This is a genomic window from Vibrio sp. 10N.286.51.B11 (genome assembly GCF_041469245.1).
GTDB lineage: Bacteria > Pseudomonadota > Gammaproteobacteria > Enterobacterales > Vibrionaceae > Vibrio > Vibrio crassostreae_C.
The window spans coordinates 57,672-115,342 of the sequence record NZ_JBFRKI010000002.1 but is presented as its reverse complement, the minus strand read 5'-3'; the positions used below and the strand labels follow the sequence as shown (position 1 = coordinate 115,342).

Sequence of the window (57,671 nt, the reverse complement as noted above, 5' to 3'; positions counted from 1 at the left end):
GACGTTCTTGCTTTCGCTTCTCTTTTATCTCTTTTCTACGACGCTTGAAAAACGCTTGTAATTGCTCACGGCACTCTTCCTCTAACAAACCATGTTCAACGTCGGCATAGTGGTATGAGGCCTGGCTTTCAAACAAATTCAACACTGTACCTGCAGCGCCTGCTTTTAAGTCTGGAGCACCAAACACAATGCGCTTTACTCGGCTGTGTAGCAAGGCACCTGCGCACATTGGGCAAGGCTCTAGCGTAACGTATAAAGTGGTATCGAGTAGCCGATAGTTTTCTAAGGCTTGACCGGCTTTACGCAAGGTTTCAATTTCTGCGTGTGCCGTAGCATCGTGGCTGCCAATCGAACGGTTCCATCCTTCAGAGATAATCTCCCCATCTTTTACTAATACTGCACCAACAGGAACCTCTCCCTCGCTCTCTGCTTGCGTAGCCACCTCGATGGCGCGTCGCATGAAGATTTCATCTTGAGGGGTGAATTGATGGTCTGACAAAGGGAACTCCAGAAACAAAGGATAAAAACGAAAATAGGTATGCGGTGAAGCATACCTAATCTTAGAGATAATGAACAATAAAGAGGTAATAGACAACAACAGACAATGAACCATTGCCGCTTGCTGGTTGGTCGAACTGTTAGCTATTAGCGTCTTCTATGTCATCGGCTATTGGCGTCGCTTTGATACTCACAATGCGATTGTTCTCAACAGAGATAATTTCAAACTGCCACTGCTGGTATTGAACAACTTCGCCTGCATCCGGTAAGCGCCCTATTAACCATGTCACAAGGCCATTCAGCGTTTGGAAGCTCTCGCTTTCGCCCTCAAAATCCGATAGCTCTAAACGGTTTTTCAGTTCACTGATAGGAATCAATCCATCCACCAACAAACCGTCTTCCACTTGCTCGGTCCAAAGATCGTTCGGATTATTCGATAGCTCGCCAGCAATCGCCTCAAGAATATCGTAATGAGTCACAAGACCTTGAACATCGCCATACTCGTCGACAATGAATGCCATCTCGGTGCCCGACTCTTTAAAGTAGCCAAGTAGACGCAGAGCTTTCATCGATTCTGGAACATAGATCGGCGAGCGAGACAGCCCCATGATCACTTGAATGCTTAGATTGCCCGCCTGATTCAGCAAGGCTTTGGCTGACACTGTACCCACCACTTTATTGAGGTGATCTTGGCACAATGGAAACACACTGTGTTTTGATGAACGCAGTTTCTTTAATATCTGCTCAACGGGTTGGTCGACATCCAGAAAGTCGATGTCTCGACGCGGAGTCATCAATGAGCTCACAAGACGATCATCAAGCTGCAAGATATTACGAATCATCTCTTGTTCGCCGCGTTCAATCACACCCGATTCTGAGCCCTCTTTCACAAGTGCATGGATATCATCTTCGGTAACGCTATCTTCTTCACCGCCTCGGCCCATCAACTTAAGAATACCTTCCGTTGAAGCCGACAACGCAAACACAAACGGCGTCGCGATTTTAGATAACCAGAAGATTGGCAGCGCGACTAACACAGCAATGTTTTCAGCTTGAGACTGAGCAAAACGCTTTGGTACCAACTCACCGACAACGATAGCGAAATAAGTAATACCTACCACCACAACCGCAGTAGACAAGATGTTCGCTTGTGTTGGGTCTAGTCCCCACAGTTCAAGTTGAACGGCTAGTGGAGCCGATAGCGTCGCCTCACCCACAATCCCGCTGAGTAGGCCGATTACCGTGATACCGATTTGGATTGTAGAGAGGAAGCGGGTTGGGTTTTCTTTGAGATCAAGAGTAACCTGAGCGGAGCGGTGTTTTTCGGCTAAGCGTTTCAGCCGACTATTTTTTGCTGCTACCAATGCAATCTCAGACATGGCAAACAGACCATTTAAAACAATTAACCCTACTAAAAGCAGAATTTTCATGTGGCTTGGATTTCCTAAATTTACCGGCCAACAATTAGCCGTAATCCGGAGTATAAGCTGAGTGCCTTTATTTTGAATATAAAAAGTTTTGGATATAGAAAGTTTTGGATATAAAAACCTTGGATATAAAAAACGGAAAAAATAGCGAAAAAAAGCCCGCACATTTCGGTGCGGGCTTAGCAATGAATAAAGCTTAGTTTTGCTTAGTTCAATCTTACATTGTGTAAGTGTAAGGTGCTTGGATACCTAGTGGGATACCAAGAGCCCAGTAAGCTAGCAAGAAGATAGACCAACCGATTAACATCGCAATCGAGAATGGCATCATTAGAGAAGCTAGAGTACCGATACCTGTCGACTTAACGTAGCGCTGACAGTAAACAACAACCAGTGGGAAGAACACCATTAGTGGAGAGATGATGTTAGACACAGAGTCACCTACACGGTAAGCCGCTTGAGATAGCTCAGGAGAGATACCCACAACCATTAGCATTGGAACTAGGATAGGACCAATCAGTGCCCACTTAGCTGAAGCAGAACCAACAAGAAGGTTAACTGCAGCCGTTAGTAGAATCATACCAACAACCGTTGCTTCACCTGGAAGGTCCATCGCTTTCAAGCCTTCAGCACCGTAAAGTGCCAGCATAGTACCGATGTTTGATTGAGCGAATGCAGATAGGAACTGAGCACAGAAGAACGACATTACAATGTATGCGCCCATCGTTGCCATCGTCTCAGACATTGCTTTGATAACATCATTACTATTCTTGAATGTACCCGCTACACGGCCGTAGACGATACCCGGAATAATAAACAGGATGAAGATCAGAGGAACGATAGACTTCATTACTGGTGCTGAGAACGCCGTTAATTCGCCTTCAGGTGAACGAAGTGCTGAGTTTTCAGGCATTAGAGCCGCGATAAGCAGACCAATACCGGCAACCATTGCCCAACCAGCGAATTTGAATGCTTTAGATTCAATGGCTGTGAACGTACCTAGATCAGGTGCTTGTTCTGCATCTTCATCTACAGGCGTATTAGCAAGACGAGGCTCGATAATTTTCTCTGTAACGTACCAACCAATTGCCACAATTAGAATTGAAGACAAACCAGTAAAGAAAATGTTCGCTAGAGGGTTGATCACATATGCAGGGTCAAGAACGTTTGCCGCTGTTTGAGTGAAACCTGCTAGTAGCGGATCAATACCTGAAGGAATGAAATTCGCTGAGAAACCACCTGATACACCAGCAAACGCTGCTGCAATACCCGCTAGAGGGTGACGACCCGCTGCGTGGAAGATGATGCCGCCAAGAGGAATGACTAGAACGTAACCTGCATCTGCTGCTGTGTGAGACACGATAGCAACCAAGATTAGCATTGGCGTTAATAGCTTAGCTGGCGTGAAATTAAGCATCTTCTTAAGGCCTGTCGTAATGAAGCCTGAAGAGTCTGCAACGCCAACACCTAGCATAGCAACAAGTACGATGCCTAGAGGCGCGAAACCTGTGAACGTGGTAACCATATTCGCGAGGAAGCTAGCAAGCGCTTCACCAGTGAGTAGGTTGTTAACTTCTAGAGCAGCACCCGTTTGAGGGTTGATTAGATCGAATGAAAGATTCGACAAAAGTGCAGATGCTACCCATACAATAACTAGAGCCCAGAAGAACAGAATTGCTGGATCTGGAATTTTGTTGCCGGCGCGTTCAATGAAGTTTAGAAAGCGGTCCATTCCACTGATCTTCTCAGTCGATGGTGCTTTTTTTACGGCTTGGTTACTCATGGTAACTCCATATGTGATGTTGTTTGTTTAGGCCTAATATAAGTTTGGACCATGGCCTATTGGTGCAGCACATATTCTATTAAAGTCGTCATTAAAAAGCACAAGATTCCATCTTATTTTCCATAAATGGAGACATATTTTGCAAAAATACCATACAACAGCAACAATATAAAAACACAAAACATACCATTCCATATACAGAGTTTTAACTGGCACGTAAACAATGTCCGAGGAGTGAAAATTATCAGTAAAAGGGGTAGCATGAGCCTTGGCATGCAGTAAACGTTTGCTTGAGGGTCAATCAAACTCACTGTATTTGGAGAGCATAGTTTCGAGGTAAATACTTTGTGCGTGGTTCATACGATCTTGCCATGCAATTGTGACAGTAATGCTTTTTAATGCGCTAGACAGAGCACCGTTTGCATTAGTCACTTCACAGGTCATGGCATAGGCAGAACCCGACAAACCGGATAAAGGATCTGAACTTGCTATGTTGAGACAATGACTCGCCTGATTTAGTTCCGAAAAAGGAATTAAACTTACCGCTCCACTCACATTAGACGCCCGAGTTCGATAATACTCCATCTGCCTTTCAGCAAAATGCAGCGCCTCTACGCTGTGGAGCGCAAAATCCGATTTTTGTTCAGCGTAGATCTGCAATTTAACCAGCCCTAGTGAGGCAACACCAATCAACAGAAAAGAGATAAGAACCTCTATCAAGCTAAAACCTGAGTTCTTAGAAATCATTCCATGATCCTCGCTTCCACTTCGCTTTTAAAGGAGTGCTATGAGGGTTGTATTCACCGGTATAATCCAAATTGATTGAACCCTGAATTGTCGATAACCCACCAACGGAATCAAAGAACATCCCTCCTTTAGGGAAAAAAGAAGCAAATCCAATATAAACCGAATTACTCTGTACTAAATCAGTAATAGGAATTGTATCTGGAACTTTAGCCCACAAACCACTCAGTAGGTCGGTATCAGTATCGGGAGAGTTAGTGTTATCGAATACGGTCATATCATTTAGATGATAAAAAGCCCCGTCAAATACGCTCGCGTTACCATTCGCAACGATGCCGTCCTGAATCACTAAAGAGCGAGGCGTAATAACCCCTGGGATAGGTTCAACTACATTAATCGCAGGTGAATAAACGACGCAATCACCTATAACCCATACCTTATTCTCCCCACTTGAAAAGGCATCATTAATGGCTTTGCTACACTTATTTCCTTCATATTCACCATCAACCAAGTCAATATGCTTAGGGGGGACTACTGTCCGATCAATAAGGTCTATAACATGATAATCAAGCTTAATTTGGTCAATGTTCTCTGACGTCTTTGGCACGCCAAAATAATTAGAGAACGTATCGATATCCGGATCGAATTTGAAATCTGATTGAAAAGAGTTTGAAGGCAGCGCCCCAACGGAGTCGATGGTTGCATCATTGCTAATATTGGTGGTTTGTTGGCAAGACTCAAACGTAGAAAAAGGAGGTGACTCTGGAGTAATGGTCTTCAAACGTCCTCCTCCCTTTTGCTTATAGATAACACTATCTAAAAATCGAACCGATACACACTCGTTAATACCATCAACAGCAGTAAGAGCAATATCAGGATTAATATCGATATTGTGATCAGAAATAAATTCTAAACTCGAATTGGTTTGCATTACTCCTAATCCCGAAGCGTCTACAAAACTAATCTCTTTGTTCAGCGATAAAGACTCAGAACTCGACACCAATATATTTGGCGTGAGTGCTTCTGATCCCAACGTAACGACTTTCGACTGCTGACAATAATCCATTAAATCATTGGGAATAGCTGTCAGATCATTTTCAGCGATGTAAGTGAAGCCACACTCCAAGCCTCCTTCCGATCGCCAGTGTTCTTGTCTGCCCTGCACTTCATTCTGTGCGACTTTAATTTGATGGAATACACTGCGATACGTGCCTAATGTCACCACTAAAGCACCAATTAAAAGCACTGACGTAATCAATAACGTCACCACACCACGCTGCTTTTTAAATATCATCATTGCCAGTTCCTCTGCTTAACGGAAACCGAAACAGATTTGGAAACACCTGCGGTTGGGATTGACGCTGTAATACTGATATCAGTGAGCGTGCTCTTGATAGAATTCTGCTCCAATACTTGGGAATTAATGCTGAACTCATCAACATCAATGAGGTTGTCATCGAACAGTGAGTAACATCCAGTAACCTCATGAAATGTAGGAATTGCCTCCGATACAGTGGTGCCCTTCTCACATATTTGCAGTTTGGTTCCATTTTTTCTGTAAACGATATTTCGATGTTCTTTACTTGCGCTTGAGCCCTCTCGGAAGTAAACAAAACCAACCGCAATAGCGCCACTCACTTGGATAGTATTACTCGCACCGGATAGCTTTATGGAATCGCCGTTTGAACCATCGTAGCCTGCTCGTTGGATATCCTCTTTCATCACCTGCATGGTGCTGGTTAGATTTTGTAGCAGTAATAGCTCGATGCCTTTATCTTTGGCGATTCTCTGCCCCGTAATAAACACACTGCCAATAATAGAAATCGCGAACACACCAATCACAGAGGCCACCATCAATTCAATCAGTGATGTTCCTCGTTGCTTGTTAGGCGCTGCCACTATCGGCTTAACACGCATAATAGCCATACTGAGCGCTCGACTCGCCGCATACCTTAATTCGTCCTGGCGGGCTAGATAGCTTGATCAAAAGTCGATCAGTGGAAGTACCATTAGGGAATAGATAAATTGTCCCCCTGGAAGGCCTTCCTCTAACACTCTCAAAGCTGATTCTTGCGCCGGTGTAGTTATGGGAAAACGATAAATCTCGAAATGGTTTACCCGACAACATCAGTAACGTTTCACCAGAAAGGTCTTCAGTAGGCTTTAACCTTACAGTCCACTCTCCGGTTGATTGCACCTCATTTTTATCCATAGAGAAATGTACCCACAGATCTTGATTCCTTTTGACCGATTCAGACTTGGCCTGAATGAGAAAACCATTCAACTCTCCGGCGAGTCGCTGCATCTTGACGGTTTCAGTAACCGAACTAAAACTCGGGGCAGCCGTCGCTATCAGTATCGACAGTACCGATACCGTTATTAACAGCTCTAACAAAGTAAACCCGCGAGTCATTTCCCAAATTCCTATGTAACTCAATGCGTAACCGCATTTAATCTTGCAGCGATGCTACCACCGGAGAAGAATGGGCTGAGCTATGAAAGGAAACTACTCGCGATGATTCGAAAAAATATATGCAACAGCAACAACTTAAGCATGAGAGGGATGACATTGATCGAGTTATTGCTCGCTGTCGCTATCGTGGGGATACTCGGTGCAATTGCTTACCCAAGTTATACAAACCATGTCATCAAAGCGCATCGAGTCACAGCAATGGCCGATATGACCAAGATGCAACTGGAGATGGAGACCTTGTACACGGGGAACTATGCATCGGCAGCAGAGAGTATAATTTCAGGAGGGACATGCTTGTTTTGTGATACCGATACTAACCGGTACACGCTAGCGATATCTGCGAGTAGCTCCACCTATTCAATTCAAGCTGAACCACTCTCACCACAAACAAACGATGATTGCTTAGATTCGACGACCGATATTTTGGAGCTACACCATTCTGGCGTTTCAGAGCCAGAAGCGTGTTGGAAGTAACAAGAGCAACCACCAAAGGGCTCTAGAATTTATCTGTGCAACCTCAATTCTTTCCTCTATGAGCTTCTTTTCTCTAACCTACAAACACAAAAAAGCCTGCTACATGAGCAGGCTTTTCTAATATTATCAACAACCTAAAGTATCAATAACCTAAGACATCAATAAATTGATTACTTAGTTAGGTCATCGAAGAAGTTTTTAACACCGCTGAAGAAACCTTCAGACTTTGGCTTGTGCTTGCTTGCCGCTTCACCACAACATGTTTCTTCGAATTCACGCAGTAGTTCTTTCTGGCGAGAGCTTAGCTTAACCGGTGTTTCAACCACTAGTTTAACGATTAGGTCACCCACACCGCCGCCACGAACGCCTTTCACGCCTTTGCCACGCATACGGAACATACGGCCCGTTTGTGTTTCTTCTGGCACTTTAAGATTTACACGACCATCTAGTGTTGGAACTTCAACTTCACCGCCTAAAGCAGCCATAGAGAAGCTTACTGGCACTTCACAGTAAAGGTTGTTGCCGTCACGCTCAAAGATATTGTGCTCTTTTACGTGTACTTGTACGTACAAGTCGCCAGCTGGAGCGCCGTGCTCCCCTGCTTCGCCTTCGCCAGATAGACGAATGCGATCACCAGTATCAACACCTGCTGGGATCTTAACGTTAAGCGTTTTCGTCTTCTGTTTGCGACCTTGACCATGACATGAGTTACATGGGTCTTTGATGATCTTGCCTTTACCGTTACAAGTAGGACAAGTCTGTTGAACCGCAAAGAAACCTTGGCGCATTTGTACCTGGCCATGGCCATGACAAGTACCACACGTTTGTGCAGAAGAACCCGCTTTCGCGCCGCTGCCGTCACACGTATCACACTCTACAAGTGTTGGTACTTCGATTTCTTTAGAAACACCACGAACCGCTTCTTCTAGAGAAAGTTCCATGTTGTAACGTAGATCTGAACCACGTTGTGCACGCTGTTGACCGCCACCACGACGACCGCCGCCGAAGATGTCGCCAAATACGTCACCGAAGATATCGCCGAAGTCACCTTGGCCACCGCCGCCAAAACCACCGCCGCCGCCCATGCCACCTTGTTCAAAGGCTGCATGACCGTATTGGTCGTAAGCTGCTTTCTTTTGAGAATCGGTTAGGATCTCGTACGCTACTTTTACTTCTTTAAACTTATCTGCTGCGGTCTCATCACCCTGGTTACGGTCCGGGTGGAATTTCATCGCTAAGCGTTTGTACGCTTTTTTAATATCGCGCTCTGATGCATCGCGGCTTACGCCTAATACTTCGTAAAAATCACGTTTTGACATGTTCTAGGTCACCAAAATAATTGCTACTACCGAATGATCACTTCAGTAGTCTGTGTATCAATCTAGATAAAAGTTCTGCCGGCTGAAATGCCGAATAAAGCTATTATCTAGATCGACAAGTCTAAATACAAATTTACGGGCGTGAGAGTTACCTCTGACGCCCGCAATAATAAGTCTTTGAGACAAATTTCTAAGCAGATAGCTTGAGTCCTAAGTGGAAGCGCGGAGCCTACGTTAGTAGGTGGACACTTCCGATAACGAAATCAGGCTACTCTGCGACGAAATTATTTTTTGTCTTCTTTAACTTCTTCAAACTCAGCGTCTACAACATCGTCGTCTTGCTTAGGTTGTTCACCAGCGTCAGCACCTGCTTGTTCAGCTTGAGCTTTCTGTTGAGCAATTTCCATTAGCTTTTGAGCAGCTTGCATAAGTTCTTGAACTTTAGCGTCGATAGCTTCTTTGTCGTTACCAGACTTAACTTCTTCTAGTGCCGTGATAGCCGCTTCGATCTTCTCTTTCTCGTCAGCAGGTAGAGCTTCACCAGCTTCTTCTACTTGCTTCTTAGTGCCGTGAATCATTTGGTCAGCTTGGTTACGTGCAGTTACTAGCTCTTCGAACTTTTTGTCCGCTTCTTTGTTAGCTTCTGCTTCTTGTACCATTGCTTCGATCTCTTCCTCAGACAGGCCGCCTGATGCTTGGATAGTGATCTTCTGCTCTTTACCTGTTGCTTTATCTTTAGCAGATACGTTCAGGATACCATCAGCATCTAGGTCGAATGTTACTTCGATTTGTGGCATGCCACGTGGTGCTGGTTGGATACCTTCTAGGTTAAACTGACCAAGAGACTTGTTGTAAGTCGCTTGCTTACGCTCACCTTGAAGAACGTGGATAGTTACTGCGTTTTGGTTGTCTTCAGCTGTAGAGAACACTTGATCCGCTTTAGTAGGGATAGTTGTGTTTTTCTCGATAAGCTTAGTCATCACGCCGCCCATCGTTTCGATACCGAAAGATAGAGGAGTAACGTCTAGTAGTAGAACGTCTTTAACGTCACCCGCTAGTACACCACCTTGAACAGCAGCACCCATTGCAACAGCTTCGTCAGGGTTCACGTCTTTACGTGGCTCTTTACCGAAGAATTCAGTTACTTTAGCTTGAACCATAGGCATACGAGTTTGACCACCAACTAGGATAACGTCAGTGATTTCGCCTACAGATAGGTCAGCATCCGCTAGAGCAACTTTTAGTGGCTCAAGAGAACGTTGAACTAGGTCTTCAACTAGAGACTCAAGCTTCGCACGAGTCACTTTGATGTTCATGTGCTTAGGACCAGTCGCATCAGCAGTAACGTAAGGTAGGTTTACGTCAGTTTGAGTAGTAGAAGAAAGCTCGATTTTCGCTTTTTCTGCTGCTTCTTTAACACGCTGCATTGCTAGTGGATCAGCTTTAAGGTCGATACCTTGCTCTTTCTTGAACTCATCTACTAGGTAGTTGATCATGCGGTTATCGAAATCTTCACCACCAAGGTGAGTGTCACCGTTAGTTGAAAGAACTTCGAAAGTCTTCTCGCCTTCTACTTCATCGATTTCGATGATAGAGATATCGAATGTACCACCACCAAGGTCGTATACAGCGATAGTGCGATCACCACCTTGCTTGTCTAGGCCGTAAGCTAGAGCAGCAGCAGTTGGTTCGTTGATGATACGTTTAACATCTAGACCAGCGATACGGCCAGCATCTTTCGTTGCTTGACGTTGAGCATCGTTGAAGTAAGCAGGAACAGTTACTACTGCGCCAGTTACTTCTTCGCCTAGGAAGTCTTCAGCTGTTTTCTTCATTTTCTTAAGAACTTCAGCAGATACTTGAGGAGCAGCCATTTTTTGGCCTTGCGCTTCAACCCATGCATCACCGTTGTCAGCCTTAACAATGTTGAAAGGCATGATTTCGATATCGCGTTGAACTTCTTCATCTTCAAAACGACGACCGATTAGACGCTTAATTGCGTATAGCGTGTTTTGAGGGTTAGTAACTGCTTGACGTTTCGCAGGTTGACCAACTAGCGTCTCGCCGTCAGTGTATGCGATTACCGATGCTGTTGTGCGTTCGCCTTCAGCATTTTCTAGTACGCGTGGTTTGTCGCCGTCTAAAACAGCAACACAAGAGTTAGTAGTACCTAAATCAATACCAATGATTCGACCCATCAGGCTATCTCCGAAATATAATCTATATTAGTTTTTTGCTATACCCACATATGTGGGGGGCGGTAATCAGGGATTCAACCCTAATACACAAAATTTAAGTGCAAATGTAATTTGCTTTCGTATGCACCATAGATAAGGGCTGCAAACTGGTTTTCAAGGGAATAAGTAAAAAAAATCTATTTTTTCCCGTATCTTTTTACATAAAGGTAAAAAGTGACCGATCCCTTGCCAATTAAGGCTCCAATGTTGAGAAACTCTCGCATTTGTCGCCACATTGAAACCTCAACCCTATTCCAGATGCCATAAAAAAAGACCTTCATGTGGAAGGTCTTTTTCAAATAGATATTAATCAGTTAAATATTGTTCAAATGGTGACTGATTCAGCCATATTATTGGTTGAGCACTAACTGGTAGAAGCTCGCTTGAGTGTAATCACCCGCTTCCATACCACGCCATTCACAGGCTGAGCTCGACTTCTTAGTGTTGCATTGATTGTATGCGCCCGCCTTGAAGTACATCCAGTCCTGTCCATAACCAAGGTCGATATCATGCCCCTGATACTTACCCTTAGCCAAATCAACATCATACGTCTTCACAATAGGATCGGCTGAGTTTGGATTCTTAGTAAAGGTTAAGTGCATGATGTTATCTTTGATATTCACATCGTATGAGAACACTTCACCTAGCTTGATGCCATCAGCAGGGTCCGAGCTGCCTTTTTTCAGATTGTATTGACCAAATACATCATGGCGAATGTCTTTACGAAGTTTCTTTCCGTTTTCATCCTTCGCGTTTTTCATCTCTGTCGGCGGGTTTAACTCATAGTTCCACGTTAACGAACCATGCTCATGTTCTGGCAACTTGCGGTAAACAATTTTCAGTGGCTCATTGTCTGAACCATGAATTTGGCCGATCACTACCGAGAATGCGCCTGTTTTTTTGTAGCTACCGCTGGTACTCACCTGATCAACAGAAAGTGTTGCCGTCATTTGACCACCGATAGAACCAAACTCTTCTGCATTCTCATGGCTTGAAATCGCGAAATTGTTGCTCGGCGCCGAGTAGCTGTCTGCCAGCATCGCTCTTAGCTCACTGCGCGTATTCTTACTGTTTGGTGTCGTTGGTGCTGTATTCGGAGCCACAAACACCATCGCGCCAGATTCGGCATCAGTGTAGAACCATTTTGGATGAACGTAAGGTGTGTCTACATTCGACAACTCTTGCTTACCGATCTCCAATGTTTTGCCTTTTCTAGAGCCTTCTGTCGTTAGCTCCGGTAGGTTAATTTTCCATTTAGATAAATCGAAGTTTTGTGCAGGCGCTTTTGCTGGATCAAGATTGAACTGTTGACCAATATCGTGATTAGAAGCAAGAGCGGGAGCCGCTAAGAGGCTAGCAGTCAGTAAGCTTAGGTAAGACAACTTCATTATTTGGTTTCCTTTATGTCGTCATAATGTAGGTTGCCAGAACAATAAAATAATATTGTATTATTATATGTGATCTATATTAAATATTGAAAACTGATGACCCATTCAGCGCGAGTAAAAAGAAAAAATGAGACTTCGCACCAACATAGCCCCCTCTTTTAACTCAGCAGCAGACAGCCCAAAGTACCCAACAGCAGAAATAAAAAAGCCCCGCTCTGGTTGAGCGGGGCTTCGCAGTTATTGAGTCTTAATTAAGAATTAAGCTTCTGCTTTTTGCAGCTCAGCTTCTTCGTTAGCTTCAACGCCAATTTCGTTTTCAGACTTAGCAACGATAGTGTTAACCGCTGTATCACCGACTACGTTTGAAGAAGTACAGAACATGTCACAGATACGGTCAACAGCAGCAACAATCGCTAGACCTTCTGGTGGTAAACCTAGTTGGTGCAATAGAACACCGACCATCACAACACCGCCACCAGGAACACCACCAGCACCGATAGACAGTAGCAGGATAGTTAGACCAAGAGTGAAGATATCAGCAGTGTTGATTGGCTGACCAAATGCGTTTGCTACGAACATAGTTGCTAGTGCGATGTAGATAGATACACCAGACATGTTCATGGTTGCACCTAGTGGTACACCGAAACCTGCTACTGACTTAGATACGTTTAGTTTGTCAGTAAGAGTACGCATTGTTACTGGGATTGTTGCATTCGAACTTGCTGTAGATAGTGAGAATAGAACTTGCTCACGAGTTGCACGTAGGAACTGCTTTGGAGAAATACCAGTGAATGAACCAACCATCATTGGATAGAAGAAGAAAATCCAGAACACAAGCATTGCAACCACAAGCGCCACATAGCCAGCAACTGACATTAGCGTGTCTGCATCCAGTGTTGCGCCCAGTTGAATCATCAGAGCAAATACACCGTAAGGCGCCAAGCTCATTACTAGGCCGATAAGCTTCATCATGATTTCGTTAGCCATCTTGAATGTCTTGATAGCTGGGCCACCACGAGAATCAAGCGCTTGAATAGCAAGACCTGTCAAAATTGCCATGAAGATGATTTGTAGCATGTCGCCGCTTGCGAACGCTTCTACAGGGTTGCTAGGAACGATGTTAACAACAAGAGAGAAGATGTCTGGTGTTTCAGTTGTTGTAAGCGCAATTGTCTCAGAAACCGTACCCGCAAGGTTCGCACCTGCACCTGGTTGGAAAATAAGACCAATCGTTAGCGCTGCTGAAATCGCGATGATGGTGTTAATAATGTAAAGACCAAAGGTTTTACCACCAAGACGACCAAATGAACGAATATCTTTTAGCTCAACAATACCGCAAACAATAGATACGTAAACAAGAGGAACTACAAGCAATTTGATAAGTGATACGAACATACCACCAGCACCTTCGGCAGCGCCAAGTAGATACGTATCAAAAATAGCAATACCGCTGAATAGGTACTGAATAGCAGTACCAATAAGTAGACCGGCGAACAAGCCTACAAAAATTTTACTTGAGAGCGATTTATCCATCGTTCTTCTCCAGTTTGTTGTGTTTGAAATTTGTACTTTTATAGTTATATATGCGACCAAAATCGCTATATGGCAGTGGATTTTACATACAAAGATAACAATTAAAAGTATTTATTTACAAAAACATCACAAATGTGACATCAAAACATTTACTCAATCACAACAAGTTTCATAACACAAAACTCTAAATCGCTGATCTGAATGAAATAAAAAGAACGACATTCTTAATGCGGTTTTGATGCTTATTTACGTGGACTCTCAAGTTATAGGCACAAAAAAAGAGAGGCCTATACCTCTCTTTTTATTTTACGCAAACCAGTGATTTATTTTGTCGCTGCGACTAACTCAGTCAATGCACCAGTCAATCACTTGGCAACGTAATTCGTCATTACTTAGCAACCATAACCATCGCTGGGCGAACCACACGACCGTTTAGTTCGTAGCCTTTTTGCATCACAAACATAACCGTGTTCGATTCGTGATCTGGGCTTTCTTGAATAGACATCGCTTGGTGGAATTCAGGGTTGAACGCTTCACCTTCAGGGTTGATCTCTTTAAGACCAAACTTAGCAACTGTGTCTACGAACGTTTTGTGCGTTAGCTCAACACCTTCATACAGTGGCTTAACCACTTCGTTTTCAGCGTCTGCTGCTTGCATTGCACGCTCTAGGTTGTCGATTACAGGAAGCAGACCTTCAGCAAACTTGTTCAAAGCGAATTTACGCGCTTTATCAATTTCTTGTTCGCTACGGCGACGCATGTTTTCAACTTCAGCTTTCGCGCGAAGAACAGAATCTTGCTGCTCTTTCACTTTAGATTCACTAGAAAGCAGTGCAGCTTCCAGTTGAGCGATTTTTGCTTCCTGCTCATCAGCAGCGTCTTCATTCAGTTCAGCTTCTTCAACTTTCTCAGCTTCAGCGATGATCTGATCTAGCTCTGCTTCGGTTACTTTGTTTTCTTCGTTGCTCATGATATCTCCAGAATTCGTTTTCAATGCAAGTGACAGGCGTGTTTGCGCCCCAAATTGATATAAAACACTCGCATAGACGTTCAACTTGCCTTTATTATGGGGATGAAGAATTTTGATTCAAGCCTAATTCGTTTGGAAACGTTATGAAAAAGCCATTTGAAGTCATCGCCATTATCGGTAAACCTCGAGATCAGCAAGCAATTCAGACTCATAGAGAGCTCTATCAGTGGTTAAGTGCTGAGGGTTATCAAGTGTTTGTTGATGACAGACTCGCAACTATTTTAGACGACATCCCAAAAGAACATTTTTCTAGCCTGATTGAGTTAGGTAAACGCGCCGATCTCGCCATTGTGGTCGGTGGTGACGGAAATATGCTCGGTGCCGCTAGAATCTTGTCACGTTTCGACATTTCAGTGATTGGTGTTAACCGAGGCAATCTTGGTTTCCTAACCGATCTCAACCCTGAAAACTTCCAGAGCGCGTTGACTGATGTTCTCAAAGGCGAGTTCATGGAAGAAGAGCGCTTCTTACTTGAAACGGAAATTCATCGTCACGGCCAGATAAAAAGCCACAATGCGGCACTTAATGAGGCAGTACTGCACCCCGGCCAAGTTGCTCACATGATCGAGTTCGAAGTGTATATCGATGACAGCTTCGCCTTCTCACAGCGCTCTGATGGCTTAATCGTCTCAACACCGACAGGTTCTACCGCCTACTCGCTTTCCGGCGGCGGCCCTATCCTGTCATCAAGCCTAAATGCTATCTCACTCGTGCCAATGTTCCCGCATACCCTTTCAAGCCGCCCATTAGTGGTGGATGGCAAGCGTCGTATTAAGCTTATCGTATCGCCTGATAACCGTGGAACTCAGGAGGTGAGCTGCGATGGTCAAATCTCACTGCCTGTTTCTCCTGGTGATGAGATCCACATTTACCAAAGCCCAAATGTGCTCAAACTGATCCACCCTAAAGACTACAACTACTACCACGTTCTACGTAACAAGCTAGGCTGGTCGAGTAAGCTGTTCTAATTGAAAAGCGAACGATTTTAAAAGGCTGACGACATTCGTCAGCCTTTTTTATTGCCGATTAAAAGCCCACTGCCTCTATCTTTACGACAATCCACCACATCGTCATTCCCAAGAGGGCGGAACGACTGAATTGGGAATCTATAGCGGTTTCAGTGATCTACAGACAAGCTCAATTCTGAGAGCTGTCGCAAAAAATTTTCACCTGTCGACTTTACTGTATAAAGAAACAGTATATACTGGGCTTATATACAGTATTGTTCAGTTATACAGGTAAATAAAAATGCTGGCTCATTTAAGTGTTAATAATTTCGCTATTGTTAAGTCTTTACAGCTAGAACTCTCTAAAGGCATGACAACAATCACCGGGGAAACTGGTGCGGGTAAATCTATCGCTATCGATGCTTTAGGCCTGTGCCTTGGAGGAAGATCCGATGCAGGAATGGTTCGACAAGGTGAAGAAAAAACCGAAGTCAGTGCCGCTTTTTTACTTGAGAACAATCTGCATGCTACCCGCTGGTTAGAAGACAACGAATTGCTTGATGGCAGTGAGTGCATCCTGCGCAGAACCATCTCAAAAGAAGGTCGTTCTCGTGCATTCATCAACGGTAGCCCTGTCCCTCTTTCGCAATTGAAATCACTTGGACAACTGCTGATCAACATCCATGGTCAACACGCGCATCACCAGTTAATGAAAAGCGATTACCAAATGGCCATGCTTGATCAATACGCAGGTCACTTGAACCTATTGAAATCGACACGTAATGCTTATCAAGCGTGGCGACAAGCAGATAACCACTTAAAAGAGTTACGTGAAAATAGCCAGCAAAACCAAGCTCAAAAACAACTTCTTGAATACCAAATCAAAGAGTTAAATGAGCTGTCTATTGGGGAGGAAGAATATGAAGACCTCGAACAAGAGCATAAGCGCCTCTCCAATAGCGGAGAACTGGCCACAACCTGTCAGCAAGCTATCGAGCTTATTTATGAAGGCGAAGAAGTTAATGCGCTTGGTATTCTGCAATCGGCCAATAACTCCTTAATTCAGCTAGCTGAGCTAGATGAAAGATTAGCCGAGTTACCAAACTTGCTTTCCGAAGCCATTATTCAGATTGAAGAAACCAACAACGAGTTAAGAACATACCTAGACAGCATTGATGTTGATCCCGATCGTATGGCTTACGTTGAGGAGCGTTTCTCTAAAGTGATGTCGATGTCTCGTAAACACCACGTGTTACCTGAAGAGCTGTATAAGCACCATCAAGACTTACTACAACAAGTTGAAGCGCTTGATTGCTCTGATGAAAAATTAGAAGAACTGGCAAACGAGGTGGAAAACCAATACCAATCGTTCGTTGCTAAATCAGAGAAGCTTCATAAATCTCGAACTCGTTACGCAAAAGAGCTCAACAAGCTGATCACGCAAAGCATGCACGAACTGAGCATGGAAAAAGCGCAGTTTGCCATTGAAGTGAACAACACCAACACACACCCTTCTCCATTGGGTATGGATAACGTGACCTTCATTGTTTCGACCAACCCAGGCCAACCGATGCAGCCGATTGCGAAAGTGGCCTCTGGTGGTGAGTTATCACGAATCTCATTAGCGATTCAGGTGATCACAGCGCAAAAAGTGGATACACCAAGCCTGATTTTCGATGAAGTCGATGTGGGTATCAGTGGACCAACCGCTGCGGTTGTCGGAAAAATGCTACGTAAGCTGGGCGAATCGACACAAGTTATGTGCGTGACTCACTTACCTCAAGTTGCCGGTTGCGGTCACCAACAACTTTTTGTAGCGAAGAACACGAAATCAGGTAAAACCGAGACTCAAATGCACACGCTTGATGAGCAACAACGCGTTTCAGAGCTTGCTCGACTGCTTGGTGGCAGCCAGATTACCGAATCGACGCTTGCCAATGCAAAAGAGTTATTAATCGCAGCATAGGTTACATATTCAGCAACTTTCTGATAATTTACCGAAAATTCTTGGCAATTTTGCAACTTAATTCAAAATTGCCAGTCATAACAAGCTCAAAGCGCAAGGAGCTTTTTACTTCTTGCTGGAGCTTGTTTATTATCAGGCAGTATTTTAGCGAAGAAAGATCTCAAACTATGCGAATTAAAAAGTGGTTAGTTGCAGTTCCACTTGCACTAACAATGTTGACCGGTTGCTCTCTATTAGAGAAGTTGGTTTATCGAATTGACATCAATCAGGGTAACTATGTTGAACAGGAAGCTGTCGATCAGCTCAAGTTTGGCATGACAAAAACACAAGTTCGTTACGTTATGGGCTCACCTATGCTTATCGAAAATGGCTACCCAGATACGTGGTACTACATTTACCACCACACAAAAGGCCATGAAGACTCGATTCAAAAAAATCTTGTTGTTAACTTTGATGCAACGGGCACCTTAGTGACGATCAATGGTGATTTTGAAGCCAGTGATGAATTCTTCGAAAGCCTTCGCTAGCTTTCAACTAACAAAGCTTTCCAGTCAAAAGCAAGAATCGCAAAAGCCTGCTCATATGAGCAGGCTTTTTAATATCTGCTAACAAATGAGACTGTAGACTGTATTGTCTAACAAACAGATGAAAAAAAGCTCGCTAATGCGAGCTTCTTTATCATTCAAATTTGTTTGGTATTACGATTTAGCCGCCGCTTTCGCTTGTTCAGCACGCTTACGGCGAATTTCTTTTGGATCGGCTAAGAGTGCTCGATAAATTTCGATACGATCTTTATCTCGAACGGTTGCATCTAACTTAACGTTGCGGCTGTATACGCCAACTTTATTTTTCGCCAAGTCGATTTCTGGATACAACTCTAAAACACCAGACTGCGCAATAATCTCTTCAACGGTCGCGTTCTTATTTACCACTAAGGTAAATACACGCTGCTCATGTGGAAGCGCAAACACAACTTCTACGTGGATCATATCTGATTCAATAGTCATGGCTTAGTAAACCTGTTTCGCTCGTTGAGTAAAAGCACTGACCATATTGCTCGTCAGCTCATTGAAAACCTTACCAAATGCCATTTCAATCATTCGGCTAGAGAATTCAAACTCCAACTTAAGCTCAACCTTACACGCTTGATCGTCGAGCGGAGTGAAATACCAACCACCCTGCAGTTTCTTAAATGGGCCATCCACCAGCTCCATCAAGATCTCAGCGCCATCCGCTAAGCGGTTAGACGTAGTAAATGTTTTGCTGATACCGGCTTTAGATACATCAACCGAAGCCACCATCGCGGAATCTGAAGATTCGATCACACGAGAACCAGAACATCCTGGCAAAAACTCAGGATAACGAGCAACATCATTGACCAAGCTGAACATCTGGTCGGCACTAAAAGACACTAATGCTGAACGAGTAACCTTTGGCATATAGACTCCTGTTAAAGACAGCGTTACATTAACACAAACTGCAATTTTAATTGTATTGGGCCAGAGCGCAAATAAAAAGGATTCCCCATCTAGGGCGCAATCCGTATAATGAGGCCATTATGGCAAAGAATAAATCAAAATCAAAAGCCGGTAGTAATACCATTGCGCTTAATAAGAAAGCTCGCCACGAATATTTCATCGACGATGAGATAGAAGCGGGGCTTGAGCTACAAGGCTGGGAAGTAAAATCCCTACGTGAAGGCAAAACCAATATCGCAGAAAGCTACGTTTACATCCGAGATGGCGAAGCATTCATCAGTGGTATGACGATCACTCCGCTGACTCAGGCGAGTACTCATATCGTGGCGAACCCAACACGTATCCGTAAACTCCTGATGTCGAGAAAAGAACTCGACAACCTTATCGGTCGTATTAACCGTGAAGGCATGACACTTGTCGCAACCGCACTTTACTGGTCTCGCTCTTGGGCGAAGATTAAAGTTGGCGTAGCGAAAGGTAAAAAGCTGCACGATAAACGTACTGATATGAAAGAAAAAGATTGGGCGAGAGATAAAGCACGAATTATGAAGAGTAATTTGCGTTAATTTTAAGCACTTAAACGCACAGTGCTAGACAGGGTAAGCTTTTCTGGTACTATGCAAATAACACTTGGGGCTGATTTAGGATTCGACAGGAATTTTGAAGTCTGAGGTGCATGCCGTGGGGCGGTTGGCCACGTTAAAAGCCGCAAAAAAATAGTCGCAAACGACGAAAACTACGCACTAGCAGCTTAATAACCTGCTCAGAGCTCTCTTACCCTAGCTTCCGCTCGTAAGACGGGGACCAATAAGAGATCAAACCCAAACTAGCTAGCGTGGCTTCTCCCACCTGAGAGGAAAAGCGCGAATTATAATTCAGGTTAGCCTTTAACTAGCGTGTCGGTTCGCAGGTTGCTGGTGAAATTAAAGATCGACTAAGCATGTAGTACCAATGATGAATGATTTTTGGACGCGGGTTCAACTCCCGCCAGCTCCACCAAACGTTTGGAACGGGACATCTCAGGATGTCCCGTTTTTATTTTTAAAGCTATATATATCAACGCATTAGACGTATCGTAGCATTTCATTACATATCTACACCTCTCATACCTTTAGTATTCCAGTTAGTATTCCAAGTAAGAACTCGTATTTTTGGAATACTAAACAGCGAATCTGAGGGGATAACATGGCTCGTAAGACTACTCGTTTAACAGATAAAGAACTTAAAGCAGCAAAGCCAAAAGACAAAGACTATGTGCTGTCTGATGGTGAAGGCTTGCAATTCCGAGTCAGAAAAAATGGGACGACTCAATGGAATCTCAATTACTACCACCCCATCACCAAGAAACGCATTAACCTTGGTTTAGGCACATACCCTAACCTTACCCTAGCCAACGCCCGAAAATTGGCTCTACAAGCTAAAGAGCAACTTGCACTAGGCAAAGACCCTAAAGAATCACGCGAGCAATCAAATAAAGAACAAGCAGCCATCATCGAGCACACACTTTTCAACGTAGCTTCTGAATGGTTTGAAGTGAAGCGTAACGATGTTACTGAAAACTACGCTAAAGATATTTGGCGATCTCTAGAACTTTATGTGTTTCCTGCCCTTTCCAATACTCCAATATCTAAAATCACCGCACCAATGGTTATTGAGCTCCTTCGACCCGTAGAAGCTAAAGGTAGCCTAGAAACGGTTAAACGAGTGACTCAACGTCTAAATGAAGTTATGGATCACTCGGTAAACTGCGGACTAGCACCAGCTAATCCACTCTCGGGTATTAGAGCCGCTTTTAAGAAGCCAAAAAAAGAAAACATGAAAGCTTTAGCACCTGCCGAGCTACCTGAACTTATGGCTGCGATTGCTAACGCCAGCATTAAGCGCACTACGCGATCACTTATCGAATGGCAATTACATACCATGACCCGCCCCAATGAAGCCGCTGGCGCAAAGTGGAACGAAATTGACCTTGAAAACAACCAGTGGTTGATTCCTGCTGAACGAATGAAAAAACGAAAAGAACACTCTATTCCACTGACCCCTCAAACGATCGCTATCTTGGAATCAATGAAGCCAATAAGCGGACACCGTGAATTTGTATTTCCTGCTGATCGTGATCCTAAACAGCCAACTAACAGCCAAACAGCAAATGCAGCCTTAAAACGTATGGGGTTTGCTGGGCGCTTAGTAAGTCACGGTCTTCGCTCAATCGCTAGTACCACTCTCAATGAACAAGGTTTTGACTCTGACTTAATTGAAGCCGCACTAGCTCATGTAGATAAAAATGAAGTAAGACGAGCATACAACCGTACAGACTACCTAGAACGCAGACGTCCGATGATGAAGTGGTGGAGTGAGCATATCGAACAAGCCTCACAAGGTTCGCTTTCTGTGACAGGTTACAAATCCCTGAGGGTTGTTGGTGATGAGTAAACAAACATATATAGATATTAATCCTAGCAAAGTAACTGCATCGGAAGTTCACGCTCAAAAAGATGGTGTTGCTAAAGAAACAAGCATAGAGATAACACAATTCGTAGAGGACGAAATTTTTCTTGAATATGAAGATGAACTGTTCGAATTTTTAAAAAGCCCTCCAAGCTATCTAGCCCCCGAACATCGATTCTACATTCAAATACTGAATAACTTGGTAAAAAGAGCTCCAGATAAAAAAGCTAGATTTGGTCGCCCAGAAAAACTACTTTCTGATTCTACTTTCGTTTGGGCTATTTGCGTTTTGTTAGGTAGCAAAAAAAAAGCACAACAGGCTCTAGGCATTGATACTAAAGCAGTTCGCGTGCATATAAAAAAGCTTGATGAGTTAGGAATCAGTCCTTTTCCTGATAGGGAGTTTTGCCATAATGATGCTATTGGTAAAGCATCAGTAACGATTGAGTTTCATGCAATTCGAGTAGCAAAGGCTTATGAGGAGGGTTTGCAAGCCTCGACAATAATTGATGGAAGTAGCACGCTAACAGAAATTAGAAACGACTACATGAATACAAAAAACCAAGAATACTTGGCAAAATACCAGACACTATACAAAGACCTTATTCGTAAACAATAGAATCAGCTATTCACGATATGGGGGGAATTAATCTCCCTCCTTTTTTTCCGTCTTACCTCAATTCAAAGATCTTATTAATCTCCTATTAGAAGTTACAACACATTAGGAGAACACATGAATACCCAAGTCCCAATTTCAATTATTCGCTTACCTGAAGTCATTCGCTTAACAGGTTTATCACGGCCAACTATTTACCGCCGTATAGCCGAAGGAAAGTTCCCGAATCGCGTTTTGTTGGGGGAACGTGCCGTTGGATTCAAGCTACATGAAGTCATTGAATGGATTGAAAGCCTTGAAATCAAAAAAAATGAGGGGGCTTAATATGACACCAGAACAGCAAGAATCTCAGCACCAATACATTGCTTCAAAACAACGAAATCACAAGCATATACGAGCCATAGAGCATCTTACAGATCTAGGTATCTGCATCCATAAATCGACATACAGCAATGAATGGAAACTACTCCACTTATTAGCTCAATCTTATGGATCGTATGTTTATTTATGTAAACACCGATTATCTAAAAAACTAGGTGTTACGTGTGAATTCCTCACTCGCAAAGCTAAAGCAATTTTGAAGGACTATGCCAAAGGGTATCCAGTGATAATTCCGCCAGAGATCAATGTCGCGTCAAAGCGAATGATGGGGAAAAGTAATAGCTTTGTGGTGGCTAAAAAAGGTGCAAAGAAGGCTCGAACACCAAAAGTAACCAGCGTCAAAGGTAAGTATAAATAAGCCATATATTGCCCCGCTTAGATGCGGGGTTTTAACCTCTGGTATTTGTATCTAATGCTAACAATTCAAGATCTATGCTTCACGCTACAAGTATCAGAAAGCTCTATTAAGAGAATGGTTAAAGATAAAGATCTTCCGCCACCAACCAAAGGACGAAGAAACAAAAACATCTGGCTAGCTTCCAAGCTCAAGCAACATTCTCCTATTCTGAATGAGCTATTCGCTCATTTACCAAACAAGGGAGAGCATCAACGCAAGTATCAGAAGAGTAAACCTCACCAAACCACACAGCCTACATTCAGAAGTCCATTATCTGGTAAGCACTTACCCATCCTCACAAGCGCCACTGATGGAAGCCCTAGAGCCAGCTTCAGCGCTGAACTGAAACGCTTGAGTCTAACCTTTGAGCCATTTTTTAATAGCTTTGAGTTACCCGTAGGCGTAATGCTCACAATAGGTGCAAAAGTCGTTAAACAGCATCAAATAAAAACAATGAGCGATATCATTAAGCCGATTAATCAGCAGCTCAAGATACTAAAAATAGAGCCTTGCATATGGCGAGGCTGCGAAGAAACAACTCAAAATGGTAAGCACTACCACATAACAATCATGTTTGATTCCTTTCCTATGGCGAGTAAAACAGATGTCGCAAGAAAAAGAAAAATTAGAGCGATACTCAAGAAACTTCCTTTCAAGGCATGGTTTGGTGACAATGATAAAGATCGCTTTGAGCGTATTAGGTTAATAAAAAGTTGGAACGACTACGAACGATTTTTTGAGCACACTAGCTATCAAGCCAAGGTTGCCACCAAACCAAGACGAGATAAACAAAGCTTATTATCAAAGCGTAAAATCGCCTTTAGTGGAACTAGGCTAAAACGGGCTTTAGTAGAGAAGAAATGATACCTATAGAGCTTGTTTTATAAGCGATGGTCAATTTGAGCTGGTTGGCTATATAGTTAATGAAAATAAATCGTTGTTTCAATTCACGCATCTAAGTTAGTAGTTCCATATACAGCAAGGGATAGAGCACACTCAGCTTACTTAAAAATACATTCATTAAAATGACGTTTCTATATCCCTCTTTTTAGGCTTAACTTCATGTTCACTGTAATGGATTGTAAAAACACAGCTTAACTAGAGCCAGAACGTCATTACTTATATAATTGTATACATATTGCTAACATATCCCTCCTCATTTTTTCCTGAACGTTTGTTGCGTTACAAAGCACGCTACCCAGATAATTAGCTCGCTTTGATTTATAAACAAGTAACACATGACAAAAGGTAAGAGCTAACCCTTGCGACTGTATGAGTATCTCCCAAGATCACACTCCTTTCACTGCTACTTGTTGCAAGTCAATAATTAACTGTAGTATCGCAATTAAGATAATTCTGCTCCCATCGAATAATGAGCATAACTACAATTATTAATAGGCTAGAGTATGGAAAAGAAAACCCAAGGTGCATGGCTAGTTCACCATGCAGAGAAACTAAAAACAGTAACCAATGCTGATAATGAGTATGAACAAATTAATTTTGCAGGTAAGTGTGGCATTCTCCTTTCTAGCCTATCTTCGGATTCTCAAGAGCAGCTCGATGAAACCAGAGTAAATGCACTTTCCCGAGCTGCGAATATAAACGTCAGAACTGAGCTACCAGCTTTTTTAGATGAACTAGAACGACAGAGAATCATATCTAAAGGCACTGGAGCAATTGAGGTTTTAGGGATGGGGGCAAGTAGTGTGCTAGAGCATACTTCTAGGATATTTGACGAATCTGAACCTACTAAGAAAGAAGTAGCATCTCTTGAGTTATCGGAAGATTGTTCTCAACAGCCTATGGATGAGAAAACAGAAAAGCAAAAAATTGGAGATAATTTCAGTCTATCCAAGTCAGATATTAACCAATTATTTCACAATGCTGAATGTATTGGTTTTATCGATAGTGAAGAAGCATATGGCAATAACAAACTACTATTTAATGGCAATTTATTTCGTGGAAGCGATACAAAAAAAGCATATTCGATTATCACGGCAATGAGTTCTCAAGATTCGATTAAGCTAAAGGAAGTAAACGACATGCTTACCAAGGATGGCTGTGTCAGTGCTTCTATTATTCGAAAAGTATTAGGTGATGAATTGTTCTCCAAAGCACAATCTATTGCTTTATTCGATGTTAATGCTATTGGGAATGAACGAGGACAACATGAATTTGTCACAAAGCCATCTGCATTTAACAAATATTCTAACTCTACTGTCGAAGATGCATTTGACCTAGCGAAAGTATTTGTAACGTCTCTAACCTACGGTATGACAGCAAGTAGCTCAGGCCGAGGTCGAATACAAATGATAACTGCACTTATGCATAAGTTGATACGCGGTGAATGGATTGGACCAGCTACAGCTATTGGCCAAGATTATCAAATACTAGAACTTAAAGGCGTTGTAAAAGTTAAAAAGGTTAGCGGGAGTATGTGTAAAATGAAGCTTCTAAAGAAAGAAGTTGGCCAACTAGCCTTACAAGTTATAAATGATGGTGATGCTAGCCAGAACTCTCTTGAGTCACTGCCTGCTGTATCTGTAACCACATACGCAGCACCAGAGCAAACTAGACAACTAAGTCGGAAAAACCAAACTGCCCCAATGAAAAGAAACGTAGGTGAGATATTGAACCAACTTCGAACTGGAGGAATCTAATGTCAAAGGTTGAACTTAAAAAAGGGGAGTTGGCAGAAGAAAAGTTGCGACTTTACTTTCTTAGCCTTGGGTATTTTGTCGTTAGATCAATCAATGCTGATTACAAAGGCTTTGATGTGACTGACGTTGATCTATTTTTATATTCAAGACCATCTCCTATCTCAAGAGAGCGAACCAACGTTGATGTAAAGATGAAACAGCGCCCACAAGCACTAGAAAGAGTTTTTTGGACAAAAGGACTAAAAGAAGTACTCGGCCTTGAAAAATGCGTTGTTGCAACTACAGATAAAAGAAGTCATATAGGTGAGTTCGGTGCAAAAAATGATGTGCTTGTTCTCGATGGTAATTTTATGAATAAACTTGACTCAACAGCTCGTTATTCTATTGATAGATATAACGAAGAAGAGTTTCTGAGTCTTTTAGATAACCACTGTATAGGGGAGCTAGGGGGGAGCTGGAAAAAGGACTATGAAAATGCCAAGTCTAACCTTCTAAGCAAACTAAATTTTGATGGCGTCAATGATCTACTAGATAAGTCGAAGAAAATTCTACTTGAGATATCTTCAGGCCATACAAGCGATGTTTCTTACCGAGCGCTGTATGTATACATATCACTTTTTATAATCACTCTAGATTACTCAATCAAAGATTTTAGCTACAAAGACCAAAAAGACCGAGTTAAGCTAATTTCTGATGGAATTCGATTTGGTGAAGTTGGTAAAAAGAAATCTGAAGAAATAGTGGCTATGTCTTCAGCTCTTATGAAGTCTTTTATGAATAAAGATAGTTATGATCTTAGTGCAATTGAAAATGAAGTTATTTCTCAATTCATGAACATTCCATCTAATGATATTGCTGAGTACCTAGGCAGCACTAAATCAATGCTAAGGCTTCTGCCAATAGCAATAGAGTTCGAAAAACATGCCTTTAATAGACAGTTCGATAAACCCACAGCTCTTCCAACTGAGTTGCAATCCATAATTGGGTTGTTATGCGATTTCTACTCTTTAGATAGAAAAAAGATTTTGATCTAATATTGTTTCTTTAAGGGCAATCAATATATTTAGTATTCCAAGTAGTATCCCAAGAAAAGAAGGCTAAGTAAGTATGCTAAATAAATCAACGTCATATTGAGGCAATTCAACTTACGCCAGCCCACCAAACGTTTGGAAAGGGCCAACTCGAAAGAGTTGGCCCTTTTTGTTTTGCTGGAATTTAGGTTTCACTTAACAAAACAAAAATAAAATATGAAACAGTTAAAGGCAGATATCCCACTAATAAAATGCCACCACAGGGTTGGTGCGTGAGGGTAAAACCTTCTCCCAAATCTTCAATATCAGTTCACTTGTTATCTGATGCAGCCCCATCGTCTTCCGCTATCAATGAGGATGAATTCGTAGCTTGATCAGCAGTCTATGTAAGCATCGAAACTGCTGAAACGGATTCACCACCTACTTATAAAGCAACATTAAATAGGTGACGAATAAAAGATTTACTGTATTGAGGTTAAAAATAATATCGAAGATTAACGGCAGCAGTATCAGTTTGATAACTGTCTATGTCATAGCGAACCCATTCAGCCCCTATGGAGATACCGTGCCAGGGCATTGTCATAAGACCAGCGCCATAGTACCCATCAATGCCATTGTCACTATCACTCATGGGCATTGTCTCTAAGGTATCCGTATTGGTCGAATGTGAATTATACTCACCGTACCAAAAGAATGCCCCGCCTTTCACGTACACAGAGAAATAGTCTGCTATCGGGTAAGATAACGCGAAGCCAACAGTGCCCCCCTGAGCGCTCCTCAACTGCAACTTAGACATAGACTCCGCAAATTCATCTACTTCTAGATCAGGCACAGAATCAGTAGCCGTAAACTCTCGACTGCCTAAATCAACATACGCTGCTTCAAGAGCAATGTAAGAGTTAAACCTATATCCTCCACCCAAAGCAAAATAGAAATCATCTTGGTCTTGAGAGGTAAGCATTGCGGTTGATGAAACTTCACTTATTTTGGACTGCAATTCACCATCACTCGTATTGCCATAGCCCAAACCAAAACTTCCATTAAGGTAGAACCCGTTTGCTTGAGCACTGAATGACAGACTCATAGCAGTCAACACTATTGCTCCCCCCGCTATAGCGGTACGAAGATTACGTAGCAATAACAACAAGGCTAAAACCATCAGCGCAAATACCGACATATTTCCGCCCGACGATGAATTGGTACTCGTCATAGATTGATACCCTCTTACACCAACACCGCCGGGATCTTTAAGAACACCGTTCTCGATACCATCGCTGTCATTAGCGCCCCCCTCTTTCATCGTTAACTGAATACACCAATCACCAATACTCATGCCTCGAGTGTATTCTCCACTACTTGGCGGTGGACAGTATCCCTCTTCACCGGGTGCTGAACTGATATAGTCTGTGTCATTCTCAACAAAATCAGCCCAACCTGTTGTAGTACTGTATTTACGATATACCGCCTCTACGGGAACAGGCTCACGCTGAGGTATTACAACGTTGACCACCTGACCAAGCGTCAACTCGTTCACGTTGAAGTCAAACATCCCACCGACGTTATTGACCTCTTCATCTGGAAGTATCGACAAGCCTTGCAAATGGTCGCTATCGACTAATGCTCCCGAGTGCTCATTACTAATTGAACTATCACCAAGCGACAGATGTACACCAGGGTCTGATTCAATGATGAACTTGTTCATATCCATAGCTTTGTGAGGTAAAATATGGGGTACAAAAACAACATCTAGGTAATCTGGAATACCGTTGTTGTTTTCATCGCTCATCCCCTCATCAATGTCATAGATGCCGTCTCCATCAGTATCAACACCCTCAATAAATGTACGCCCTTGAGCCACTACGTTAAAGCTGTATGAACGCTTGATCTGAAATGCCTTATTAGATCGATTAACCAGCATGACAGAGACAGTATTTACTCCCAACTTCAAGTCAGAAGCCTGTAAGGTTAGCAAGTCGATAAATTCTTCTTGATTGGACTCATACTGCCACGCAATAGAGAACTCCTCCGCATTTAGCAGTTGACCATTCACTGAATCATAAAGCTCAAAACTAACATCACCGCCATTGGCGACCAACGTTGATTTGACTGTGTCATCTTGGGTGATACGCAAACGGAACTTAGGCAACGTGATTTCACTGACCACCAGCGTTTCATGTGTTGCTTTTAGTGACGTATGCGCCACATTCAACAACTCAACATAAAGGGACTCTGAAACCGCATTACTATCGGTTAAGAAGATAGTGTAATCAACAACCTCCTCAACCATGTCGTGGTGGTCTGTCTTGCCTTTATAATCATCAGCTTCTTCAAAGACAATCGTATGAGAATCCAAACCATGCTCCGCATCACCACTAATACCTAAATCCACGAACAGCGGGTATTCCGGTGCGAGTCCACTTAGTACAACTTTAAAGTGACCTTTACTGCCATCGCGTACACTGACATCTTTACTCAAAGAAATCATGGGATGGATGTCTACTTGCTGCTCTTGAATCTGAACGTTACCCGCATAGTCAACTGCTTTCCATTGAATCAGATGCCTACCCGATCTTAAGTAAGTGTTTCCACTATTGTATTCTTCAAGGAAGACCTCACAACAGTCACCACTGCCATAGTCTGATGCGGTCGGCCAATCCCCACCAGTGAGGCGTTCAGCATCCACTTTAGTGAAGAGCGACGTTGCATAGATGTTTAGGTTTGATGGTAGTTCAATGACTGGATTAACATCATCATCATGTGGGTTATTACCTTTTGCAAATTCATCTCGATTTGAGCGGCCATCGTTATCGGCATCACCTTCACCATCTTCACCGTTTAACGGATCAAACCCTTTCTCTCGTTCCCAGTTATCCGGCATACCATCGCCATCATCATCAGAGTCGTGAACATCAGGCATTTGGTCTAAATCAGTATCCAATAACACCGCCAAATCAAACGTTGTGTCTACGGACAAAGGTTCATCATCGCTTGCTCGAAGGGTAATAGTGTATTCGCCGATATGCTCCGTAGTAGGATTCATTGTAAGGGTCGTTCCAGAAAGCGTTAACCAACTAGGTGCACCCACTAACGAATAGCTCAAACTATCATTATCGATATCAGAGAAGATATCCGACAACAATTCTTGAGTCGTTTGACTACCTGTTGGGGCCTCAGCATCGGAATAACCTTGGTCAACGATTGGAGCATCATTGACTGGAGTGATAACAATTTCATAGTCCGTGTACTCTTGAGTTTGCAAACCGTAGCCGTCACTCACATAAAAATGGAACGTATCCTCTGTGGTTTCACTTCCGTCATGCACATAGCGTATGTCCGACTCTGTTTCTATATCAGCCTGTGTGAAGGTATCATTCACCGCGAGTTCAGTGTTTGACTTGAACAGAGCACCATACTCAGGTAGGCGAGTAATGACATAGACCAGATCATCATAATTCTGCTCAACATCCATAAAATGCACATCGTCATGAACAAAAGTAATACCTCCCCCTTCATTCACCTCCAATGTCGTCCAGTGGTGCTTCATTGGCATTGTATTGGTTCCGGTGACCTCAATAGTGAAATCACTCGTAGCACTTTCTAGTGCAATATCCCTCGCGGTAACGGTTATAGTGTAAGTACCAATATCATACCATGTTGGTGCAGTCACAAATCGTTTCTGCTCAGTGCTAAAGCTGATAAATAAAGGGAGGGGATCGCCATTTGAAAGAGTGGCTGAATAAGTAATGGTATCACTCTGACCTTGAGTAATATCCTCATCAACGAAACTCGCGTCAGCCAACGTATAGTTCAGATCGTCTCCAACATCGGTAATATCAAAAACTTGATTAACCAACACTTGATTAGCGACTGGTGCATCGTTTGAATTCAGTATTTCAATATTAAAAGTATTGCTAGACTGTCGACCGCCATCATCAGTAGCTGAAATCGCAGCCGAGTACACACCAGGAGTTATGGCAGTACCCGTAATCAATCCACTATCACTATCAAAACTCAAACCCGCAGGTAATCCCAAAACACTTCCAACAATAACCATTCCTCCTTCCGGATCACTGTAGGCCAGAGCAGTATCTATCGCTTCAATTTCGATATCTTCTGTTCTGCTGTGGGCACTAAATTCATTATTGAAAACTGGGGAGAGGTTAGGGTTTACGTTAATAATGAAGTTAGCGTTAGCGACGCCACCATTTCCATCTCTGGCGGTAACTGTCACACCATAGTTTGATAAAGCAGTAGTTAATGTGGTCTTACCGCTAATCGTTGCCGTGCCTGCATTATGGTCATAGCTTATCGATAAACCGGCTAATAGACTCTGAATATCGAGTGTCAGCACATCATTGTCAAGATCAGTAAAATAATTTATTGGCAAGTGATAGACAATATCACTACCACGTACATTCCCAACTGGGCTTAACACGCCATTCGCGACAGGAGGGTGGTTTACACTCCCCGAAATCGTTACCGATGTGGTGTAATTATTGGCATTCCCATTAGTATCCTCTATCTTAGTAGTCATTATCCGTGTTGAATTATCGGCATCAGCTCCCCCCTTATCCGAAGTAAACACCACACTTCTTAATGTTGCCTCCATCGCCGCTAACGTTGCATTAGCGCCAAAAGAAATAGCAAGGTTCGAATCACTGGCCACTAGCGCCCCAATCGTCACACTTTCAAACAATACACTCGAGCCATCAATGAGAATTTCATTGGACCCAGTTCCTACCGAACGAAGAGTAATTTGATTAGAGTGATTAGTCACCGATGGCGTACTAACTGATAATGTATAGCCATCAAAACTAGAATCATCAGACACTATCACTGCGTCCGAACCCACATCAATCATTACCTCATCACCATTGAGTGACGTAGCACCATCACCCGGAAAGTACGTTATGCTCGGAGCATCTGGATTTGGGATGATGAAATTAATTGTTAAGTAATTGCGAATTTTCTCACTCTCTTTCACAGAGAGATTGATAGGATAAACCCCAGGTTCTAACCCATCCGGATCAAACGTAAATTGATTCTCTTCGTTATCCGTTAGTGCAGGTTCATTGCTAGCGTTAAACACATTACCAATATTCTCAGTAGTGATACCCGCCCCATCAACAGTAAACGTAAAGGGAGTGTTGTCTTCTAGAGTAATAGTCTTTGTTTCGGAAGGGATGTTGTCAGAGAGATAAAACTCCTCTGTAGTACTCTTATCCTGCAGATAGAAAATTAAGTCGACATGCGTTTTAGATTTAATGGCATTGTCAGCATCAAAATCCTCCACGACAAAACCACCTGAATACAACCCTTCACTAAGAGAGCCAGATCCTGTCCATGTAATAAGCCCCGTCGCAGTATCAATGGATATTCCAACAGGGTTAACACCCTCTCCACCCAACTCATCCAAATTGGCCATACGATACGACACACGGTCACCATCAGGGTCCAACACATTGAGCTGATACGTCCAATCAACGAGACTGGTGACACCATCAGCCTGCAACTTAGGCACTTCTAAAATAATCGGCAACTGTATCGTGGGAGCCTGGTTTCCATTCCTTGGATCTATAATGGTCTGTATTTTCCAATAATCATCGCTATTATTTTGCAAATTTGAAATACGACAACAACTCTTATAGTACACATTGTATTGCTCGCCTAAATCGATGTTGCTCGCTGTAAACTTAGAGGTCTGCAGCGTATATTGGTTCGCAGTATCTGAGTCAGTAGAAAAGTTTTGCCTCACCTCCGAACCATCAACAGGCACTAGAACCATACCGTTATCCGCATTCAATCCACTAGACCCACTTGAGACACTAATTGTGTTAGCACGATTTAATGCCCACGCGGTTGTGATGGTTAACGTAACATCGTTGTCTACCCCTCCCCCATCTAAGTCTGCCAACTGCCACTTAATACTCCCTCCCCGAAAGTGAGAAGCCGACGCAGTTGTAGACGCAAGCAACGCTGATATCAATATCAAATTTTTAAACATACTTTTCCTTCTACTATTTCCGTTCCGCTTCATTAAAGAGAAAGTTATTGTTTCCCCCAAAAAAATAGCGAAGGACAATCAATAGCTTCTACATATATTTCACTAGCTATCAATCATAATAGTATACATGTTGCATATATCAATCAGACTGAATCAAGAACCTACGAGCTGAACAGCTACGTTCGCACCTCTCGTAGCCTAGTTACAAAACAGTCAATCGTAGTTCTCTGATCTTTTGGATTCATCGAGACAAATAACTCCATACAGTCCGTCAACGTCTAAATAATACCTCGCTAGCTATGGGGCATGTGTATCATCACATTATGGGGGCGAGTCTTTTAAGGCGTGGTTTTAAGGTCTCATTCATACCTGCACATAAAAAGTAAACTCAACAAAAAGCCACACATCCCATTAATGAAATGTGTGGCTGTTTAGATCTGTTCTGCTACGAACTTAGATAAGTTTAGGGGTTACTCCATATCACCTAACAAGTAATCTTCATCGCTGCTCACTACTGCTCCGTGCTTCAAGAAGTTCTTACCTAGGATCATGCTGTATTCGAAGCGAGAACGGTCTTGAAGGTTTACCCTCACCTCTTTCTCTAGGTCTCCGAGCTTAACCTTCATTTCTACCACAGGGCGAATGTTCACCTTCTCGCCTTTCTTGGCTTTAATGCGCATTACATCAATCACTGGCTTGGTGAAATCTTGCTTATCGCCTTGGTTGTTTTGATAGGTAAAGCTCACCATGTCTTGGCCATCTTTCTTAAATCGTTTGATGTTGACTGCGTTCATTGAGCTTACATCCGCACCAGTGTCGAGCTTGGCCGGGAACTTCATGCCGTTCACTTCTACTACTTCAATATGCCCAACTTTAAACAGTGGTTCGGCTTTCAGAAGGTAATCAGAACGCGTATTAACGTAAACGCCCTCTTTTGCCATCTTCTTGCCTAAAATAAAGTACGCTTCTTTCTCATTTGTATTGAGCACGTCGATGGCGAACTCTTGCGTACGCACTTTTCCAGACACCGCAAACTCACCACTTACAACAGGGCGAGTATCATCCCCGACTTTAAGCTTCTTAATAATTGGCTTGGTCACCTTCTGCTTCTCACCATTTACATCCGTAAGATAAAATTCAACGGAAGCATCTTTGCCTTTACCTGTCATTTCAAAACTGTCGACCTTCAACAAAGGCGTATTGACAGTGAAAGAAGCCACAGCCTTAAGCGGGAAATCATCTAAGGTGATGTCCTCTTCCGGAGAGATAATCATAGGCTCACCAGACTCAGCCACATCACTAAAGTTCTCTGAACCTTCGGATAAAATATTCTCAGCACTGGTATCAATCATGAAGAGTTCGCTGGCTGTGTTGGTTCCAAATCTCAACTGCGATTCACTACTCGAGCGCTCACGTAGGTACACCAGAACGTCTTTAGTTGTGTTTTCATCGAGTTGAACAGGTACATAGACTAAAGGTCTCTTCTTACCGCTCACGCTTAACATACGAACCAACGGCAACGTCATCTCTTTTTGCTTACCGTCGTTGTCGAACATATCAAACGTCACTTCTTTGTTCTTTTTGTCTATGTCGATGTCTTTTGCATGCAAAATGCTGTAGAGGTTCTTTAAAGAGAAGGTCGCATTCATCGCCATTCCCGAGATAGATACCACCTCTTTACGGCCCACCACCGTTGCGTTCTCTTGCTCTTGTAAGTAGTCATAGCCCGCAAACACCAGTGCGTTATCTGCAAGGAAGGTTTTGCCGATCAATACTGGTGCAGAGAAGTGGCTTCTGTCAGTCAGGTTAACGTCTGTTTTTAGCTCTTGGTCTGCAATGGTAAGCGACATTTTTACGGTAGGGCGAAGCAAAGGCGTGCTGCTGGTGCGGCTGCGTATCATGCTGACACGCTCTAAAGGCGCTTCGATTAATACCATGTCTCCCGTCCGCGGGTTTTGAACCTTAAAAGACACCACAGCCTCATATTTCGCAAAGGTACTGCCATCCCAATCATCGTAATCAACATCGGAATTGTTCAACAGGTCTTCGGTTAACGCCACCATCAACTCTTGGTCTTTGAGATTTTGGTAATCGGGATTAGAGCTCTTCACATGAATGTCTTCAGCATGCATAGAAGTGGTTTCCGCACCAGTATCAATTTTACCAATGAAAGGAACGTCTTTTAGCCCTTGAACGCTAGATAGGTACACGTTCTCAGTGCGACCTAATACCGACTTACCATCGAGTTCGTAAGTGGGATTTTGAGTGGTAGGTGAAGTGTCAGTAGCCAAAGTGTATTGTGAAAAAAGTAGAGTGCTTAAAAGAGTTAGAGCCAAAGGTATCTTTTTCATTAGTTGGTCCGTTGTGATCAGTTCACTAATAATACTGGCGTTTGCGCGAAGAGTTCCCCCACCAGCAATGGTTCTCACATAACGTTAACGCTATGAGTTTTTAAATGACAAACCGATGACTTTGCGCTGCATTCGCTTATCGATTATTGACTAATGGATACCCAATAACCTTTTCAATGCTCGGTGTTCTATTGAAGAAATGAATACAAAAAAGGCCAACGACGAGCGCTGACCTTAGCTATTCAAAACACACCTGAAGCGAGTTTAACTTGCTAAAACACAAACGGTTCTAGATAAACATAGCACTTAAAAGTCCCGACTGTTTTCTTTGCACAGATAGCTCGAGCTTTTTCTGCGTCCTCACCTTTATTTTTGAGATAGCACTGTCGATAAGATTTGACGTAGCGCTCAAATAACACCTCGGCTTCAGGTTGTGGTTTAGAGAGCAGTTGGTTAACGAACTTTCTTGATCCAACCTCAAAATGCTGAGTATCGATTGGGCTATTCCAATCCCCTCCCCAGATCATAAATCCGTGATGGGCAAACAGCTCCACCACATCTTCAGCCATGCCGCGGCGTTCAATTTCATCACGAGCACGAAAACGAGTACGGTTCACATAACGAGTCGCAGATTGTGAAGGCTTTACCGTGATTCTTCCGTTGCTATCAAACTCTAAGAAAGGGTTTTGAACTGGGTTGATGTCGATTGCCACACCATAGGCATGTTTCGACCAACCTCCTCCGCCTGTAATAGGACGAGCGTTAAAGGCGCTGCTGTTGTTCGCATCCATTGAGGCGCTATCATCACCTCTGAATTCACGCATTAGGCGAGCGGAATGAAGAGGAAAATTGCGCTGTTTGAGCTCTGAAAAGATTTGTTCAACAGCAGGCGCAATAACATCAAGCACGATCATATTGCCCTGTTGCGTTTCCCCTTTGAAACTAATGAAATCGAAATCCACTTTGGATAGTCGCTCACAACCAACGGGCGCACCACTACTCAAGACATTGTTCTTTTTCATCATGTCGCATTGCCATTGAGATATAGGAGCGACTTGGGCATAACTCACTGCACTGAGCACAGTGGCCAGACAGCCGACAATAAAACGTTTCATATCAAAAACTCAAAATAGTAAGAGTGAAAAGTAGCAGAAGTTGGAAAATAGCATATTAAGCCAAGTTGAGCGCACGCTTTGTTAGCGTGTTTTGTTCCAGTAAACAATCTCTCTAACTCGTCCGTTCTGATCCTTGTCAGCTTCTCCACCAACATCAGAAAGTTCAGGTAAGGTCGATAATTGCGGAGCGTAATAGGCAACTAACATAAGTACGAACGCATCGTAAATATCGTCTATCGCGGCGTCTTTACGTTTGGTATTTGAAATGGCCAACGACAAGCGGTCACACCATTGAGGGGATAGCTGCTGAATAATAGAAAGCCGTTCCTCTTTGCCTTCTTGCGTTCGTTTTGAAAACGTCAGCGGTTCGTCTTTCAATGCTGCAAACACCACTTCAGGATGTGATTCCCTGATAGAAAGATTGGGATGAGTTTCAATGAGCTCATCAAGCTCGCGAATCTTGGGCACAATTCCCCAAGTCTGTTTAGAAAACTTCTTATCAAGCTGCTCCACATTGGCACTGCACGCCGCAATGTAATCGGTTTGGTAAACCGCCTCACGACACGGAACCGGAAACACCGAAGAACCACGTTTGCTGGTTAGAAAACGCCTTGCTGCTTTGTCACACAAGCGATCTGGAGTTTGTGCATCACTAAAACCAATAGGCATATCGATAAGCGCCGTTGAACCGATAAGATCACTCGCTAGCTCATCGAGGGTGTTTACCACTTTAAACGCAGGTATCTCATTGTCAGAGACAATCCAAGCGATCCAACCCGACTTGCAGCCATCAATTCCGATGTATTTCATTATGTTCTCGATGATTAGTTTGTTGAGGGTTATTTGGGATAACTAGCCCACTTAATGATCAGTGCCACTCACTAATCAGCAGTCTGCTTTTTACACCACGTACCTGCAAGCCCATTGCATCGAACACCTCTTCAAAGTCTCGACACTGCGCAGGGATGTTAGGTAACGAAAGCGCGGCTTCTGAAAAGAATTGTTGTTCAAAATGAGCCGAATCGTTCCAAGCGAGTTGCCACCACTCTAGAATCCTCGACTTAGACGAGCGCAGCTTTTCAGCCGTAGGAACTTTATCACTTTTACTTAAGTTCTCTTTGCTTGTAGTAGGAAAGAGGTTCCACTTATCGTTGTTTGGCCAGTAAGCGAAAGGCAAACAGTGATCAACGTGATACTCATTTTTTAATGATTTTCCACTCCACACGCTGACAATGTCGGCACGATCAGTTCTAAGTTGCTCGATACGTTTGCGCACATCGCGAGTATCGTGGTTTTGATCGATCCATACCAAGCAGTCATGATACGTCTGCAATGAGATACTTCGTTGTCGGTTCAACTCGAAACGCTGCATCTCCATGACCCATTGATTCACCACCAGCGGTTCAATCCACGAGTGGTAGATTCTAAAGCACTCCCACAGGCTTTCATCGAGAGTAAAATAACCAAAACTTTCTAAGAACTCACTATCAATGACCAGTGATTCTCGGCTCTTCCGTCGTTTGTGAGGTGGGTATATATCGAATAGTCGGTTGTCTTTCGAGCCTTGATAAATGAAAGTCACAGGTCCTGATTTAATGGTACTGATCGTTTGTGAAAATAGCTTTTGTAGAGCCTTGGCTTCATCGCCGAGAAACATAGCGCCTATCGCTAGATCATCAGCACTTAAGTGTTTGAGTTTATTCCAACCATCCTCTTTTACAAACCCAAGTCCCTTCGTTGTGTTGCTATTTTGCTGAATCCCAGCGCCTTCTATGTCGATATCAATCAGTCGCTTAAACTGCCTAACCCAATACAGAGCAACCAAGCCCACTGGTAGAGAAATTTTCCCATCAGTTCGATCAATCACAGCGCCTGAATGCGCATCAGCAATTCTCAGTAGAGTTCTCAACAAAGCCAACTTGTATGTGGCCGACTTGTTGTCATTCACAATAATGTGGCGCACCTTGTTCAAGTCACCGGAGCCATCGTCTGGTAGTGTCATCACCACGGTTTGCCACCACACCTCACTGCGGTTCAATGTATCTTGGCTATCATCAACATGACGAACCAACAAGGCGCTGTTTTTTGATAAACGCTCGAGCTCTTCAACCGAGACTTCATAGCCTTGTCGACTGTCTTGAAACTCCCCATGACGCAGAGTGATCACCAACTTGCCATTTGGAGCTAGCAAGTTAGACAACTTTCTAAATGCGCGCTCTCGATGAGACGGAGCGAGATGCATCCAAACCGCACTGACCAATATCAAGTCAAAACGCATTCCGAGGTTTTCAGTGCGGCTAAGCGAGGGAAGTGAATCATCAATCCAGGTAACACTTGGGCCTGTATATTTCGAGCCTTGTTCGCGTAATGAAGCACTTGGTTCTATCGCAATAACATCAGATCCGGCCTTGTGCATCCATAGCGCATCACGACCGCATCCAGCACCGACATCGAGTACTTTATCGCCCACTAAAGGCCAATAAGCTTGCCAGCTTTTATGCACCGTCTCGAAGGTCACTGAGTTGTACTGCTGGCAAAGTGTGTGAGCATTTTTATCGTAAAAAGGAATCGATGAGGACATATGCGCTATTGGAGTAAGGAGTCTATCTCAATAGTAATGGGGAGCTTAGGCGATTGCTAGCAGCTCATGTAAGTTCAGCCACACCAATCAGCATTTATCGTTAGTGACTGTTTTATATCAATATCCACCTAATGAGTTCATCAGGCGAGTCACACCTCGAATTGATCTCGTCAGAAAAACAAAAACAAACAAGGTGCAAGCTGACGTGCGAACAGAGATAATTGTTTGAAGATGATTAACTCGCCTCAAGCACCTAGCCGATAAAGACTAATGAACACATACTCACACATAGACACCCCGTTCAACCTGCGCCACACCTGTTGGTTTTGTGGTGAACCTTCCAGTAACCTTGTTGAATTCCCTAAGACAGCGCAGGCTGTTGCCAAGATAGGCCATTCACCGATAGCACTGCCGGCTTGTAATGAGTGTGCGAGAATTAACTATTCAAAGAATCTAACCTCAATTTGGTCAGTGCGCGATCAGATAAAACACACTCTGATAGACAAGTACGCTAAGCACCTTGGCATCGGTGAGAACTGGACGGAGCAAGAGCTTATTGATTCTGATTTCTCGGGTTCGACGCTCGGTGGGTTTGGGCGCAGCGCTTGGAAGATGTATCAAATCGCCAAACAACGCGTCGATTATAAAGGCTGGCCTTTGTCGGTTGATGACATCCCACTTGAGGTATACGACGAAACCAGTGGCTTTGAGTTTGACGGTACTCGTTATGCCTCAATCAATTCATGTATCGACTATTTCACCAAGGCAGCAGGCGTAGACAAAGAGCTGTTGTCGCAGCTTGTCGACATCGTTTCATCAGAAAGGTTTAGCTACGCACTGCGAATCACCAAGCTGAACAAGAATGTCTCTAATACCAAGCGCTCGGAGATCGTCGAAGAGGTGCTGCAACAGGAGTCTGAACAAGAAGAGATACAGCTTGAGCAAGCTAATTCAATGTTTAACCCAAACGTCGAAGAGGTGAATATTTCAGGCTCAATAGCGCCTGTGTTTGCTATTCAGTGGGCCCTGGCTAACAAGGTTAAAGATTTAGCCCACCTTTGTGCTCTCGAAGATGAGTATTTTGACTATTTCGAGCACCTCGGCGGCCCTGCAGCTTTCATGTCTTATAACGGCCTACAACTCTACTTAGAATCGCGTCAAGATCCGGAATGGGTAGAAAAATCGGATCCAAATAAACAGTATTGGTGATCATGAGCCATTACTGGTGAACACGTGTAAGCTCGATAACTGTGTCAAACATCCATTGTTAGTCCTTGTTTTATATAAAGATCTAAAAATAGCCCCCTATCACAGTTAATTGTTGCAATTCGGTTAAATAGAGTGAAGACTTCAAGCATCTAAAACTATTTAATCACTGCCATCTTGCGGTGAGTAAGGAGTGAATTGTGCTTGCTGTTCTTCGTATTATTTTGGCTACGGTGTTTATTATTTTCACCACTCTATGTGCTTTTGTTTACTGCTTGTTTAGCCCCAAGAACCCCAAGCATGTGTACGTTTTCTGTCGTTGGTTCAACCAACTCCAAAAGATCATCGGTGTAAAACTGGTGCAGCGCGGCCTAGACAATGCCCCAACACCAGAAAACAGCGTCTACATCTCTAACCACCAAAGCATATTGGACTTTGTGACCGATCCAGGAATGCTAAGACCACGCACCGTTTCATTGGGCAAGCGCGATTTGTTGTATGTGCCTTTCTTTGGTCTGCTGTATTGGATCACCGGTAACATCATGATTAACCGCGAAGATAAATCCAAAGCACGCGATACGATCAAGCAAGTGGCAGAAGCCATTCATCAGCGAGATCTGTCTGTTTGGGTTTACCCTGAAGGAACGCGCAGTAAAGGGCGTGGACTACTGCCATTCAAAACGGGCGCTTTCCGAATGGCGATTGAAGCTGGCGTGCCTATCACCCCGATGTGTACCAGCACCACACACAATAAGATTGACCTCAACCGAGTTAATAATGGCGTTGTGATCACCGAGATGCTTGAACCTATCGATGTGACTGGCTACAAGATCAGCGACGCTAGAGAACTGGCTAATCGCTGTCACGCACTCATGACAGAGAAAATAGCAGAGCTTGATGCCGAAGTGGCTCGTTTAGAGGCACAGCAAAAACCAGAGTTGGATTCAGACCGTTCTTCTACGAACTAACTCGCAACGAAACCACTGAGTCATCGCTCAGTTACTTAAAAAGACACTCAACGATCGCAACTCTCATTGTTCTTGTTTTACTTGCTGGCGCTTATCCGCAAAATAAAAACAGGCGTTAACGGCTTTATAGAGCAATGGGAGCAAACGATGGAAGTGATTCACCATGGTGGCAAACATACTGTCACAGGATCTTGTCACGAGCTAAGAGATTCAGGCCAAGCGGTGCTCATCGATTGTGGCCTTTTTCAAGGTTTAGATCTTCAAGGTAAAAAGCTTCAAGGTGCGGACACCCGCCCTCTTGATATTGAATTTGAAACGTCCCACCTCAATGCTTTGCTGCTGACCCATACTCACATTGATCATATTGGCCGATTACCTTGGTTACTCGCCAGTGGGTTTAACCAACCGATTTATTGCACGCAAGCCACCGCTGAACTCGCCCCTTTAATGATTGAGGATGGCTTAAAGCTGCAAGGGCTCAGTCATAAACAATCCAAACTCATCCTTAAAAAGATTCATTCGTTAATTGCTCCCAAGCCTTACGGGGAATGGTTTCCAATCACGTCTAAACAGCAAAACAACGGAAAGGATCATGATAGGCCAAATACTCTGTATGCTCGCTTTCAACCTGCGGGGCACATCTTAGGTTCTGCCTATATCGAGATTAAGTTACCAAGCCAAGAGGTCGTAGTCTTCTCTGGCGACTTAGGCCCAACTAACACACCACTGCTGCCCGATCCTCTGCCACCACAACAAGCCGATTACCTATTTATCGAATCAACTTACGGCACCAGTAAACATGACGATATTGCAACGAGATCGGAGCGCTTGAAGGCGATCATTGATCGTTCGCTGCTTGATGGTGGCGTTATTTTAATTCCGGCTTTTAGCATCGGCAGAACACAAGAACTGCTGTTTGATATCGAAAATCTGATCTTTGAGCATCAACTCAGCAGCGATATTCCTATTATTCTCGACTCACCTATGGCTCAGAAAGTGACGCGTTCATACCGACGCTTTAAAGAGCTCTGGGGACAAGAAGCAAAGCACCGCCTTGAACTGAAACGTCACCCACTCGCTTTTGAACAATGCATTACTGTTGATGGGCATAGAATGCACAAGAAAATCGTCAATCGCCTTAAGTCGACAGGTGAACCCGCAATTGTGGTCGCAGCTTCTGGAATGTGTCAGGGCGGCAGGATAATGAACTACTTATCCGCCTTACTTCCCGATAAACGAACCGATGTGATTTTAGCAGGCTATCAAGCTCACGGAACGCTCGGGCGAGAGCTACAACAAGGAGAAAAACAGGTTTCCATCGATAACCAACACGTTGAGGTGAAGGCTCAGATCCATAGTATGTCTGGCTACTCTGCTCATGCTGATAAAGATGATCTCAATCGATTTATAGAAGAAATAACCGTGCCACCCAAAGAGGTACATTTGATTCACGGCGAGCCAAATACTCAGTCTGAGTTCGCTAAAGAATTACAGGCGCGAGGGTTCGTAGTTGTTTGAAACAGGCATCAAATTAACAACTTTTACTAGGTAGATATTAAGGCCTCAATTATCAAACCTTCAAAAGCCATAGTCTCATAGACCTGCTAGCTCACCTGATGCAGGTGATATATTCCAACCTACTTATCCCACCATCCATATGTCAGCCGTTTATGCTAATCGGCTTTAACCGCTGTTTTGCGCAATTTCGTTTCTTATGCGCACCTCAAGATCCCCTTTCTGTATTAATCACTATTTATTCACTTTGCAAAACACCAGAAAAACACAACCAGTTGCATAGGTAATTAAATAGAACGATTATCGAATTAGCACTAAGCATTAACAAACACCCTCTATAACTTGCTTTATGTCACAGTAATCCTAATACACAGTTAAATAATTTAACACTTGGGTTACAAGTGAAGTATTGTGTTGTTCGAAAAACAATCATAAGCAAAACTAACAGGGAAAATACTCATGCAGTCATTCGTTGATTTTTTGAATGGAATAATCTGGAGCCCAGTACTTATCTACCTATGTTTAGGTGCAGGTTTGTTCTACTCCATCATGACTCGATTTGTTCAAATCCGTCACTTCTTTGAAATGTGGCGCTTGCTACTATCGGGTAAAAGCTCATCAAAAGGCATCTCGTCTTTCCAAGCTCTAGCCGTTTCGCTATCTGGCCGTGTCGGTACAGGTAACATTGCTGGTGTTGCTGCCGCTATCGGTTTCGGTGGCCCAGGTGCCGTATTCTGGATGTGGGTTGTAGCCTTCTTTGGCGCCGCGACTGCTTATGCAGAATCTACGCTAGCGCAAATCTACAAAGAAGAAGACGAAGGCCAGTTCCGTGGTGGTCCGGCTTACTACATTGAAAAAGCAATGGGTCAGAAGTGGTACGCATGGATCTTCGCTATCGCGACTATTTTTGCATGTGGTATTTTGCTTCCAGGTGTTCAGTCAAACAGTATTGGTAATGCTGTAGAAGCTGCATTTGGCTCAGGTGACATGATTGAAACAGCTGTCGGTACATTCAGTTTCGCTAAAATTTTCACCGGTACTGTTGTTGCTATCATCCTTGCTTTCATCATCTTTGGTGGTGTTAAACGTATTGCGAACTTCACACAAATCGTTGTTCCTTTCATGGCATTGGCTTACATCATCATCGCGTTCGTTATCATCCTGCTAAACATCAGCCAAGTGCCAACTGTTTTCGCAATGATTGTTGGTGATGCATTCACACCTATGGCAGGCTTCGGTGCTGCAATTGGTTGGGGTGTTAAGCGTGGTGTTTACTCAAACGAAGCGGGTCAAGGTACTGGTCCTCACGCGGCAGCGGCGGCAAGTGTTGATCACCCAGCTCAGCAAGGTTTAGTACAAGCGTTCTCTATCTACATCGATACTCTTCTAGTATGTTCTGCTACAGCGTTCATGATCATCATCACTGGTGCTTACAACGTTCACGGCGGCGCTGAGGGTGTGTTCCTTGTTCAGAACCTAGCAGCAAACATTGGTGCGAATGGTCCTGTATTTACACAGCTTGCTATTGAAAGTGCCCTACCAGGCATTGGTAAGCCATTCATCGCATTTGCTCTGTTCTTCTTCGCATTTACAACGATTCTTGCTTACTACTACATCGCAGAAACGAATATTGCTTACCTACGTCGTACCATCAAGATCCCTGGCATGATGTTCGTACTTAAGCTTGTTCTTATCACTGCAGTTTTCTATGGCACAGTTAAAACAGCGAACCTTGCATGGGCAATGGGTGATGTTGGTGTTGGCTTGATGGCATGGTTAAACATCGTTGGTATTCTGATCATCTTCTTCATGTCTAAGCCTGCGCTTAAAGCTCTAGCTGACTACGAAGAACAGCAGAAACAAGGTGTGACTGAGTACACGTTCAACCCTGTAAAACTAGGCATTAAAGGTGCAACTTACTGGGAAGAGAAGTACAAGCGTAAAACAGGCAAGTCTCCTGAAGCAGAAGCTGCAGACACTAAACCTGTAGAACAACCTTCATCGTAAGATTGCCTTAGTAAATAGATCGCTTTAAAAAATAGCGCTATTAATAACGCATAAAAAAGGGGTTAGCCATTTCGGCTAACCCCTTTTGTTTTATTCATAACCAATAAATGGCTTATAACAAACTAACTGTTCCCGAGTTAGAGTATTAAGCAGCGATTTCTTGTGTTGCCATTTGAGGCGCTTTTTTCTCACCGATAGGCAGTACTGTACGGCCGTATTCGTTGTTGATTACTTGTGCCATTGCAAAGTAAATAGCTGAAGCGCCACAGAAGATACCTTCAAAACCAGCGATAGTGCCGATTAGTTCGCTGCCAGTGAAATCACGAGCTGCAAGTAGGAAGAACAAGATAGTTAGTGAACCGAATACTACTTGCTTCGCCACTGGGTAGCATAGAGAACCGATGAACATGAAGCCTGTGAAGATGCCCCATAGTAGTAGGTACCAACCCATGAATGCTGCAGGGCTTGCAGGTAGACCCATGTAAGGCATCACGATTAAACCAACCAAAGACAACCAGAATAGGCCGTAAGAAGTAAACGCAGTTGTACCGAACGTGTCACCACGTTTGAAACACATCGTGCCCACGATAACTTGGCTCAAACCACCGTAAAAAATACCCATAGCAAGAATCATTGAATCGATTGGAAAGAAACCTGCGTTGTGGATATTAAGAAGAATAGTGGTCATACCGAAACCCATTAAGCCTAGTGGCGCTGGGTTAGCTAGTTTGGTCGACATTGCGAATTTACCTTATTAAAGTGGTTGATTAAAAAAAAGCGATAAAAATTATCAGAAAATTTTAATCTATAAACCGTACAACTAGGTAATCCAGTTATCGAAAACTAAGATTGTGTAAATGATCTTATGGAAAATTAGTTTCATAACAACGCTAATTAATTCATAGAACCTATAAATGAACAAATTCCCTGTCGCGCTATGAAAAAGATGCGAGTAACGAGATGCGAGATACGAAAAGAGTCTTTAGATTCGAGTAAGCGGGACAAGAGGAGCAGGTCTCGATTGAAGCGTCATTCCAGAATCGAGGGACGAGATATCTGGAATCTCCTCTTCGATATAAGCACGTTTGGCGCACTAAAGAGATTCCCTATCACGTTCGTTCCTCACTGTAGGGAATGACGGAAGTTTGCTTAGATGCGAGTAAGTGAAATGAAGAACAAGAGAGCGAGCTTTTCGTTACTCGTTTACTCGCATCCCGTATCTACTCACTCACCCGTTATCTTAAATTATGCTTGTTGAGCTTTAGACTCAGACACTTGAGATTGAACGTCTGAAGAAGCGTTTTTACTCGCATCGCGCTTGGCTAACAACGTCACGACAATCAACTGAGCAACAAGAGCGCCTAACACAACCAATGCACTTCCCGTAAAGCCTGCCACTACAAAACTAACCAAAGCGATAGAGCCGTTCATCAACGCATAAGGTAGCTGCGTCTTAAAGTGTTCAAACTGATCACACCCTGCCCCAGTTGAAGAAAGAATCGTGGTTTCAGAGATCGGTGAGCAGTGATCACCAAACAAGCCACCAGACAACACAGCACCAATTGCGACGAGTAGTGGAGCATCTATCGCAATCGCAGTTGGAATAACCAATGGCATCATTATCGCGAAGGTTCCCCACGATGAGCCCGTTGCGAATGAGATAATAGCCGACAGTAAAAAGGCTACAGCAGGAACTAACCAGTAAGGGAAACCGCTCTGCGCTTGCTCAGCAATATAAGCCGCTGCACCCAACTCTTTACCAACGGTACTTAATGCCCAAGCCAGTACCAAGATGATCGCGACTGGCATCATGTTTCCCATACCTTTTAAGTACACAGAAACACCATCTGAAAGCTTTCTTACACCGTAGTAAGCCATTAGCGAGATTAAGGTAATCGCCGCAAAGAAGTAAGCCGATGATAAAGCAGCTCTGAACGATGAACCTGCGACCTTTTGGAATGGGAAACCTTGTGGTACCAGCATGGCACACAACACCACCAGCATCACTAACAATGGTGCCCAGACAAAAGATGCCTTTGCATTTTTATGCGAGAACGGATTTAGTGATTCGTTATTCACGCCAGAGTTAATTCCCGCCTGGCAATCACGCTCGGCTTTTGCCATTGGCCCAAAGTCTAAACCTTTAACGGACACAAGCGGAACGATGAAAATCGCAAGAAATGCGTAGAACTGAAAAGGAATCGCACCGATGAAGGCATCCCAATCGGACATGTTGACATTCAACGCCGTGAACTCTTTCTGAATAAGGCTCATGATGTAAACACCCCATCCTATGAAAGGGATAAGAATAGCAACGGGCGACGAGGTTGAATCAATGATGAATGCTAGCTTCTGTCTAGAAAGTTTCAGTTTATCGAAAAGGGGACGAAAAACAGGGCCAACAATTAAAGGGGTGCCTAAGTCTGAGAAAAATATAACGATTCCACCCAACCATGCTGACAATTGAGCTTGGCATTTATTGCTTACCCACTGAGTCACTCGCTTTGCAAACGCGACGCCACCACCGGACTTTTCCATCAATGCGACAAAGCCACCGATGAATACCAACAGCATGATCACACCAGCGTTATAGCTGTCGGTAAGTTGAGGGACTAGGTAACCTTTCACCATGGTACCAAACGTATCAAGCGGGTTAAGTTCGCTAAACATGCCAGTCAGCATTGCAACACCACTCAGCACACCAGCAAAAAGGCCTATCACCACATTCCTTGTCGCCAATGACAACACCAAAGTAATCACAATGGGGATGAGTGACGTGATATCTGTCTGTTCCATAGGTACACCTTAACCCTAAAATAAGAGAATAAATATAAATTAAATTTGAATATAAATTCACAAGCATCATTTGTACAGAACTTTATCCTCTAACTGGATAATTAGTCTTTAAATGCGCTTCAACATAGCCAAATAGACCAATCACCCTGCTTAAATAGCCAAGTTCGAAACGGAAAAAAGCCGAAAGTAGAAACTTTCGGCTTTTGATTATTTATATCGCTATGGTCGTACTACTGAGCTCGTAACTTAGGCCACCTCTTCAGTATTCAGACTATCAATTACAGCTGATTTCATCCCAGAACCAATTCGATTGAACTGGGCTTTCCCATACGCCCGGGCCGTTTTTAGCCACGAAGCATTTACCGTTATGTGTCACCTTGTCGCCATTACTCACTTGGCTGACACCCGCTTGCCACGCAGTAAATACCGATGGGTCAACAACGACAGGTGACTCGGTAACTGGCGGTTCAACTGGTGTTGGGTCTACCGGAGCAGGATCAACAGGCGATGGATCTGTCACTACCGGTGGTGTTGGCTCGCCCGCTACTAGTTTCCAAGGGCCACCATTGGCAGGGTCATCCCCTTGTGTCCACCATTTCGCTTCATAGGTTGCGCCGTTATGCGTCACTTGGTCACCCGCGTTGTAAACCTTGGTTGCACTCCAACCATTACCACCCGGATCAGTACCAGGATCTACCGGATCCAGCTTATCGACAACTTTCACTTCAGGCCAACTCGCATGAGAACCATAGAAGTTGGTCACACACTTCTCGTAATCACCAGCCACCAGTGCGGAATAAGCCGTTTGGAAACCAACAAGCTCACACTCAAACGAGTAACCTTCTGGGCGGTCTGCGTAGTATTTCCAGTTACCATCCCAGTTGGTGTACAACACATCCGTTGCTCCGTTGAGGTTTAAGCTTCCGTAAGGCGTTTGCTGCCAACAAGTATTGGCTTCATCCGCTTCTACCGGAATTTCATAGTGCGCTGCTAACCCTTCCCAATAACGAATACGGTTAACGGGTTGGCCTTTGTCTTTGTTCTGCTCGCCACATTCAATACCACCATTGATCACGTTGATTGTGGTACCAAAGCCATAACCAATACCCGCATCCAATTCGCGTTGAGATGGCGTCCAAGTGCGGTCGATGACATGCAGCATAGCTGGTTTAGGTGCTTGAGGGGTAAGGAAAAACCAAATAGCAGAAGCTAAGTTCAACCAAGAATCCGCCACTAAGCCCGGATTGTTGAGAAGCACCGTCGCGTCACCATCAAACATCACTTCAGAGAACGCGCCATAATTAAAATGGTAAGAAAGCTGTTTAGCACCACGTCCGAAGTAGCCCTGTCCCGCAGCACATGGCCAACGGGCATTCTGCCAATCGTTCTGACCACAACCTGTGGTGTAACCTTCTTGGCCTTCAGACCAACCCATTTCGCGAACATGCACCAGCGCTTGCTGCCACTCTTCTAGAGCTAATGGATTATCAGAGGTGTTGTCTATCGCGATATGCCCACCCGTCTCTTGTGAAAAGTGAGCAAAGGCCGTGATGATGGATTTTTTACAGATAGCATCAGAATCACGGCCATCGGTGTACTCTCCACAGAACGCTGGGAATTTACCGATCGCACGTAAGAAGCGAGTGTAGGTGTATTCTGGCGCTGCCATCTGAGTGAGGAAGTCCCATTCAGATTGAGGGAACACGCGCTCTACACGCTTTATGTTTTCAGGATTCGAGGGGGAACCGGGTTCAATCGCTTCAACGATTGTATTCGGGCGAGTTTGAAGGGCCTGTGACCAGATCGCATACATAGGATCGGATGTTTTCGCTTGTTCAGCAGCTTGTAGAGCCGACTTTTCAACAAGGTAACCATTCGGGTTTTGCGGATCAGGTTGAATGTTCAAAGACGCATGACTTTGCGCTGCTAATGTGCAGCCCAGTACTGTCGCCAAATATTTGATTTTTAACATGATGGATTCTCTTATCTGTCCTTAATAAGTCCATCAAAGAGTATGCTTCACATATGGAATGGCCTAGCTGTAGCTGTGTGAATTTATAAAAAGTGCGAGTGATCTTTTTGATACATGGCTCAGCACAACAAAGCGTCTCATGGTTTCTTGAGCTGATATCTAGTTTCCAACTCATTTGGTTTCTAGTTATTGTTCATTTGATTTCGAGGTATTGCTCATAAGCCTTTAATGTAATGAATCAATATAATCAATCGAAAAGAAAAAAGCCCCGAACTGAGTTCGAGGCTTAAGATCTTAATCAAAGCTGGTTAAATCTCTAAGAGATTATTCCCACTCGATAGTTGCTGGTGGCTTACCAGAAATATCGTAAACAACACGTGAAATGCCGTTAACTTCGTTGATAATACGGTTAGAAACCTTACCTAGGAAGTCGTATGGTAGGTGTGCCCAGTGAGCAGTCATGAAGTCGATAGTTTCTACGGCACGTAGAGATACAACCCAATCGTACTTACGGCCATCGCCCATTACGCCAACTGAACGTACTGGTAGGAATACCGTGAATGCTTGAGATACTTTGTGGTAAAGGTCAGCAGCGTGAAGCTCTTCAATGAAAATAGCATCTGCGCGACGCAGTAGATCACAGTACTCTTTCTTGATTTCGCCAAGAACACGAACACCTAGACCAGGACCCGGGAATGGGTGGCGGTAAAGCATGTTGTATGGAAGACCAAGCTCAAGGCCGATCTTACGTACTTCATCTTTAAACAGCTCACGTAGAGGTTCAACAAGACCCATTTCCATATCATCAGGAAGGCCACCAACGTTGTGGTGAGATTTGATTACGTGTGCTTTACCTGTCTTAGATGCTGCAGACTCGATTACGTCTGGGTAGATAGTACCCTGAGCAAGCCATTTAGCATTAGATAGTTTCTTAGACTCTTCATCGAAGATATCTACGAATACGTGACCGATGATTTTACGCTTAGCTTCTGGTTCAGCTTCGCCTTCCAGAGCTTTAAGGAAACGATCTTCTGCATCGACTTTGATGATGTTTAGGCCGAACTGGTCACCAAACATGTCCATAACCTGCTCGCCTTCGTTTAGACGAAGAAGGCCGTTATCAACAAATACACATGTTAGTTTGTCGCCGATAGCGCGGTGAGCAAGCATCGCAACTACAGATGAATCAACACCACCAGAAAGACCAAGGATAACTTCGTCGTCACCTACTTGTTCTTTAATACGTGCAACTGCATCTTCAATGATTGAAGCTGAAGTCCACAGACCTTCACAACCACATACGTTAAGAACGAAGTTCTCAAGCATTTTCAGGCCGTTTTTAGTGTGTGTTACTTCTGGGTGGAATTGAACACCGAAGTACTTCTTCTCTTCGTTTGCCATTGCAGCGTATGGGCAAGTGTCTGTTTCAGCGATCTTTGTGAAATCAGCTGGAATCTCAACTACTTTGTCGCCGTGGCTCATCCAAACATCTTGAGTAGACTCAAGGTCAGCGAAAAGTGCAGATTCGCCCGTTACTTGTACCGCTGCGTAGCCGAACTCGCGCTCAGTAGACGTTGCTACTTTACCGCCAAGTTGCTCAGCCATAGTTTGCATGCCGTAGCAGATACCGAAGACAGGAACACCTGAATCAAATACGTACTGAGGTGCACGTGGAGAATTCTCTTCCGTTACACTTTCAGGGCCACCAGATAGGATGATGCCGTCTGGATTGAATTCACGAATATCCGCTTCTTCTACGTCCCAGCTCCAAAGTTCACAGTAAACACCGATCTCACGAATACGACGAGCTACTAGCTGTGTGTATTGAGAACCGAAGTCCAGAATTAGAATACGTTGGTCATGAATATTTTTAGTCATTGTAAGCAGTCTTATTGGCTATGTGATAAAACGGAGGCGAGTTTACTCACCTCTGATTAACTCTTCAAGAAATAAAGCAAACGTTTTCGTTAGATATCTTTAACCACGTGTTTTGAGAAAATCGGACTTTTAACAAAACAGGCGGTAGATATAATACCAATCACAGTAAGTAAGTGTTCAGGAATAGCGTAGGAAAAAAGCCTGAGAACGAGGCAGGATTTTCTGATAAGTAGTTATTCTACAATCAAAAATTCTAACGAAGTTATCGAGGTTTTTAACAAGCTAGGATGACCAGTTATTTACTACGATTGGTATATTAATGTGCCGACTAAATCAGCACATTATTCAAACGTTCGGACGTATTATTAACCTAAACGGTAGTTAGGTGCTTCTTTCGTGATTTGAACATCGTGTACGTGAGATTCTTTCATGCCCGCACCAGAGATACGAACAAACTCAGCTTTAGTACGCATGTCTTCAACAGTTGCAGAACCCGTTAGGCCCATGCTTGAGCGTAAGCCGCCCATCTGTTGGTGAACGATCTCTTTTAGACGACCTTTGTATGCGATACGACCTTCAATACCTTCTGGAACAAGCTTGTCTGCAGCATTGTCAGATTGGAAGTAACGGTCAGAAGAACCTTGAGACATAGCGCCAAGAGAACCCATACCACGGTAAGACTTGTAAGAACGACCGTTGTAAAGGATAACTTCACCCGGTGCTTCTTCAGTACCCGCGAACATTGAACCAACCATCACACAAGATGCGCCAGCAACGATAGCTTTACAGATATCGCCAGAGAAGCGAATGCCGCCATCTGCGATTACTGGAATACCGTATTCGTTTGCTACTTCAGCTGCATCTGCGATTGCTGTTACTTGAGGAACACCAACACCAGTAACGATGCGAGTCGTACAGATTGAACCCGGGCCGATACCTACTTTAACCGCACTAACACCCGCTTCGATAAGAGCACGAGCGCCAGCGCCAGTTGCTACGTTACCACCGATGATTTGTAGATCAGGGTATGCAGCACGTGTGTCGCGGATACGGTTAAGTACGCCTTCAGAGTGACCGTGTGAAGAGTCGATAAGTAGAACGTCTACACCAGCTTCAACTAGAGCAGCTACGCGCTCTTCGTTACCAGCACCAGCACCAACAGCTGCACCTACACGTAGGCTGCCGCGCTCATCTTTACAAGCGTTTGGTTTACGTTCTGCTTTGTGGAAATCTTTTGCAGTGATCATTCCAGTTAGTTGGAAGTCATCATTTACAACAAGAACTTTTTCAACACGCGCTTCGTGCATTTTCTCTTGAACTTCTTCACGAGTTGCACCTTCTTTAACAGAAGCAAGGCGAGCTTTAGGCGTCATTACTACGTCAACTTTCTTAGAAAGGTCAGTCACAAAGCGAACGTCACGGCCAGTAATAATACCAACAAGTTCGTTTGTTTCAGTAACAACAGGGAAACCGGCGAAGCCGTGTTTTTGAGTAAGGGCTACAACATCAGCGATTGTCGCGTCAGGGCTTACAGTTACTGGGTGAGAAACCACACCAGCTTCGTAAATTTTAACCTGGCGAACCATTTCAGCTTGCTGCTCGATTGACATATTCTTATGAATAAAGCCAATACCACCTTCTTGCGCAAGGGCAATTGCTAGGCGTGCTTCCGTAACAGTATCCATCGATGCAGAGATCATTGGGATGTTTAAAGAAATGTTTTTCGTTAACTGAGTGCGAAGATCAGCTGTGTTCGGAAGAACGGTTGAGTGTGCTGGGACGAGTAAAACGTCATCAAAAGTTAAAGCTTCTTTTGCGATTCGTAGCATTTGCAATATCTCACAACAAAGGTGTTAAAAGGAGTAAACCCAACTTTATCGTTTCGCATAATAAAGTGATTTGGATTTGATATTGCAGACGGATTATACGCACGGCGAAATCGCTTGGCTACACATTTTTGTATTTTTAATTTGCATTTACCCCCTTGCTATGTATTATATTGCCGCTATCTTCCATACTCACGCCCTGTGAGATTCCAAGAAAGACCTTCCTTCAAGGAAAGATAGTGCTTCTATGACTAATCCAAACATCTTTACTGTTTCTCGCCTCAACTCAGAGGTTCGTCTCCTATTAGAAAACGAAATGGGAATAGTCTGGCTCGTTGGTGAAATCTCAAACTTCTCTGCACCTGTCTCTGGTCACTGGTACCTCACGCTAAAAGACTCTCGCGCTCAAGTTAAATGCGCCATGTTTCGTGGCAATAACCGCCGTGTCACCTTTAAGCCTCAGAACGGCAATCAAGTTTTAGTCAAAGCTCGCCTATCTCTTTACGAGCCACGCGGTGACTACCAACTGATCATCGAAAGCATGCAGCCAGAGGGTGACGGTAAACTTCAGCAAGAATTTGAAAAGCTGAAGATGAACCTTGCCGCAGAAGGACTGTTTGCTCAATCAAGTAAGCAAGCTCTTCCTGAACACCCAAAACGTGTTGGCGTTATCACATCTAAAACCGGTGCAGCGCTGTTTGATATTCTTGATGTACTAAAAAGGCGCGATCCTTCGCTACCGGTTGTGGTTTACCCGACCATGGTTCAAGGCGAAGAGGCGGCGATTCAGATTGCCCAAGCGATTGGACGCGCTAACGAACGCAATGAATGTGATGTGTTAATCGTCGGCCGTGGTGGCGGCTCACTGGAAGACCTATGGTGCTTCAATAACGAGATCGTAGCTCGCACAATCGCAGCAAGCCAAATCCCGATTATCAGCGCCGTTGGCCACGAAGTGGATGTCACTATCGCTGATTTCGTTGCCGATATGCGTGCCCCAACGCCATCAGCTGCCGCAGAATTGGTTAGCCGTGATAACAGTCATAAAGAACAAGCTTTCGCGTCTAAACGTGCTCGCTTAGTCAGTGCGATTCGTCATGTGTTAATCAAACAGGCGCAATCAACTCAAACGTTGAAATACCGCTTAGAGAAGCAACACCCTAGCTACCAACTTCAAAAGCAGAGTCAGCAGCTTGATGACCTAGATATGCGTTTGCGTCGTGGTATGACTCAATACCTAAAACAGCATGCACAGCGTGTTGAACGTAAACAGCACCAGCTTCAATTGAACTCGCCAGTGAAACGCCTTGGCGAACAGAAACTGCATCTGCAACGTTCAGAGCAAAAGCTATTGGATGCAATGGACAAGACATTACTAACCACTCGCCACCAGCTCGCTATGGCTGCAGAGAAGTTAGAGACCGTTAGTCCACTGGCAACCCTAAAGCGTGGCTACAGCATTACTCATTCAGAATCGAGCAAGACGGTATCATCGATTAACGATGTCGAAGTCGGTGAAGTGATCACCACTCAAGTTGAAGACGGTGTGATTGAGTCGCAAGTGACCACAAGAGTGACTAAGAGCGAGCTTTAAGTTCGACCTAACGTTTCAAACCAGAAAGCCCTATCGATAATCGACAGGGCTTTTTAGTATCTAACGCTTTCAAAAAACTAACCTATTCCAACCCTACTCAGTAGTAGAAGGCTCCTTCATGGTTAGCATCCCTTCAGTCACAATAAAGTTGATGATGAAGTCTAGCCCTTGGCTCTCTTTGAGGTTGGTGAACACGTATGGCTTGGTTGGACGCATGCGTTGTGTGTCTTGCTCCATCACCTCAAGTGACGCACCCACATATGGTGCTAAATCGATCTTATTGATAACCAGCAGATCAGAACGCGTAATACCCGGTCCGCCTTTACGTGGGATCTTCTCCCCTTCCGCTACATCAATCACGTAGATGGTAAGATCGGCTAATTCAGGGCTGAACGTCGCACTCAAGTTATCACCGCCACTTTCGACGAATACCACATCGAGGTTCTTATGCAGCTTGGCAAGCTCTTCTACCGCAGCTAAGTTCATCGACGCATCTTCACGGATCGCCGTGTGCGGACAGCCACCCGTTTCAACACCAATAATACGATCTGGTTCTAGAGCCTCTGCTCGCGTAAGTATCTTGGCATCTTCTTGAGTGTAGATGTCGTTGGTTACCACTGCGATATTGAGCTTGTCGCGAATCGCTTTACAAAGCACTTCTAATAGCGCTGTTTTACCAGATCCAACCGGACCACCAATACCAATTCGAAGGGGTTGCTTATAACTTTCCATTATCTACTTCCTTATATTCTTTTCTTGCTAACTCGTTCGCGCTGACCGCTACGAACGAAATAGTCGTGTATATTGTGTTTCGTGCAGTGAACTCGCTAATGCCATCGAAGGCGAAAAGCTACCTATCATCCAATCCTCTATCGTGCGTGCTTTCTCAATCACCTCGGGAAAGGTGTTAGTGATATTAATCAATGCCAATTGCCCATCGGTTTGGCCTAAAGGCACCAGCTTTACGCCTGCAGTAACGATATTTTCAAGCCAACTCCATAAGTAACCCTGCTTGAGACTTTCTAAATCAATACCCCAATGCTGGGCCGCCATACACATGCCCAACAATTGGTTTGGATGACTATCAACAGAATCCACCAGCGAAATATCGATATCCAAGCGCTTCAACAAGGTGTTCAATGCATGCCCACGCTGCTTTTCTTCCGCTCGCAATTCACTGGTTTCACGGCTTGAGTATAAGTAGTTACACCAATGCTCAATCTCATCGATTTCACCCTTTTCTAGCGCGTGATAAAGACGCTCTAAGATAGGTAATTCCAAAGTTGCGACACTGGAACTGACGATGGTATTAAGCCACTGTTCCATGCTGTTGCGATCGGTCACCCACCCCGCTTCAACCGCTAACTCTAAGCCTTGCGAATAAGTGAACCCACCAATCGGCAACGATGGACTGATCAATTGAAACAGACGATAGACGGCTACATTTTCTGTTGTGGTCATAATCGTGCCCTCAGTCTTCCAGAATCAAATAAGTTCGAGAGCCTACGCGCCTAACAGCAATAGTGCGCTTGCTGAAGCCACGCCGACTGACAACCATTTAGAGTAAACCGCGCGACCAACAAAAGTACCGATAACCATCAGAGCCAAAGCACTGATACTCATGCCTGTTGCGAACTGAGTCAGGTTGCTCGCGGCTTCAACGCCGTGTGCGTAACCATGGAAAAACAACATAGCAATCGAAGCAACTAATACGCTGTTTACACGCTTGGTTGATGGTGAGAATACATGCCATAAACATAAGCTGACGACAAACAGAGAAGCGATAATGGCAGGCTCAACAATCACAGAGAAACCTAGGGCTTGGCCTGCGATAAGCCCTACCACTAAAGACACCAATCCACCGCCAATCAGAGCTGCTTTTGTCTTGGTGGAAAATGACAATGCGCCAATTAATAAACCGAAAGCGATCAGCATGATCAGATGATCCATGCCAGTCACAGGGTGAGTTAAGCCAGACATAAACGAGTGAGACTCATGAACCGAATGCGCCCCATGTCCTGGGTGAGCGAAAGCCATCGTTGATGTTGTTAGAGAAGCTATTGTGAAAGTGCATAAGCCTACAGCTGTTTTAAAGTTCATCGCGAGTTCCTTGCTTTATACCAATCGTAGTAAATAATTGCTCACCCTAGCTTGCTAAAATGCTCGATAACTGCGTTATAATTTTTGATTGTAGAATAACTACTTATCGAAAAATTATGCCTTGTTCTCAAGCCTTTTTTCTGCGCTATTGTTGATCACTTACTTACTGTGATTGGTATTATTGTTATTAATATCGTTGTTATATAAATCGTTTAGTGAGTCATCAATGACTCGATTAATGATGGTGATGATGTCCACCAGAGCGACCGCCATAAGCACCGCCTTCTGGTTCAAACGGTTGTTTCTCAGTGGTCACTTTCGCGCCTAAGCCTTCAACCATTTCATCTAAAACATGGTCGTGTTGATAACGAACCCAACCCGCTTCCACTTGCAGCGGAACATGACGGTTACCAAGGTGATACGCCACTCGCGTTAGCAAGTGTGGGTCTTCACAATAAACAGTCGAAACAGTTTCCGGTGCCGCTTTCACTTCTACGACTAAACCACATTCACTTGAGAGTTGTTCGCCGCCACGCAAGATATGACCTCGTGGTAGAAACAGCCCTGCATTGCGCCCGTCATCTAGCATCACCTTAAGGCGGCTTTTGATGCGACTATCGATCGGCAGGCTCAAATAGCCGTCCGGTGCATTTTGTATTTGAGTATTCAGTTGAGTCAGTTCAATCATGCTATTACCTCAATCTCCTTGTGAGATTTATAACGTTCAAAATAGGGTCACTAAAATAAGATTCTTTAGTCAAAGGCTTAGAATAGAAAGTACCGCTGTGCCATTGGCAGCTCTTCAGCAGGCTCACACGTTAGTAATTCACCATCGGCGCGTACTTGGTACGTCTGAGAATCCACTTCAATCTTCGGCATCCAATCATTGAGCTTCATGTCGGCTTTGCTGATATTTCGGCAGTTGTTCACA

At 43.8% G+C, this 57,671-nt stretch carries 45 protein-coding genes, 1 other RNA gene and 1 pseudogene (2 of these 47 cut by a window edge); 18 read left to right on the top strand and 29 right to left on the bottom strand.

The window, feature by feature from the left end; genetic code table 11:
• The 7 genes and pseudogenes from tadA to AB4154_RS00765 form a co-directional block, all read right to left on the bottom strand.
• Nucleotides 1–552: pseudogene (gene tadA, locus AB4154_RS00795) on the bottom strand (tRNA adenosine(34) deaminase TadA); it reaches 53 nt to the left of the window's first position.
• A gap of 86 nt (nucleotides 553–638) precedes the next feature.
• On the bottom strand, nucleotides 639–1,928 hold the full coding sequence (locus AB4154_RS00790) for a hemolysin family protein (protein WP_372121979.1): 1,290 nt from the start codon (nucleotides 1,926–1,928) through the stop codon (nucleotides 639–641).
• Between the two features lie 214 nt (nucleotides 1,929–2,142).
• Nucleotides 2,143–3,705 carry an AbgT family transporter gene (locus AB4154_RS00785; protein ID WP_017059875.1) on the bottom strand — a complete coding sequence of 521 codons (1,563 nt, stop codon included), beginning with the start codon at nucleotides 3,703–3,705 and terminating at the stop codon, nucleotides 2,143–2,145.
• A 297-nt stretch (nucleotides 3,706–4,002) separates the two neighbouring features.
• A complete protein-coding gene (locus tag AB4154_RS00780) occupies nucleotides 4,003–4,452 on the bottom strand; it encodes a prepilin-type N-terminal cleavage/methylation domain-containing protein (RefSeq protein WP_372121977.1) in 450 nt (149 codons plus the stop codon).
• Nucleotides 4,442–5,746, bottom strand: a complete 1,305-nt coding sequence (locus AB4154_RS00775; protein WP_017062784.1) for a hypothetical protein — start codon at nucleotides 5,744–5,746, stop codon at nucleotides 4,442–4,444. Before AB4154_RS00775 ends, AB4154_RS00780 begins: the two co-directional genes overlap by 11 nt.
• A complete protein-coding gene (locus AB4154_RS00770; protein ID WP_029235082.1) occupies nucleotides 5,743–6,375 on the bottom strand; it encodes a PilW family protein in 633 nt (210 codons plus the stop codon). The genes AB4154_RS00775 and AB4154_RS00770 overlap by 4 nt, the downstream gene beginning before the upstream one ends.
• The gene (locus AB4154_RS00765; protein ID WP_017067642.1) at nucleotides 6,356–6,862 is read right to left on the bottom strand and encodes a GspH/FimT family pseudopilin; all 507 of its coding nucleotides are present in this window, start codon (nucleotides 6,860–6,862) and stop codon (nucleotides 6,356–6,358) included. The genes AB4154_RS00770 and AB4154_RS00765 overlap by 20 nt, the downstream gene beginning before the upstream one ends.
• A gap of 102 nt (nucleotides 6,863–6,964) precedes the next feature.
• Between AB4154_RS00765 and AB4154_RS00760 the strand changes: the two genes are divergently transcribed.
• Nucleotides 6,965–7,396: a type IV pilin protein gene (locus AB4154_RS00760; protein WP_371714507.1), complete on the top strand. Its 432-nt coding sequence runs from the start codon at nucleotides 6,965–6,967 to the stop codon at nucleotides 7,394–7,396.
• 170 nt (nucleotides 7,397–7,566) lie between these two features.
• Here the strand turns inward: AB4154_RS00760 and dnaJ are convergent, their stop codons facing one another.
• From dnaJ to grpE, 5 genes are all read right to left on the bottom strand, one after another.
• Nucleotides 7,567–8,715 (bottom strand): molecular chaperone DnaJ, encoded by a 1,149-nt coding sequence (dnaJ, locus tag AB4154_RS00755; RefSeq protein ID WP_136975828.1) that lies wholly within the window; start codon nucleotides 8,713–8,715, stop codon nucleotides 7,567–7,569.
• A 284-nt stretch (nucleotides 8,716–8,999) separates the two neighbouring features.
• Nucleotides 9,000–10,913: a molecular chaperone DnaK gene (gene dnaK, locus AB4154_RS00750; protein WP_372121974.1), complete on the bottom strand. Its 1,914-nt coding sequence runs from the start codon at nucleotides 10,911–10,913 to the stop codon at nucleotides 9,000–9,002.
• Between the two features lie 389 nt (nucleotides 10,914–11,302).
• On the bottom strand, nucleotides 11,303–12,340 hold the full coding sequence (locus AB4154_RS00745; protein ID WP_048608052.1) for a polysaccharide lyase family 7 protein: 1,038 nt from the start codon (nucleotides 12,338–12,340) through the stop codon (nucleotides 11,303–11,305).
• A gap of 258 nt (nucleotides 12,341–12,598) precedes the next feature.
• Complete coding sequence (locus AB4154_RS00740) at nucleotides 12,599–13,873, bottom strand: dicarboxylate/amino acid:cation symporter (protein ID WP_019823920.1); 1,275 nt, start codon at nucleotides 13,871–13,873, stop codon at nucleotides 12,599–12,601.
• Nucleotides 13,874–14,261: 388 nt separating this feature from the next.
• Nucleotides 14,262–14,843 (bottom strand): nucleotide exchange factor GrpE, encoded by a 582-nt coding sequence (gene grpE, locus AB4154_RS00735; RefSeq protein WP_017069543.1) that lies wholly within the window; start codon nucleotides 14,841–14,843, stop codon nucleotides 14,262–14,264.
• A 143-nt stretch (nucleotides 14,844–14,986) separates the two neighbouring features.
• On the opposite strand from grpE, the gene nadK reads away from it, so the two are divergent.
• From nadK to bamE, 3 genes are all read left to right on the top strand, one after another.
• On the top strand, nucleotides 14,987–15,871 hold the full coding sequence (gene nadK / locus AB4154_RS00730; RefSeq protein WP_017066747.1) for an NAD(+) kinase: 885 nt from the start codon (nucleotides 14,987–14,989) through the stop codon (nucleotides 15,869–15,871).
• 280 nt (nucleotides 15,872–16,151) lie between these two features.
• The gene (gene recN, locus AB4154_RS00725; protein ID WP_372121972.1) at nucleotides 16,152–17,816 is read left to right on the top strand and encodes a DNA repair protein RecN; all 1,665 of its coding nucleotides are present in this window, start codon (nucleotides 16,152–16,154) and stop codon (nucleotides 17,814–17,816) included.
• 167 nt (nucleotides 17,817–17,983) lie between these two features.
• Nucleotides 17,984–18,343: an outer membrane protein assembly factor BamE gene (bamE, locus tag AB4154_RS00720; RefSeq protein WP_010438918.1), complete on the top strand. Its 360-nt coding sequence runs from the start codon at nucleotides 17,984–17,986 to the stop codon at nucleotides 18,341–18,343.
• Between the two features lie 171 nt (nucleotides 18,344–18,514).
• Here the strand turns inward: bamE and AB4154_RS00715 are convergent, their stop codons facing one another.
• Complete coding sequence (locus tag AB4154_RS00715; RefSeq protein WP_016796754.1) at nucleotides 18,515–18,823, bottom strand: RnfH family protein; 309 nt, start codon at nucleotides 18,821–18,823, stop codon at nucleotides 18,515–18,517.
• Between the two features lie 3 nt (nucleotides 18,824–18,826).
• A complete protein-coding gene (locus tag AB4154_RS00710) occupies nucleotides 18,827–19,255 on the bottom strand; it encodes an SRPBCC family protein (RefSeq protein ID WP_372121971.1) in 429 nt (142 codons plus the stop codon).
• A 119-nt stretch (nucleotides 19,256–19,374) separates the two neighbouring features.
• Between AB4154_RS00710 and smpB the strand changes: the two genes are divergently transcribed.
• The 9 genes from smpB to AB4154_RS00665 all read left to right on the top strand — a co-directional run bounded on the left by smpB (nucleotide 19,375) and on the right by AB4154_RS00665 (nucleotide 26,830).
• Nucleotides 19,375–19,860, top strand: coding sequence for an SsrA-binding protein SmpB (gene smpB, locus AB4154_RS00705; protein WP_004735156.1), 486 nt, complete (start codon nucleotides 19,375–19,377; stop codon nucleotides 19,858–19,860).
• 66 nt (nucleotides 19,861–19,926) lie between these two features.
• Nucleotides 19,927–20,293: a transfer-messenger RNA gene (gene ssrA / locus AB4154_RS00700) on the top strand.
• A 186-nt stretch (nucleotides 20,294–20,479) separates the two neighbouring features.
• Nucleotides 20,480–21,727 carry an integrase domain-containing protein gene (locus AB4154_RS00695; protein ID WP_372121969.1) on the top strand — a complete coding sequence of 416 codons (1,248 nt, stop codon included), beginning with the start codon at nucleotides 20,480–20,482 and terminating at the stop codon, nucleotides 21,725–21,727.
• Entirely contained in the window at nucleotides 21,720–22,361 is a 642-nt protein-coding gene (locus AB4154_RS00690) for a hypothetical protein (protein WP_372121967.1), read from the top strand. The genes AB4154_RS00695 and AB4154_RS00690 overlap by 8 nt, the downstream gene beginning before the upstream one ends.
• Before the next feature lie 114 nt (nucleotides 22,362–22,475).
• On the top strand, nucleotides 22,476–22,682 hold the full coding sequence (locus tag AB4154_RS00685) for a helix-turn-helix transcriptional regulator (protein WP_372121965.1): 207 nt from the start codon (nucleotides 22,476–22,478) through the stop codon (nucleotides 22,680–22,682).
• A gap of 1 nt (nucleotide 22,683) precedes the next feature.
• Nucleotides 22,684–23,097 carry a hypothetical protein gene (locus tag AB4154_RS00680; protein WP_372121963.1) on the top strand — a complete coding sequence of 138 codons (414 nt, stop codon included), beginning with the start codon at nucleotides 22,684–22,686 and terminating at the stop codon, nucleotides 23,095–23,097.
• A 54-nt stretch (nucleotides 23,098–23,151) separates the two neighbouring features.
• On the top strand, nucleotides 23,152–24,000 hold the full coding sequence (locus tag AB4154_RS00675) for a hypothetical protein (protein ID WP_372121961.1): 849 nt from the start codon (nucleotides 23,152–23,154) through the stop codon (nucleotides 23,998–24,000).
• Nucleotides 24,001–24,542: 542 nt separating this feature from the next.
• Nucleotides 24,543–25,796: a hypothetical protein gene (locus AB4154_RS00670; protein WP_372121959.1), complete on the top strand. Its 1,254-nt coding sequence runs from the start codon at nucleotides 24,543–24,545 to the stop codon at nucleotides 25,794–25,796.
• The gene (locus AB4154_RS00665; RefSeq protein WP_372121957.1) at nucleotides 25,796–26,830 is read left to right on the top strand and encodes a hypothetical protein; all 1,035 of its coding nucleotides are present in this window, start codon (nucleotides 25,796–25,798) and stop codon (nucleotides 26,828–26,830) included. The genes AB4154_RS00670 and AB4154_RS00665 overlap by 1 nt, the downstream gene beginning before the upstream one ends.
• Before the next feature lie 472 nt (nucleotides 26,831–27,302).
• On the opposite strand, the gene AB4154_RS00660 is transcribed toward AB4154_RS00665, so the two are convergent.
• The 5 genes from AB4154_RS00660 to AB4154_RS00640 form a co-directional block, all read right to left on the bottom strand.
• A complete protein-coding gene (locus AB4154_RS00660) occupies nucleotides 27,303–32,831 on the bottom strand; it encodes a putative Ig domain-containing protein (RefSeq protein ID WP_372121955.1) in 5,529 nt (1,842 codons plus the stop codon).
• A gap of 470 nt (nucleotides 32,832–33,301) precedes the next feature.
• Nucleotides 33,302–35,182 carry an ATP-dependent zinc protease gene (locus AB4154_RS00655; protein WP_372121954.1) on the bottom strand — a complete coding sequence of 627 codons (1,881 nt, stop codon included), beginning with the start codon at nucleotides 35,180–35,182 and terminating at the stop codon, nucleotides 33,302–33,304.
• A 272-nt stretch (nucleotides 35,183–35,454) separates the two neighbouring features.
• Nucleotides 35,455–36,297 carry a M15 family metallopeptidase gene (locus AB4154_RS00650; RefSeq protein ID WP_372121952.1) on the bottom strand — a complete coding sequence of 281 codons (843 nt, stop codon included), beginning with the start codon at nucleotides 36,295–36,297 and terminating at the stop codon, nucleotides 35,455–35,457.
• 81 nt (nucleotides 36,298–36,378) lie between these two features.
• Entirely contained in the window at nucleotides 36,379–37,107 is a 729-nt protein-coding gene (locus AB4154_RS00645; protein ID WP_017062812.1) for a DUF429 domain-containing protein, read from the bottom strand.
• Between the two features lie 58 nt (nucleotides 37,108–37,165).
• A complete protein-coding gene (locus tag AB4154_RS00640; RefSeq protein ID WP_372121950.1) occupies nucleotides 37,166–38,878 on the bottom strand; it encodes a class I SAM-dependent methyltransferase in 1,713 nt (570 codons plus the stop codon).
• Between the two features lie 270 nt (nucleotides 38,879–39,148).
• Between AB4154_RS00640 and AB4154_RS00635 the strand changes: the two genes are divergently transcribed.
• The 4 genes from AB4154_RS00635 to AB4154_RS00620 all read left to right on the top strand — a co-directional run bounded on the left by AB4154_RS00635 (nucleotide 39,149) and on the right by AB4154_RS00620 (nucleotide 44,574).
• Complete coding sequence (locus AB4154_RS00635) at nucleotides 39,149–40,087, top strand: hypothetical protein (protein WP_372121948.1); 939 nt, start codon at nucleotides 39,149–39,151, stop codon at nucleotides 40,085–40,087.
• Between the two features lie 197 nt (nucleotides 40,088–40,284).
• The gene (locus AB4154_RS00630) at nucleotides 40,285–41,052 is read left to right on the top strand and encodes a 1-acylglycerol-3-phosphate O-acyltransferase (protein ID WP_372121946.1); all 768 of its coding nucleotides are present in this window, start codon (nucleotides 40,285–40,287) and stop codon (nucleotides 41,050–41,052) included.
• 147 nt (nucleotides 41,053–41,199) lie between these two features.
• The gene (locus AB4154_RS00625) at nucleotides 41,200–42,570 is read left to right on the top strand and encodes an MBL fold metallo-hydrolase (protein WP_372121945.1); all 1,371 of its coding nucleotides are present in this window, start codon (nucleotides 41,200–41,202) and stop codon (nucleotides 42,568–42,570) included.
• A 456-nt stretch (nucleotides 42,571–43,026) separates the two neighbouring features.
• Nucleotides 43,027–44,574: a sodium:alanine symporter family protein gene (locus AB4154_RS00620; protein WP_172380621.1), complete on the top strand. Its 1,548-nt coding sequence runs from the start codon at nucleotides 43,027–43,029 to the stop codon at nucleotides 44,572–44,574.
• A 145-nt stretch (nucleotides 44,575–44,719) separates the two neighbouring features.
• Here AB4154_RS00620 and AB4154_RS00615 read toward each other — a convergent pair whose 3' ends face one another.
• The 5 genes from AB4154_RS00615 to guaB all read right to left on the bottom strand — a co-directional run bounded on the left by AB4154_RS00615 (nucleotide 44,720) and on the right by guaB (nucleotide 53,049).
• Nucleotides 44,720–45,313 (bottom strand): acetate uptake transporter, encoded by a 594-nt coding sequence (locus tag AB4154_RS00615; protein WP_010440610.1) that lies wholly within the window; start codon nucleotides 45,311–45,313, stop codon nucleotides 44,720–44,722.
• A 506-nt stretch (nucleotides 45,314–45,819) separates the two neighbouring features.
• The gene (locus tag AB4154_RS00610) at nucleotides 45,820–47,370 is read right to left on the bottom strand and encodes a Na+/H+ antiporter NhaC family protein (protein WP_372121943.1); all 1,551 of its coding nucleotides are present in this window, start codon (nucleotides 47,368–47,370) and stop codon (nucleotides 45,820–45,822) included.
• A 274-nt stretch (nucleotides 47,371–47,644) separates the two neighbouring features.
• Entirely contained in the window at nucleotides 47,645–49,342 is a 1,698-nt protein-coding gene (locus tag AB4154_RS00605; protein WP_372121941.1) for a glycoside hydrolase family 19 protein, read from the bottom strand.
• A 324-nt stretch (nucleotides 49,343–49,666) separates the two neighbouring features.
• Nucleotides 49,667–51,220: a glutamine-hydrolyzing GMP synthase gene (guaA, locus tag AB4154_RS00600; protein WP_372121939.1), complete on the bottom strand. Its 1,554-nt coding sequence runs from the start codon at nucleotides 51,218–51,220 to the stop codon at nucleotides 49,667–49,669.
• A gap of 365 nt (nucleotides 51,221–51,585) precedes the next feature.
• The gene (gene guaB, locus AB4154_RS00595; protein ID WP_265970846.1) at nucleotides 51,586–53,049 is read right to left on the bottom strand and encodes an IMP dehydrogenase; all 1,464 of its coding nucleotides are present in this window, start codon (nucleotides 53,047–53,049) and stop codon (nucleotides 51,586–51,588) included.
• 244 nt (nucleotides 53,050–53,293) lie between these two features.
• Here guaB and xseA point away from each other — a divergent pair, with 244 nt between their 5' ends.
• A complete protein-coding gene (gene xseA / locus AB4154_RS00590) occupies nucleotides 53,294–54,640 on the top strand; it encodes an exodeoxyribonuclease VII large subunit (protein ID WP_065584650.1) in 1,347 nt (448 codons plus the stop codon).
• A 93-nt stretch (nucleotides 54,641–54,733) separates the two neighbouring features.
• On the opposite strand, the gene ureG is transcribed toward xseA, so the two are convergent.
• The 5 genes from ureG to ureC all read right to left on the bottom strand — a co-directional run.
• Nucleotides 54,734–55,372, bottom strand: coding sequence for an urease accessory protein UreG (ureG, locus tag AB4154_RS00585; RefSeq protein ID WP_017062498.1), 639 nt, complete (start codon nucleotides 55,370–55,372; stop codon nucleotides 54,734–54,736).
• 48 nt (nucleotides 55,373–55,420) lie between these two features.
• On the bottom strand, nucleotides 55,421–56,101 hold the full coding sequence (locus AB4154_RS00580; RefSeq protein WP_065584651.1) for an urease accessory protein UreF: 681 nt from the start codon (nucleotides 56,099–56,101) through the stop codon (nucleotides 55,421–55,423).
• A gap of 42 nt (nucleotides 56,102–56,143) precedes the next feature.
• Nucleotides 56,144–56,740: a HupE/UreJ family protein gene (locus tag AB4154_RS00575; protein ID WP_054542214.1), complete on the bottom strand. Its 597-nt coding sequence runs from the start codon at nucleotides 56,738–56,740 to the stop codon at nucleotides 56,144–56,146.
• A gap of 235 nt (nucleotides 56,741–56,975) precedes the next feature.
• Nucleotides 56,976–57,428 carry an urease accessory protein UreE gene (gene ureE / locus AB4154_RS00570; protein WP_048614367.1) on the bottom strand — a complete coding sequence of 151 codons (453 nt, stop codon included), beginning with the start codon at nucleotides 57,426–57,428 and terminating at the stop codon, nucleotides 56,976–56,978.
• A gap of 77 nt (nucleotides 57,429–57,505) precedes the next feature.
• Nucleotides 57,506–57,671: the 3' portion of an urease subunit alpha gene (gene ureC / locus AB4154_RS00565; protein WP_372121936.1), read on the bottom strand. The gene runs 1,538 nt beyond the window's last position; the window shows 166 of its 1,704 coding nt (coding positions 1,539–1,704); the start codon falls outside the window, past its right edge — the gene reads right to left on this strand; its stop codon occupies nucleotides 57,506–57,508.

What these genes read in the sequence shown, in the direction of transcription:
- AB4154_RS00675 (WP_372121961.1), top strand. Translation starts at nt 23,152, where the DNA reads ATGCTAACAATTCAAGATCTATGCTTCACGCTACAAGTATCAGAAAGC.
- AB4154_RS00780 (WP_372121977.1), bottom strand. Translation starts at nt 4,452, where the DNA reads ATGATTTCTAAGAACTCAGGTTTTAGCTTGATAGAGGTTCTTATCTCT.
- AB4154_RS00665 (WP_372121957.1), top strand. Translation starts at nt 25,796, where the DNA reads ATGTCAAAGGTTGAACTTAAAAAAGGGGAGTTGGCAGAAGAAAAGTTG.
- AB4154_RS00670 (WP_372121959.1), top strand. Translation starts at nt 24,543, where the DNA reads ATGGAAAAGAAAACCCAAGGTGCATGGCTAGTTCACCATGCAGAGAAA.
- AB4154_RS00680 (WP_372121963.1), top strand. Translation starts at nt 22,684, where the DNA reads ATGACACCAGAACAGCAAGAATCTCAGCACCAATACATTGCTTCAAAA.
- AB4154_RS00710 (WP_372121971.1), bottom strand. Translation starts at nt 19,255, where the DNA reads ATGCCAAAGGTTACTCGTTCAGCATTAGTGTCTTTTAGTGCCGACCAG.
- AB4154_RS00745 (WP_048608052.1), bottom strand. Translation starts at nt 12,340, where the DNA reads ATGAAGTTGTCTTACCTAAGCTTACTGACTGCTAGCCTCTTAGCGGCT.
- AB4154_RS00610 (WP_372121943.1), bottom strand. Translation starts at nt 47,370, where the DNA reads ATGGAACAGACAGATATCACGTCACTCATCCCCATTGTGATTACTTTG.
- dnaJ (WP_136975828.1), bottom strand. Translation starts at nt 8,715, where the DNA reads ATGTCAAAACGTGATTTTTACGAAGTATTAGGCGTAAGCCGCGATGCA.
- AB4154_RS00790 (WP_372121979.1), bottom strand. Translation starts at nt 1,928, where the DNA reads ATGAAAATTCTGCTTTTAGTAGGGTTAATTGTTTTAAATGGTCTGTTT.
- AB4154_RS00575 (WP_054542214.1), bottom strand. Translation starts at nt 56,740, where the DNA reads ATGAACTTTAAAACAGCTGTAGGCTTATGCACTTTCACAATAGCTTCT.
- AB4154_RS00605 (WP_372121941.1), bottom strand. Translation starts at nt 49,342, where the DNA reads ATGTTAAAAATCAAATATTTGGCGACAGTACTGGGCTGCACATTAGCA.
- AB4154_RS00715 (WP_016796754.1), bottom strand. Translation starts at nt 18,823, where the DNA reads ATGACTATTGAATCAGATATGATCCACGTAGAAGTTGTGTTTGCGCTT.
- AB4154_RS00785 (WP_017059875.1), bottom strand. Translation starts at nt 3,705, where the DNA reads ATGAGTAACCAAGCCGTAAAAAAAGCACCATCGACTGAGAAGATCAGT.
- AB4154_RS00655 (WP_372121954.1), bottom strand. Translation starts at nt 35,182, where the DNA reads ATGAAAAAGATACCTTTGGCTCTAACTCTTTTAAGCACTCTACTTTTT.
- AB4154_RS00660 (WP_372121955.1), bottom strand. Translation starts at nt 32,831, where the DNA reads ATGTTTAAAAATTTGATATTGATATCAGCGTTGCTTGCGTCTACAACT.
- AB4154_RS00695 (WP_372121969.1), top strand. Translation starts at nt 20,480, where the DNA reads ATGGCTCGTAAGACTACTCGTTTAACAGATAAAGAACTTAAAGCAGCA.
- nadK (WP_017066747.1), top strand. Translation starts at nt 14,987, where the DNA reads ATGAAAAAGCCATTTGAAGTCATCGCCATTATCGGTAAACCTCGAGAT.
- AB4154_RS00625 (WP_372121945.1), top strand. Translation starts at nt 41,200, where the DNA reads ATGGAAGTGATTCACCATGGTGGCAAACATACTGTCACAGGATCTTGT.
- AB4154_RS00650 (WP_372121952.1), bottom strand. Translation starts at nt 36,297, where the DNA reads ATGAAACGTTTTATTGTCGGCTGTCTGGCCACTGTGCTCAGTGCAGTG.
- AB4154_RS00645 (WP_017062812.1), bottom strand. Translation starts at nt 37,107, where the DNA reads ATGAAATACATCGGAATTGATGGCTGCAAGTCGGGTTGGATCGCTTGG.
- AB4154_RS00775 (WP_017062784.1), bottom strand. Translation starts at nt 5,746, where the DNA reads ATGATGATATTTAAAAAGCAGCGTGGTGTGGTGACGTTATTGATTACG.
- AB4154_RS00770 (WP_029235082.1), bottom strand. Translation starts at nt 6,375, where the DNA reads ATGGCTATTATGCGTGTTAAGCCGATAGTGGCAGCGCCTAACAAGCAA.
- AB4154_RS00615 (WP_010440610.1), bottom strand. Translation starts at nt 45,313, where the DNA reads ATGTCGACCAAACTAGCTAACCCAGCGCCACTAGGCTTAATGGGTTTC.
- AB4154_RS00580 (WP_065584651.1), bottom strand. Translation starts at nt 56,101, where the DNA reads ATGACCACAACAGAAAATGTAGCCGTCTATCGTCTGTTTCAATTGATC.
- dnaK (WP_372121974.1), bottom strand. Translation starts at nt 10,913, where the DNA reads ATGGGTCGAATCATTGGTATTGATTTAGGTACTACTAACTCTTGTGTT.
- AB4154_RS00620 (WP_172380621.1), top strand. Translation starts at nt 43,027, where the DNA reads ATGCAGTCATTCGTTGATTTTTTGAATGGAATAATCTGGAGCCCAGTA.
- AB4154_RS00740 (WP_019823920.1), bottom strand. Translation starts at nt 13,873, where the DNA reads ATGGATAAATCGCTCTCAAGTAAAATTTTTGTAGGCTTGTTCGCCGGT.
- recN (WP_372121972.1), top strand. Translation starts at nt 16,152, where the DNA reads ATGCTGGCTCATTTAAGTGTTAATAATTTCGCTATTGTTAAGTCTTTA.
- AB4154_RS00635 (WP_372121948.1), top strand. Translation starts at nt 39,149, where the DNA reads ATGAACACATACTCACACATAGACACCCCGTTCAACCTGCGCCACACC.
- smpB (WP_004735156.1), top strand. Translation starts at nt 19,375, where the DNA reads ATGGCAAAGAATAAATCAAAATCAAAAGCCGGTAGTAATACCATTGCG.
- guaB (WP_265970846.1), bottom strand. Translation starts at nt 53,049, where the DNA reads ATGCTACGAATCGCAAAAGAAGCTTTAACTTTTGATGACGTTTTACTC.
- guaA (WP_372121939.1), bottom strand. Translation starts at nt 51,220, where the DNA reads ATGACTAAAAATATTCATGACCAACGTATTCTAATTCTGGACTTCGGT.
- xseA (WP_065584650.1), top strand. Translation starts at nt 53,294, where the DNA reads ATGACTAATCCAAACATCTTTACTGTTTCTCGCCTCAACTCAGAGGTT.
- AB4154_RS00760 (WP_371714507.1), top strand. Translation starts at nt 6,965, where the DNA reads ATGATTCGAAAAAATATATGCAACAGCAACAACTTAAGCATGAGAGGG.
- AB4154_RS00640 (WP_372121950.1), bottom strand. Translation starts at nt 38,878, where the DNA reads ATGTCCTCATCGATTCCTTTTTACGATAAAAATGCTCACACACTTTGC.
- ureE (WP_048614367.1), bottom strand. Translation starts at nt 57,428, where the DNA reads ATGATTGAACTGACTCAACTGAATACTCAAATACAAAATGCACCGGAC.
- grpE (WP_017069543.1), bottom strand. Translation starts at nt 14,843, where the DNA reads ATGAGCAACGAAGAAAACAAAGTAACCGAAGCAGAGCTAGATCAGATC.
- AB4154_RS00685 (WP_372121965.1), top strand. Translation starts at nt 22,476, where the DNA reads ATGAATACCCAAGTCCCAATTTCAATTATTCGCTTACCTGAAGTCATT.
- AB4154_RS00690 (WP_372121967.1), top strand. Translation starts at nt 21,720, where the DNA reads ATGAGTAAACAAACATATATAGATATTAATCCTAGCAAAGTAACTGCA.
- ureG (WP_017062498.1), bottom strand. Translation starts at nt 55,372, where the DNA reads ATGGAAAGTTATAAGCAACCCCTTCGAATTGGTATTGGTGGTCCGGTT.
- AB4154_RS00765 (WP_017067642.1), bottom strand. Translation starts at nt 6,862, where the DNA reads ATGACTCGCGGGTTTACTTTGTTAGAGCTGTTAATAACGGTATCGGTA.
- bamE (WP_010438918.1), top strand. Translation starts at nt 17,984, where the DNA reads ATGCGAATTAAAAAGTGGTTAGTTGCAGTTCCACTTGCACTAACAATG.